Annotated in this window: 37 protein-coding genes, 16 tRNA genes and 2 rRNA genes (1 of these 55 running past the window's edge); 15 read left to right on the forward strand and 40 right to left on the reverse strand. The window is 38.5% G+C overall.

The features are described 5' to 3' along the window. On the reverse strand, nucleotides 1–481 hold the 5' end (the start) of the coding sequence (locus BN1082_RS17520; RefSeq protein WP_090636353.1) for a SpoVR family protein. 932 nt of this gene lie to the left of the window's left edge; the window shows 481 of its 1,413 coding nt (coding positions 1–481); its start codon is at nucleotides 479–481; its stop codon lies off the left edge, out of view. Between the two features lie 439 nt (nucleotides 482–920). On the opposite strand from BN1082_RS17520, the gene BN1082_RS17525 reads away from it, so the two are divergent. Continuing rightward, nucleotides 921–1,175 carry a YhdB family protein gene (locus BN1082_RS17525; RefSeq protein ID WP_090636355.1) on the forward strand — a complete coding sequence of 85 codons (255 nt, stop codon included), beginning with the start codon at nucleotides 921–923 and terminating at the stop codon, nucleotides 1,173–1,175. A gap of 189 nt (nucleotides 1,176–1,364) precedes the next feature. Here BN1082_RS17525 and BN1082_RS17530 read toward each other — a convergent pair whose 3' ends face one another. Together BN1082_RS17530 and BN1082_RS17535 are read right to left on the reverse strand one after the other, a co-directional pair. After that, entirely contained in the window at nucleotides 1,365–3,107 is a 1,743-nt protein-coding gene (locus BN1082_RS17530) for a phospho-sugar mutase (RefSeq protein WP_090636357.1), read from the reverse strand. A gap of 291 nt (nucleotides 3,108–3,398) precedes the next feature. Further along, entirely contained in the window at nucleotides 3,399–3,797 is a 399-nt protein-coding gene (locus BN1082_RS17535; RefSeq protein ID WP_090636360.1) for a YhcU family protein, read from the reverse strand. Nucleotides 3,798–4,049: 252 nt separating this feature from the next. Here BN1082_RS17535 and BN1082_RS17540 point away from each other — a divergent pair, with 252 nt between their 5' ends. After that, nucleotides 4,050–4,976, forward strand: coding sequence for an RluA family pseudouridine synthase (locus tag BN1082_RS17540; protein WP_090636362.1), 927 nt, complete (start codon nucleotides 4,050–4,052; stop codon nucleotides 4,974–4,976). 65 nt (nucleotides 4,977–5,041) lie between these two features. On the opposite strand, the gene BN1082_RS17545 is transcribed toward BN1082_RS17540, so the two are convergent. Next, nucleotides 5,042–5,296, reverse strand: a complete 255-nt coding sequence (locus tag BN1082_RS17545) for a GlsB/YeaQ/YmgE family stress response membrane protein (protein WP_090636363.1) — start codon at nucleotides 5,294–5,296, stop codon at nucleotides 5,042–5,044. Between the two features lie 325 nt (nucleotides 5,297–5,621). On the opposite strand from BN1082_RS17545, the gene BN1082_RS17550 reads away from it, so the two are divergent. From BN1082_RS17550 to BN1082_RS17560, 3 genes are all read left to right on the forward strand, one after another. Next, complete coding sequence (locus BN1082_RS17550) at nucleotides 5,622–6,239, forward strand: DUF47 domain-containing protein (RefSeq protein ID WP_090636365.1); 618 nt, start codon at nucleotides 5,622–5,624, stop codon at nucleotides 6,237–6,239. An 11-nt stretch (nucleotides 6,240–6,250) separates the two neighbouring features. Next, nucleotides 6,251–7,255, forward strand: coding sequence for an inorganic phosphate transporter (locus BN1082_RS17555; protein ID WP_090636367.1), 1,005 nt, complete (start codon nucleotides 6,251–6,253; stop codon nucleotides 7,253–7,255). A 123-nt stretch (nucleotides 7,256–7,378) separates the two neighbouring features. Then, nucleotides 7,379–8,683 carry an NCS2 family permease gene (locus tag BN1082_RS17560; RefSeq protein ID WP_090636369.1) on the forward strand — a complete coding sequence of 435 codons (1,305 nt, stop codon included), beginning with the start codon at nucleotides 7,379–7,381 and terminating at the stop codon, nucleotides 8,681–8,683. A 624-nt stretch (nucleotides 8,684–9,307) separates the two neighbouring features. Here BN1082_RS17560 and BN1082_RS28590 read toward each other — a convergent pair. After that, nucleotides 9,308–9,436, reverse strand: a complete 129-nt coding sequence (locus BN1082_RS28590; protein ID WP_281177025.1) for a hypothetical protein — start codon at nucleotides 9,434–9,436, stop codon at nucleotides 9,308–9,310. Between the two features lie 426 nt (nucleotides 9,437–9,862). Between BN1082_RS28590 and BN1082_RS17565 the strand changes: the two genes are divergently transcribed. After that, entirely contained in the window at nucleotides 9,863–12,892 is a 3,030-nt protein-coding gene (locus BN1082_RS17565; RefSeq protein ID WP_090636372.1) for an efflux RND transporter permease subunit, read from the forward strand. A 115-nt stretch (nucleotides 12,893–13,007) separates the two neighbouring features. On the opposite strand, the gene BN1082_RS17570 is transcribed toward BN1082_RS17565, so the two are convergent. The 8 genes from BN1082_RS17570 to BN1082_RS17605 all read right to left on the reverse strand — a co-directional run bounded on the left by BN1082_RS17570 (nucleotide 13,008) and on the right by BN1082_RS17605 (nucleotide 18,064). Next, a complete protein-coding gene (locus BN1082_RS17570) occupies nucleotides 13,008–13,181 on the reverse strand; it encodes a XapX domain-containing protein (RefSeq protein WP_090636374.1) in 174 nt (57 codons plus the stop codon). 20 nt (nucleotides 13,182–13,201) lie between these two features. Then, nucleotides 13,202–13,876, reverse strand: a complete 675-nt coding sequence (gene deoC, locus BN1082_RS17575) for a deoxyribose-phosphate aldolase (RefSeq protein WP_090636376.1) — start codon at nucleotides 13,874–13,876, stop codon at nucleotides 13,202–13,204. Nucleotides 13,877–14,300: 424 nt separating this feature from the next. Then, nucleotides 14,301–14,849 carry a 2-oxoacid:ferredoxin oxidoreductase subunit gamma family protein gene (locus BN1082_RS17580; protein WP_090636378.1) on the reverse strand — a complete coding sequence of 183 codons (549 nt, stop codon included), beginning with the start codon at nucleotides 14,847–14,849 and terminating at the stop codon, nucleotides 14,301–14,303. Further along, on the reverse strand, nucleotides 14,843–15,604 hold the full coding sequence (locus BN1082_RS17585) for a thiamine pyrophosphate-dependent enzyme (RefSeq protein ID WP_090636381.1): 762 nt from the start codon (nucleotides 15,602–15,604) through the stop codon (nucleotides 14,843–14,845). Before BN1082_RS17585 ends, BN1082_RS17580 begins: the two co-directional genes overlap by 7 nt. Beyond that, on the reverse strand, nucleotides 15,601–16,665 hold the full coding sequence (locus BN1082_RS17590; protein ID WP_090636383.1) for a 3-methyl-2-oxobutanoate dehydrogenase subunit VorB: 1,065 nt from the start codon (nucleotides 16,663–16,665) through the stop codon (nucleotides 15,601–15,603). Before BN1082_RS17590 ends, BN1082_RS17585 begins: the two co-directional genes overlap by 4 nt. A 17-nt stretch (nucleotides 16,666–16,682) precedes the next feature. Then, complete coding sequence (locus tag BN1082_RS17595) at nucleotides 16,683–16,913, reverse strand: 4Fe-4S dicluster domain-containing protein (RefSeq protein WP_090636385.1); 231 nt, start codon at nucleotides 16,911–16,913, stop codon at nucleotides 16,683–16,685. A gap of 2 nt (nucleotides 16,914–16,915) precedes the next feature. Beyond that, nucleotides 16,916–17,515: an ATP-binding protein gene (locus BN1082_RS17600; RefSeq protein WP_176699849.1), complete on the reverse strand. Its 600-nt coding sequence runs from the start codon at nucleotides 17,513–17,515 to the stop codon at nucleotides 16,916–16,918. A 228-nt stretch (nucleotides 17,516–17,743) separates the two neighbouring features. Further along, a complete protein-coding gene (locus BN1082_RS17605) occupies nucleotides 17,744–18,064 on the reverse strand; it encodes a hypothetical protein (RefSeq protein ID WP_090636389.1) in 321 nt (106 codons plus the stop codon). A 233-nt stretch (nucleotides 18,065–18,297) separates the two neighbouring features. On the opposite strand from BN1082_RS17605, the gene BN1082_RS17610 reads away from it, so the two are divergent. The 5 genes from BN1082_RS17610 (at nucleotide 18,298) to BN1082_RS27715 (ending at nucleotide 23,600) form a co-directional block, all read left to right on the forward strand. Beyond that, a complete protein-coding gene (locus tag BN1082_RS17610; RefSeq protein ID WP_090636391.1) occupies nucleotides 18,298–19,596 on the forward strand; it encodes a sensor histidine kinase in 1,299 nt (432 codons plus the stop codon). A 68-nt stretch (nucleotides 19,597–19,664) separates the two neighbouring features. Further along, a complete protein-coding gene (locus tag BN1082_RS17615) occupies nucleotides 19,665–21,815 on the forward strand; it encodes a YhgE/Pip domain-containing protein (protein WP_090636393.1) in 2,151 nt (716 codons plus the stop codon). Next, nucleotides 21,816–21,962 carry a hypothetical protein gene (locus BN1082_RS27710; RefSeq protein WP_176699850.1) on the forward strand — a complete coding sequence of 49 codons (147 nt, stop codon included), beginning with the start codon at nucleotides 21,816–21,818 and terminating at the stop codon, nucleotides 21,960–21,962. A 159-nt stretch (nucleotides 21,963–22,121) separates the two neighbouring features. After that, the gene (locus tag BN1082_RS17620; RefSeq protein ID WP_090636396.1) at nucleotides 22,122–23,402 is read left to right on the forward strand and encodes an ArsB/NhaD family transporter; all 1,281 of its coding nucleotides are present in this window, start codon (nucleotides 22,122–22,124) and stop codon (nucleotides 23,400–23,402) included. Nucleotides 23,403–23,453: 51 nt separating this feature from the next. Then, nucleotides 23,454–23,600, forward strand: coding sequence for a hypothetical protein (locus tag BN1082_RS27715; protein WP_176699851.1), 147 nt, complete (start codon nucleotides 23,454–23,456; stop codon nucleotides 23,598–23,600). 84 nt (nucleotides 23,601–23,684) lie between these two features. Here the strand turns inward: BN1082_RS27715 and galE are convergent, their stop codons facing one another. After that, nucleotides 23,685–24,671: a UDP-glucose 4-epimerase GalE gene (gene galE, locus BN1082_RS17625; protein ID WP_090636398.1), complete on the reverse strand. Its 987-nt coding sequence runs from the start codon at nucleotides 24,669–24,671 to the stop codon at nucleotides 23,685–23,687. A gap of 317 nt (nucleotides 24,672–24,988) precedes the next feature. Here galE and BN1082_RS17630 point away from each other — a divergent pair, with 317 nt between their 5' ends. The 3 genes from BN1082_RS17630 to BN1082_RS17640 all read left to right on the forward strand — a co-directional run bounded on the left by BN1082_RS17630 (nucleotide 24,989) and on the right by BN1082_RS17640 (nucleotide 28,206). Further along, on the forward strand, nucleotides 24,989–26,155 hold the full coding sequence (locus BN1082_RS17630; protein ID WP_090636401.1) for a diguanylate cyclase domain-containing protein: 1,167 nt from the start codon (nucleotides 24,989–24,991) through the stop codon (nucleotides 26,153–26,155). A gap of 529 nt (nucleotides 26,156–26,684) precedes the next feature. Beyond that, the gene (locus BN1082_RS17635) at nucleotides 26,685–27,557 is read left to right on the forward strand and encodes a sensor histidine kinase (RefSeq protein WP_245640481.1); all 873 of its coding nucleotides are present in this window, start codon (nucleotides 26,685–26,687) and stop codon (nucleotides 27,555–27,557) included. A 355-nt stretch (nucleotides 27,558–27,912) separates the two neighbouring features. Beyond that, complete coding sequence (locus BN1082_RS17640) at nucleotides 27,913–28,206, forward strand: hypothetical protein (RefSeq protein WP_090636407.1); 294 nt, start codon at nucleotides 27,913–27,915, stop codon at nucleotides 28,204–28,206. Between the two features lie 318 nt (nucleotides 28,207–28,524). On the opposite strand, the gene yhbH is transcribed toward BN1082_RS17640, so the two are convergent. The 5 genes from yhbH to queG form a co-directional block, all read right to left on the reverse strand. Then, the gene (gene yhbH / locus BN1082_RS17645; protein ID WP_090636409.1) at nucleotides 28,525–29,691 is read right to left on the reverse strand and encodes a sporulation protein YhbH; all 1,167 of its coding nucleotides are present in this window, start codon (nucleotides 29,689–29,691) and stop codon (nucleotides 28,525–28,527) included. A gap of 582 nt (nucleotides 29,692–30,273) precedes the next feature. Further along, nucleotides 30,274–32,169: a PrkA family serine protein kinase gene (locus BN1082_RS17650; protein ID WP_090636412.1), complete on the reverse strand. Its 1,896-nt coding sequence runs from the start codon at nucleotides 32,167–32,169 to the stop codon at nucleotides 30,274–30,276. 476 nt (nucleotides 32,170–32,645) lie between these two features. Then, nucleotides 32,646–33,134: a tRNA (uridine(34)/cytosine(34)/5-carboxymethylaminomethyluridine(34)-2'-O)-methyltransferase TrmL gene (trmL, locus tag BN1082_RS17655; RefSeq protein WP_090636414.1), complete on the reverse strand. Its 489-nt coding sequence runs from the start codon at nucleotides 33,132–33,134 to the stop codon at nucleotides 32,646–32,648. A gap of 57 nt (nucleotides 33,135–33,191) precedes the next feature. Continuing rightward, entirely contained in the window at nucleotides 33,192–34,067 is an 876-nt protein-coding gene (locus BN1082_RS17660; RefSeq protein ID WP_090636417.1) for an amidase domain-containing protein, read from the reverse strand. A 205-nt stretch (nucleotides 34,068–34,272) separates the two neighbouring features. After that, complete coding sequence (gene queG, locus BN1082_RS17665; protein WP_090636419.1) at nucleotides 34,273–35,409, reverse strand: tRNA epoxyqueuosine(34) reductase QueG; 1,137 nt, start codon at nucleotides 35,407–35,409, stop codon at nucleotides 34,273–34,275. A 98-nt stretch (nucleotides 35,410–35,507) separates the two neighbouring features. Between queG and BN1082_RS17670 the strand changes: the two genes are divergently transcribed. Then, nucleotides 35,508–36,179, forward strand: coding sequence for a B3/B4 domain-containing protein (locus BN1082_RS17670; RefSeq protein WP_090636421.1), 672 nt, complete (start codon nucleotides 35,508–35,510; stop codon nucleotides 36,177–36,179). A gap of 508 nt (nucleotides 36,180–36,687) precedes the next feature. Here the strand turns inward: BN1082_RS17670 and BN1082_RS17675 are convergent. The 21 genes from BN1082_RS17675 to BN1082_RS17775 form a co-directional block, all read right to left on the reverse strand. Beyond that, nucleotides 36,688–36,761: transfer RNA gene (locus BN1082_RS17675), tRNA-Gly, on the reverse strand. A 746-nt stretch (nucleotides 36,762–37,507) separates the two neighbouring features. Continuing rightward, nucleotides 37,508–38,491 (reverse strand): S66 family peptidase, encoded by a 984-nt coding sequence (locus BN1082_RS17680; RefSeq protein ID WP_090636423.1) that lies wholly within the window; start codon nucleotides 38,489–38,491, stop codon nucleotides 37,508–37,510. A 616-nt stretch (nucleotides 38,492–39,107) separates the two neighbouring features. Then, the gene (locus BN1082_RS17685; RefSeq protein WP_090636425.1) at nucleotides 39,108–39,695 is read right to left on the reverse strand and encodes an SMI1/KNR4 family protein; all 588 of its coding nucleotides are present in this window, start codon (nucleotides 39,693–39,695) and stop codon (nucleotides 39,108–39,110) included. Nucleotides 39,696–39,852: 157 nt separating this feature from the next. Next, entirely contained in the window at nucleotides 39,853–40,221 is a 369-nt protein-coding gene (locus BN1082_RS17690; RefSeq protein WP_090636428.1) for a DUF2750 domain-containing protein, read from the reverse strand. 360 nt (nucleotides 40,222–40,581) lie between these two features. Then, nucleotides 40,582–40,663, reverse strand: a tRNA-Leu gene (locus BN1082_RS17695). A 7-nt stretch (nucleotides 40,664–40,670) separates the two neighbouring features. Next, nucleotides 40,671–40,744 (reverse strand) — tRNA-Cys (locus BN1082_RS17700). 8 nt (nucleotides 40,745–40,752) lie between these two features. Next, a tRNA-Gly gene (locus BN1082_RS17705) sits at nucleotides 40,753–40,827 on the reverse strand. 4 nt (nucleotides 40,828–40,831) lie between these two features. Then, nucleotides 40,832–40,906 (reverse strand) — tRNA-Gln (locus tag BN1082_RS17710). A gap of 22 nt (nucleotides 40,907–40,928) precedes the next feature. Continuing rightward, nucleotides 40,929–41,004 (reverse strand) — tRNA-His (locus tag BN1082_RS17715). Between the two features lie 15 nt (nucleotides 41,005–41,019). Beyond that, a tRNA-Trp gene (locus BN1082_RS17720) sits at nucleotides 41,020–41,093 on the reverse strand. 5 nt (nucleotides 41,094–41,098) lie between these two features. After that, nucleotides 41,099–41,183, reverse strand: a tRNA-Tyr gene (locus BN1082_RS17725). A 39-nt stretch (nucleotides 41,184–41,222) separates the two neighbouring features. Then, nucleotides 41,223–41,295: transfer RNA gene (locus tag BN1082_RS17730), tRNA-Thr, on the reverse strand. A 10-nt stretch (nucleotides 41,296–41,305) separates the two neighbouring features. Beyond that, nucleotides 41,306–41,381, reverse strand: a tRNA-Phe gene (locus BN1082_RS17735). A gap of 7 nt (nucleotides 41,382–41,388) precedes the next feature. Further along, nucleotides 41,389–41,465, reverse strand: a tRNA-Asp gene (locus BN1082_RS17740). Nucleotides 41,466–41,468: 3 nt separating this feature from the next. After that, nucleotides 41,469–41,542 (reverse strand) — tRNA-Met (locus BN1082_RS17745). 35 nt (nucleotides 41,543–41,577) lie between these two features. Then, a tRNA-Val gene (locus BN1082_RS17750) sits at nucleotides 41,578–41,653 on the reverse strand. A 3-nt stretch (nucleotides 41,654–41,656) separates the two neighbouring features. After that, nucleotides 41,657–41,731: transfer RNA gene (locus BN1082_RS17755), tRNA-Glu, on the reverse strand. Nucleotides 41,732–41,751: 20 nt separating this feature from the next. Beyond that, nucleotides 41,752–41,843, reverse strand: a tRNA-Ser gene (locus BN1082_RS17760). Nucleotides 41,844–41,849: 6 nt separating this feature from the next. After that, nucleotides 41,850–41,924, reverse strand: a tRNA-Asn gene (locus tag BN1082_RS17765). A 9-nt stretch (nucleotides 41,925–41,933) separates the two neighbouring features. Continuing rightward, nucleotides 41,934–42,050 (reverse strand): 5S ribosomal RNA (gene rrf / locus BN1082_RS17770). Nucleotides 42,051–42,189: 139 nt separating this feature from the next. Beyond that, nucleotides 42,190–44,883 (reverse strand): 23S ribosomal RNA (locus BN1082_RS17775); the annotation flags it as partial.

Here is a 44,883-nt window from a genome sequence, read left to right on the forward strand (position 1 = left end):
GTTCATCAATAGAAAGAACTGCATCAAGAAAGGTTTCTACTTCTTTTTTACCGTACTTAATTTCATATTGATGAATTCTCTCGGCCGTTGCCGCCATACTTTCGACCATATCTCGTTTTGTATTCTGAAACCGAACATTATTTTTAAAGAAATCACAATGGGCAAGGACATGTGCCACAATGAGTTTATTTTGAATAAGGGAATTAGAATCCAATAAAAATGCATAACATGGATTGGAATTGATGACAAGTTCATATATTTTACTTAGCCCTAAGTCATAATGAATCTTCATTTTATGAAATTGCTTCCCAAAGCTCCAGTGTGAAAACCGTGTCGGCATTCCGTAAGCTCCAAAAGTATAAATAATTTCGGCAGGACAGATTTCATATCGCATCGGATAAAAGTCTAAACCAAAACCGCTGGCAATTTCGGTAATTTCACTAATGGCATATTCGAGCGCTTGCCGATCTTCCACATTCATTTACTATTCCCCCTTTGCCTTCATACCACAATGTATGAAGGAAAGGCAGGAATGATGAAACCAGAGTGGAAAATTCAAACTCCGTTATTTATAGGCTTTGTTAAAGGTCATTGTTGTTTTTGAAACTATGTTGATTGGAGCGGAAGGCGCGAGACTCCTGCGGGAGTACGGGGCAGGGGAGACCCCACAGGCGCTTAAGCGCCGAGGAGGCTCCCCGGAACGCCCGCGGAAAGCGAAGCGCCTGAAGCGCAAATCAACAGGCAAGTTTAACACAGCCTATTTATAAAGTATTTTGCCCATCCAACTTGCTCTTAACAGATTTATTATTCAGGAGAAAGTTGGAAAAGGCGTTTTCATCAGGTGTCCAACATTTTCTGCGAAAGTTCTAAGTAAATTATCATACAATAATCTTAACTCCTAATAAGGAGGAGATAAACAAGTGAATAAAGTGGACTACGATCGAGCGTTGTACTATACTCATCGATCTGAGTGGGATAATTTACTAATTCTTATGGTAAGAACACAAGACCAGTTTTTATCCAAAAAGATCGAACAATTCCTGCATGCTTATAATTTTGAACATGACTACTCTGTTATAGAAAAAAAACTGTATTCTCTGCTTCGTTACATCGACCATGCCAACGAATTAATGGAACATGAACCATGTGAGATACCGATGTTTAGTCTTTCCTGAAAAAACAAGTGGATACATTTTTGTTGAGAAAATTTATGGCAACCGGGCCAAAGAATTCCACCAAAAAATACGGCTTCCTTTGTCGGGAGCCGTATTAACCGTGATCTACTAAAACCTGAAAAAAACTCCCGAAGATTAGCCTTCGAGAGTTTTTATTATACTAACGGGACAAATATATCACCATGATTATTACTTTTCAGAAACAGTTGCAATCTTTAGGTCAACAAGGGCCATAAAGTCTTTTTCAACCTGTTGTAATTTCCTATCGCTTTCTTCAAGGCTTGAACTATTCACCCCAAAATAGAACTTCACTTTTGGTTCGGTGCCTGATGGTCGTAAACATACCCACGAACCATCCTCAAAGGTATATTTCAAGACGTTGGATTTAGGTAAGTCAATCTTTTCCTCCATGTTTCCTGATACGCGAATACCTGTCAGGTAATCTTCAGATGAAGTAGTTGTTAATGATCCCAAGCTTGTCAATGGTTGTGAGCGGAACGAAGCTAAAATTCGTTGAATCATTTCCGCTCCCTCTTTTCCCTTTAATGTCAAAGAACGAAGACCTTCTTTATAATAACCATACTTTTCAAATACTTGCATTAACCCTTCATAAAGAGACATTCCTTTAGTTTTATAATAGGCGCAAACCTCCGTCGCCAAAAGAGCTGCCTGTACAGCGTCTTTGTCACGGGCGAAGTCACCAATCAAGTAACCGTAGCTTTCTTCATAGCCAAATAGGAAGGTGTGCTTACCACTAGCCTCATATTCGTTTATTTTTTCAGCGATAAACTTAAAGCCCGTTAAGACGTCAACCGTCTCTAATCCATATGAAGCCGCAATTTTTCTACCAATTTCCGATGTCACGATTGTCTTTAAGACAACTCCATTATCTGGGACTGTCCCTTTTTCTTTTTTCTGTGTAAGAAGATAATCAAGCAATAATGCTCCTGTTTGATTACCTGTAAGTACGACATATTCTCCTTCATGATTAGGCACCGCAATTCCTAAACGGTCAGCATCGGGGTCTGTACCAATTAATATGTCAGCTCCCACTTTTTTACCGTCACGAATTGCTAATTCAAAGGCAGCATGTTCTTCAGGATTTGGGCTTTTTACTGTAGAGAATTCCGGATCAGGAAGCTCTTGTTCTTTAACAATCGTCACATTTTTATATCCAAATGCCTCCATTGCTCGGCGTACCGGTTTGTTTGCCGTTCCATGAAGTGGGGTAAAGACAATTTTAATATCCGTTTCATTAGCTAAAGCGGGATTTTCGGAAATGGTCTTTAACTTTTCAAGATAAACTTGATCAACTTCTGAACCAATTATTTTAATTAGTCCTGCTTCCTTTAGCTTCTCCTCACTATCGACTTCAATTAACAACTCGTTTTCAATTTCATTCACTTTTGCAATTACAATATCTGCACTTTCGAGAGCTAATTGTCCCCCATCTTTGCCATAAACCTTATAACCATTATATTCAGGTGGATTATGACTGGCTGTTATGACAATCCCCGAAAATGCATTTAAATAGCGTAAAGCAAACGATAATTCAGGAGTTGGTCTTAGTTCGTCAAAAACATAGGTTTGAATTCCCTTGGTGGCAAGTGTTTTAGCTGCCTCCATTGCAAATTCAGGTGATTTATGACGGGAATCAAACGCAATGACCACCCCACGCTTCTTTGCTTCTACTCCATTTTCTTCTATGTATGCTGCTAGACCAGCTGATGCCTTACGGACAGTATATATATTCATCCTATTCGTACCAACACCAATTTCTCCGCGCATTCCACCTGTTCCAAACTCCAGGTTTTTATAAAATGCTTCTTCAAGCTCTTTTTCATTCGTTTTTAATTCTTCTAATTGAATTTTCAATTCACCCTGTAAATCTTCAAATTCAATCCAACTACTCGCTTTTTTCTTCCATTCCATGAAATCTCCTCCAAAAACTTTTTCCATTCTTATATTATTTCGAAGGTCAAGTTGGATACTCCTTTAAAAATCTCTTCGAATTATCCATAATTTTTGCATCTAAGTTTGACCCCTATATTGTATAGTTTAATCCCACCAATATACAAGGTCAAAAAAATGAAAAAGAAAAAGGCGATGTATCGCGCTCCGACGCTTACTCTTATTGAACTGGACAATTCTCGAAGTCGAATTTTATACTTTATTCCTATAAAAAAGAAAACGCCTGCTAATGCAAGCGTAAACAAGTTAATATTAAATTAACAACTCGTTAGCCACTTTTGTATTGACGCTTAACAAATGATTATTCATTCTTTTTGCGACTACAAACTGTTCATATTCAAACGGAAAGAATAAACCAAATTCTTGCAAATGGGACACATTTTTAGAAAAAAGAGTAGAATATTGATCATCAAGGTCAGTAGATTCTAGGATTGAAATCAGTGTCTGCATACATGCCATCACCTTAAAAGCATCCTTTAATGTGCCAAAAACCTCTACTTGATTTTCCATTGTATCCAGCACTTTTAATTGCTCAAATTCGTAAATTTCATCCTCCGTAAAATAGAGTGGAAAAACATTTGAATAAATATACCTCACAAGCCCGCTTATCTCTTCTTCCTGACTTGGTGTAGAGGCAAATACAATTTTCACTTGTACCACACCTTTTCACATCAAGATTTTCTGTCTATTATATAACATAAGAATAACATAAACCCTCTTGGAAAAATGGTGGTAATTATCACCACAATCAAAAGCGGAAGCGCCTCGATCAGCCCCGACAAGCATAAGACAAGCCGGCAGGAAGGTTGTTTTTTAACCTTCATGTCGGATTGGCTTATGACCTCGAGGGGCTAGGCGCAAGCTGGACAATACTCGAAGTCAAAATTAAAAAGGAAGATGTTAATGTTGCAAACAAAACGAAAGGGCGAATGGTTGGAACTCAAAATACCTAAATTTTGGGAAGGAAAAACAATAGAAGACCTTTTTTATAATGAATGGGAAGCCCCGAGAAAAGTAACCCATCTGTTCAGAACGGAAAAGAAGGTGCTAGTAAATGGAAGCAGAGCAAACTGGAAATTACCGCTTGTTTCCGGTGAAAAGCTTGAGATTAAATTATTTGAAGAAGAAGAATTACAGGTGGTGCCAAATTTCCAAGAGATTCAGGTTCTTTACGAAGATGACCATGTATTGGTGTTAAATAAGCCCCCGTTTCTAAATACCCATCCAAATGATCTACAATTAGAAACGAATACTCTTGTTAACGCTGCAGCCTTTTATTTACTGGCTAATGGTGAACTACGCAATATCCAGCAAATTCATCGCTTAGACCGGGATACCTCTGGAGCCATTTTATTTGCGAAACATAAGCTAGCTGGGGCTATCTTGGACAGAATGCTGGAAAAACGGCAAATTAAAAGAACCTATCTCGCTCTCGTACACGGAGTAGTAAAAGCTAAAAAAGGAACAATAAACACCCCGATTGGCCGGGATCGACATCATCCCACTAAAAGGCGTGTCTCTCCATCAGGTCAGGAGGCTATCACCCACTATCAAGTAATAAAAACAGATAAAAATAATGTTTTTTCTTATGTAAAATGCTGGCTTGATACGGGGAGAACCCATCAAATTAGGGTCCATTTAAGCTACATTGGCCATCCTTTAGTTGGGGATGTACTGTATGGCGGCAAACCAATTGTCAATCGCCAAGCACTACACGCTGTAAAACTGGAATTTACCCATCCCTTCACACTTGAAAACGTTGAGTGTCAGGCACCATTTCTTGATGATCCCCCCATTTTTAAAGACATTGATATATACAGTATAGAATGAAAAAAAGCCTCCGGAGGATGGAGGCTTTTTTGTCTTGCTAGTGCACACGCGCTTTTCTATTCTTTTTAATCAGCTTTTCTAAAGGATCTCATGATAAAGCTTAGGAGGAAGGTTAACACAACCGCACCGATTATTGCAGGGATTATGGCAAAATCGGCTACACGTGGTCCCCAATTTCCTAAGATTAATGACCCAAGCCAGGCTCCAACAAATCCAGCAATAATATTACCTATAATGCCTCCCGGTACATCTCTCCCCACAATCAGGCCGGCTAACCAGCCAATAATACCACCAACGATTAGTGACCAAATAAAGTTCATTAAGAACACTCCTTTTTAGTATTCAAAATATCACTTAATCAAATTCTTCAAGCAGTAATCAACTTTTTTTCTGCCTGTAATTCTAAATTACCCAATTTTGTTTTTCTTAATCAAAAAAAAGAGTGAGATGAGTTTATTTAAATAAAAATACATATATAATGCGGCTTCAGGAAACATTGAACATACTTAGAGGTTATTTTTTCAGAAAATTCTTATGTTAAGTTTTTGTAAATTCACAACTTATTACTTTCCTTTTTCGACAACTTTTAGATAAAATATTACTTTGGTTGGTGTACAACTTTTGATGAAAAATGGGGGTTTTCACATGGCATTGAAAAAAAATGATAAGTTCACAATTTTGCTGAATAATATTTCCACCAATTTAAAGGAAAGTGCAAATTTCTTTACTGATTACAAATTAAAAAATGTAAGTGATTTAAAAATTTTCTCTGAAAAAATGAAAGAATATGAATCAACAGGCGATTCCTTTGTTCATGAAGTAATTAAGGAGTTAAACGATGCCTTTATCACACCGATTGAACGTGAAGATATTCTGCATCTTGCGATGAGCATGGATGATGTCCTTGATGGTTTAGAAGGATGTGCCGCATTATTCGAAATGTACTCTATTACAACTGCGGATGATTTTATGAAGGGCTTTGTGGATGCCATTCAAGCCAGTGCTCATGAGATTGATAAGGCAGTAGAATTGCTATCCAATAAAAAACTGCCTCAAATAAGAGAACATGCCATTAAAATAAAAGATTACGAATCAAAATGTGATAATATCCTTAGACAATCCATTAAGCATTTATTTACAGTCGAAAAAGACCCGATTCGAATTATTCAATATAAGGAAATTTACGAAACACTTGAAGATATTGCTGACAGCAGTCAGGAAGTTGCGAATACGCTTGAAACCATTATCATGAAAAATGCATAAGGAGCAATAAAATGAGCTTTATTTTTATCCTAACAATTTTAATTGTCATTGGTGCTCTTGTATTTGATTTCATAAATGGTTTCCACGATACGGCAAATGCAATTGCAACCTCTGTCTCAACTAAAGCATTAAAACCGCGTCAGGCGATTCTTTTAGCTGCTACCATGAATTTTATTGGTGCCATGACATTTACAGGTGTTGCCAAATCCATTACAAAGGATATCGTCAACCCTTTTGCACTTTCCCATGGTTCCGTTGTCATATTAGCTGCGTTACTCTCCGCTATCGCGTGGAACTTGATTACATGGTATTTTGGAATACCGAGCAGCTCCTCCCATGCCATTATCGGCTCGATTGCTGGGGCAGCTATTGCCGCTGGAGGCTTTTCTGTGCTTAATTACAGCGGATTTATTAAAATCATTGAAGCACTTATATTATCACCTATTTTAGCTTTTGTACTTGGATATATTATTTATAGTATTTTTAAAGTGGTTTTTAGAAATTTTAACTTAACGAAAACGAATCGGAACTTCCGGTTCATTCAAATTGGAACAGCCGCACTTCAATCCTATTCACATGGTACAAATGATGCCCAGAAATCAATGGGAATCATCACCTTGGCTCTTATCGCTAACCAATACCTCCCTGCTAACGCAGAAATTCCATTATGGGTTCAAGCGTCTTGTGCGCTGGCAATGGGACTAGGGACGTCTATTGGCGGTTGGAAAATCATTAAAACAGTTGGCGGGAAAATAATGAAAATCCGCCCAATTAATGGTGTTGCTGCAGACTTAACCGGAGCTGCGATTATCTTTGGTGCAACGTATATTCATTTACCGGTAAGTACTACCCATGTTATTTCCTCTGGTATACTTGGAGTAGGATCTGCTCATCGTATTAAAGGTGTAAAATGGGATACGGCTCAACGTATGATCATAACATGGGTAATTACGCTGCCAATTTCAGCCCTAATTGCAGCCTCTATTTACTATATCCTTCATTTATTTATTAAATAACTGGGATCAAATCTTATCGGAGTACTTCGATAAGATTTTTTTTATTTTATGATTGAAATAATCCATAAAAACGAATATTATATTAAATGTGTTTAAAAACGTTCGTATTTAGGAGTGGAATTCTTGTTTAAGCTTAAAGAACATCAAACAAATGTTAAGACAGAAATATTTGCCGGTCTTACAACATTTTTAACTATGGTCTATATTGTGGTTGTTAATCCGGTCATCCTTTCTGATGCCGGGGTCCCGTTTCAGCAGGTATTTACCGCAACCATTATTGCAGCTGTCGTAGGGACTTTATGGATGGGGCTGGTGGCAAACTATCCAATTGCGATTGCTCCTGGAATGGGCCTAAATGCCTTTTTTGCATATTCAGTAGTAGGAACACATACCGGAATTAATTACCAAACAGCATTTGCCGCTGTCTTCGTTGCTGGTATTATTTTTGTGATTCTCTCTTTAACCGCGTTTCGTGAGAAATTAATTGAAGCCATTCCAGACAATTTAAAGTTTGGCATTTCTTCAGGAATCGGCCTTTTCATTGCTTTTATTGGCTTAAAAATGTCTGGTATTATTACGAAAAATCCCGTCAATCTTGTCGGTCTTGGAAACCTTCATGCACCAGAGGCATTGTTAACAATTGTCGGACTTACGGTAACGCTTATATTAATGACTCTTAGAGTAAATGGAGCGATGTTTTTTGGTATGATCATTACCAGTATCATTGCCATTTTCACTGGCCAGCTCCATTTTACAAAAGGTTTTGTTTCCCTTCCATCTCTACCTGAAGGATTAATCATTACAAACCCATTTGATGCCTTTGGTCAAGTGATTGGTCATAGCTTGTATACGGTAGTATTTTCCTTCTTATTAGTAACAATTTTTGATACGACAGGAACAATGGTTGGTGTCGCCCAACAGGCAGGGTTAATGAAAGGAAAATCCTTGCCAAGAGCAAGGCAAGCACTCCTTTCAGATTCAATAGCTACCACAATTGGTTCTCTGTTTGGAACTAGCCCAACAACAGCGTTTGTCGAATCTACCAGCGGCGTTGCAACTGGGGGAAGGACAGGCCTGACTTCCGTCATTATTGCCGGATTGTTTATCATCTCTGCTTTTTTTGGTCCCCTTGTCGGTGCAGTTTCAGGGATTTCCGCAATTACAGCACCTTCATTGATCATTGTAGGAAGCTTAATGATGGGAAATATCTCTCGGGTTAAATGGGATGATCTCGACGAAGCCTTCCCTGCCTTTTTAGTGATAATCAGTATGCCATTAACCTCTAGTATCTCAACTGGAATTGCTCTTGGATTTATCACGTATCCAATTTTAAAAATTGTGAAGGGGAAATGGCGTGAAGTTCATCCATTAATTTATATTTTTGCTGTTTTATTCTTTTATCAGTTGGCCTTTTTGCAACATCCATAATGAAAAGCGCAAGCGCCTTGGTCAGCCCCGATATAGGGAGACTTGGGCACTGATAAGTGCCTTAGTCTCCCTTAATGCGCAGAGAAGGCGTTAGCCTTCAGTAGCCAAGTGCAAGACGAGCCGTCAGGATGCCACACCACTGCAAAATCATCTTTGCAGGCATGCGACGAGGTGAACAATAACTTCTCCGATTTTGCTTTGCCGCAGGAGCAAGAATCAATTTATTTAATAAAAATAAATTGGCTTGTGACCTCGAGGGGCTAGGCGCTCCGCCTAAAAACTCGCGTTTTTAGGCGTGCGAGGTATCGCTTTCGAAGCTTACTCTTATGGAGCTAGACAATTATCGAAGTCGAATTTTATACATCCTATTAGACAAGAAAAGCCCAAGATGAAAATGAAAGTTCATCTTGGGTTTTTCTTTTACCTAATTTTCCCCTAGAACAGGCACGTAAAACGATTTACGTGACTAAAATCATTCATTTTTCCCGAGATCGGGCACTTAAAACGATTTACGTGACCGAAATCATCCATTTCCCCAAATCCAGGCACGTAAAACGATTTACGTGACCGAATTCATTCATTTTCCCCAAATCCAGGCACGTAAAACGATTTACGTGACCGAATTCATTCATTTTCCCCAAATCCAGGCACGTAAAACGATTTACGTAACCATTGAGAAAGCTTATCAACGCCCTTTTCATGTTTAATAGAGGCTTTCGGGCTTTGACAAGGCTCATCAACGCCCTTTTTCATGTTTTAGGAGGCTTTCGGGCATTGAGAAAGCTCATCAACGCCCTTTTTCCTGTTTTATGGAGGCTTTCGGGCTTTGACAGAGCTTATCAACGCCCTTTTTCATGTATCATGGAGGCTTTCGGGCACTGACAAGGCTCATCAACGCCCTTTTTCATGTTTTATGGAGACTTTCGGGCTTTGACAAGGCTCATCAACGCCCTTTTTCATGTTTTATGGAGGCTTTCGGGCATTGACAAGACTTATCAACACCCTTTTTCCTGTATTATGGGAACAATCGGTCATCGAGAGTGCTCTCTCCCCTTTTCTAGACAATGGAGCTAAGAAATATGAGAATATTATGATTTGAAATAGTTTTATTTTTCAATCCATTCATGGTAAAATTGCATAGTTATAGGAAATTTAACCAAATTGGAGGGGAAATTTATTATGTCTTGGTTAACAAAATGGGCCTTTAGTAACAAATCTGCTGTTACAATTATGGCATTACTGGTCCTAACAATGGGGATTATCAGTTATACAACCTTACCAATGGAATTCTTACCTGCAGCTGATAATCCTCAAGTATCCGTTATCGTCATGGGGCAAGGAACTGACTCTAAAACTATGGAAAGTCAAGTAACAGAACCAATTGAAAATGCTGTCGCTGGTACGAAGGGAAAAACGAATATATTTTCAACAACTGGTGATGGTTTTTCTAAAATAGACATCAATTTCGAATCAAAAACTGATATGAAAGTGGCAAAGCAGGAAGTCCAAGAATCACTCAGTAATGTTCAACTTCCGGCAAATGTCTCAAAGCCAACAGTCGTTCAACTAAACACCTCAATGATTCCTATTTCAGAGATTTCAGTTACCTTTAAAGATGGGCTTACCCCTGATAACTTAAAATTTGCCGAAAAGAAAATAGTCCCTTATATGAAAGATATTAAAGGTGTTTCTTCCATTCAAACCTATGGTATGTCGACCTCTTATGTTTCAATAAAGGTGAATAATGAATTATTGGCACAAAAACATGTATCCCTTCAATCTGTTTTAGAAGTTTTACAAGGACAGAATAGCGCTGTTTCAGTTGGTGAAAAAACGATCGACGGGAAAGCCAGCAATATTAAAGTGATTGGTAATATCGATTCCTTAACAAAAATTGAAAACCTATCAGTAGCAGAAAATATAAATTTAAAGGATATTGCCTCTGTCGAAGTACATAAACCTGAAGGAACTTTAACAAGAATCAATGGTGCAGATGGGTTGGTGTTAGTTGTTACAAAGGACAGTCAATCTAATGCAGTTACTATTAGTAAAAAGCTCAAAGAGGCTACAAAAGAAATAAATAAGAAATATGATCAAGTAGAAACTAAAGTGATTGTCGCGACCGCAGACATGGTCGAACAATCCGTCACTTCGATGATGAAGGAAGTGTTAGTTGGAGCTTTATTTGCAACGATTGTAATCATGCTCTTTTTACGAAATATACGCTCTACCTTCATTACTATTGTTTCCATACCATTATCATTAGCTTTCACTCTTTTCTTACTGTCGCGTTCCGGTGTTACCTTAAACATCTTGACGTTAGGCGGTGTTGCCGTTGCAGTAGGCCGATTAGTAGATGATAGTATTGTTGTCATTGAAAATATTTTCCGAAAAATGCAAAATGAAAAGTTTTCGATAAAATTAATTGTCGAAGCAGCAAAAGAGGTTTCTACTGCCATAACTGCTTCTACATTAACGACAGTAGCCGTCTTCTTACCAATTGGTCTTGTCAACGGCGGTTTACAGGACTTCTTAATGCCATTTGCCTTAACCATTACCTATTCCTTGCTTTCATCACTGATCGTTGCACTTACGGTTGTTCCATTAATGAGTGCAGGTCTACTAAAAAATGCAAAGCTGCATCAACATAAACCATCGGTTAAGTTTATGAGATTGGTAACATGGTCGCTTAATCATAAATGGGTCGTCCTAACATTATCCTTTGTACTATTTGTTGGCTCAATTAGCGCTTATGTTGTCATGCCAAAAGGGGCAGTCGATCGATCTTCAGCAGATTTTGTTCAGGTTGTATTAAATTATCCGAATGATACACCAATTGAAAAAGTAAAAGCAGGAACACTAGAGTTGGAAAAATATCTTTTGGATCTGAAGGAAGTCAAGGGTGAATTCACAACACTTGGAAACAATGCTGATGCGGCAAGATTTGGAGCTGTTGACTCCCCTACAAAAGCTTCCTATACTATTCTTCTTAAAGATAAAAAAGATACCGACAATGTCATAAAAAAAATCAACAATCAAAAGGAAAAATATCCTAACGCTACCTTAACAGCTGCTGCTTCTTCATTAATGGGTGGTGGAGCACCACAAATCACAATTGATGTAGTTGGGGACCAATTAAATAACTTAGAGCAGGCTTCCCAAAAAATAAAAGATAAAATTAAAAACATTAATGGAATTGAAAAAATCGAAACAAATGAGGATGATAAGAAGGCCGTTTATTCAATCGAAGTGGATCCTACAAAGGGGAATCCAGTTCAAGTTGCTCAGCAGCTTTCTGTTATGTTAAACAAAACTCCACTTGGTGCAGTTAATTTAAACGACCAGAAAACTGTTGTTTATCTTGAACCTGTACTAGATCCGAAATCAGCGGATGAGTTAAAAAATATTCCTGTCATGATGCCCACAGGAATGGTACCAGTTGCTTCAATTGCACACTTAAATAAAGAGGAAAAGCCGTCAAACCAATTCCATAAGGACGGAGACCCTTATCTTCGGATAACAGCAACAGTAGATGCGAAAAAACTCTCTGATATTTCAACTGAAATAAATAACATCATTTTTGGAGACAAAAAAAATCAAAAGGGTTTAAAATTTGCAGATGGTGTGAAAATATACGTTGGTGGTGCCAGTTCCCAGCAAGCGGATGATTTCACAGATTTATTTACCACGATGCTTGTTTCGATCGGAATCGTCTTTTTAATCATGGTCATTACCTTTAAATCCATCCGAACACCGATTGCCATTTTATGTTCATTACCCCTTGCGGCGGTTGGCGCTATTGTAGGCTTATTGGTTAGCAGAATTACCGTAGATATTACCGCCCTGCTAGGTGCCTTAATGCTGATAGGAATCGTCGTTACCAATGCGATTGTATTATTAGACAGGGTTAAGCAAAATGAGAAAAAAATGATAATCCGAGACGCGATTGTCGAAGCAACAGCGGTTCGAATGAGGCCGATTCTAATGACGGCTGTTGCGACAATTTCAGCGATGATCCCACTATTGCTAAAAAAGGCCGAAACAGGAAATCTCGTGTCCCAAAGCCTTGCAATTGTCGTCATCGGCGGACTAAGTATTGCAACATTATTAACACTAATCGTCATTCCTGTGGTCTACGAATTGTTCCATTTTAAAAAATCTAAGAAACAGAGAATACAAAAAACAAATTCTAATGAGTTGTCACTATAAATTAGAACGACTGGCAGCCTTTTCCGGTGTTTCCTTTCTAGTTATGAATCATTTACAAATGACACAAAAAAGAACCGACAGAGAATCTGTCGGTTCTTGCAATTTATATTTAAAATTATGAATGATGAATCAATTTCGTTATCCAATCAACAATAACGCCGCCAAAGTAAACGCCAAAAATACCAACAACTGCTGAAAATACTGGAGGTGCAGGTATTGGAAGCTTCAAAAATTTAAACACTATACCTACAAGTATTCCAGCGACCAATGACATAATTACTTCTTTCATCTAATTCACCCGCCACAAAATTAATAATTGCTGTGTGAAAGTTCACCCTTTGCAATCGAAACACCGGAACTTGCACCGATCCGAGTAGCTCCAGCCTCAACCATTGCTAGTGCATCTTCACGGCTCCGAACTCCACCTGATGCTTTCACACCAATTGTAGGACCTACCGTTTTTCTCATTAGACGAATATCTTCAACTGTTGCACCACCTGTTGAAAAACCGGTTGAAGTTTTAACAAAATCTGCGCCGGCCTTAACAGAAAGCTCACAAGCTGTTACTTTTTCTTCATTCGTTAAAAGACATGCTTCGATAATAACCTTTGTTAACGCTTTTCCTTTTGCAGCTTCAACAACAGCACGGATATCTCTTTCCACTAATTCATCCTGCCCATCTTTCAGTGCCGCAATGTTAATAACCATATCTACTTCTGTTGCCCCGTTTTCAATGGCATTTTTCGCTTCGAAAGCTTTTGTTTCAGTTGTAGATGCTCCAAGTGGGAAACCGATTACCGTACACACTTTTACCTCTGGAGTTTCAGCGAGCAGCTCTGCAGCCGTTTTTACCCATACAGGGTTGACACAAACAGATGCAAACTTATATTGTTTTGCCTCTTCCACTAATGTTAAGATTTGTTCCTTTGTTGCGTCAGCTTTCAATAAAGTATGATCAATCATATTAACAATATTTTGAGACATTTTAGATGCTCCTCCTATTTTTAAAAAAAAGATAGTTTATTATTCACTTTCAATTCCTAATGTTACTATATCAAACAATTGAACATTTGTAACTACTGTTTTGAACAAATGTAAAAAATTCTACATAATTGGCCTATAACAGCATATGTTTTTGTAATTTTAGGAAAATTAACAATAACCTTTTACATTTGTAAAATAAATAGTGAACAGATTTCATCCCAGTATCTTCCACCACTAAAAAGAAGAATTACAAAGGAAATCCTGTCAGGAAGAATATAAACTAACCAAAAATGGCTCAAAAAAAAGATGTACAAAAGCAAAGAGTCAGACCCCTCAACCTACAATATATAGCTGAATTTTGCATAATAAGCAGTTATATATTGAGTGTTAAGCGAGAGGTCAGACTCTTTTTGGGCACCCTCTACTATTTCATTTGAAATTGGACAAGTGAAGCGCCTTTTTCCAATGCCAGTTTGTTTATATCAATTAAATGATGTTTATCTGCACCTAGAACTTTTTTTAATGACTCTACAATTGAATCTATGGAAACAATTTTAGTATATTCCAGGAATGAGCCTAACAAAATTATATTGGCTACACGGGAGTTGCCAAGGTCATTTGCCAAATCGGTCGCATTTATTTCAATAATTTTAATATCGGTTCTCTCTGATAGCCTGACAACCATAGATGAATTAATTATTAACAGCCCCCCTGGCCGGATTCGTGGTTCAAATTTATCAAACGAAGGATTATTTAGAACAATGGCTGTTGTTGGAGATGTGACCAGCGGTGAGCCTACCGGTTCATCGCTGATGACAACAGCACAATTGGCCGTTCCGCCTCGCTGTTCCGGTCCATAAGAGGGAAGCCATGAGACACCTTTTCCTTCGATCATCCCAGCATAGGCGATTAATTGTCCCATCGACATAACGCCCTGCCCGCCAAAGCCTGCAATGATAATTTCTTCTAGCATAGTTCATTCCCCTCCCCTTTATTTTTATAAACACCAAGGGGATAAACAGGGACCATATTATTTTTGACCCAGTCAAGCGATTCATTCGGATCAAGCCCCCAGTTGGTCGGACACGTCGATAATACCTCCACCATTGAAAATCCTAATCCTTTTTTCTGTGCTTCGAATGCTTTTCGAATGGCTTTTTTAGCCTTTAAAATATGAGGAATATCATGGGTCGATACCCGTTCAATATAGGCTGTACAATCGAGAGTTGCAAGCATTTCACAAACCTTAATTGGTGAGCCTTGGATGCTTTCATTCCTGCCAAAAGGGGTTGTGGCTGTTTTTTGACCAATTAATGTTGTTGGTGCCATTTGGCCACCAGTCATCCCATAAATAGCGTTATTGACAAAAATAACCGTAATTTTTTCCCCTCGTGCTGCAGCATGAATGACTTCACTAATTCCAATCGAAGCAAGGTCACCATCCCCTTGGTAGGTAAACACAAAGCGGTCGGGAAGCACCCGCTTGATTCCCGTTGCGACTGCAGGGGCCCGGCCGTGGGCCGCCTGGGTCATATCACAATTAAAATACTCATAAGAGAGAACAGAACAACCAACCGAAGCTACACCAATGGTATCTTCTAAAATATCCATTTCTTCTAACACTTCCCCGACGATTCGATGAATAACGCCGTGTGTGCAGCCGGGACAGTAATGGGTTGGATGATCCGTTAACCCGTTTGTTTTCTTAAATACAGTCTTCAATGTCATACCAAAACACCCCCGGAAACTGCAATAAGTTTTTCGTAAATTTCCTCCTGTGTAGGAACAACACCGCCGGTTCGCCCAAAGAAATCGACCGGTGCATGACCATTTACAGCTAGTCTAACATCCTCAATCATTTGCCCGGCACTCATTTCTACTGAAATATAAGCCTTAACATTATCCCTAGTTTCGAGAAAAGGTTTTTCTGGGAATGGCCAAAGAGATATCGGCCGGATTAAGCCAACCTTGATACCTTCTCTTCTCGCTTGTTTAATCGCATTCATCGCAATCCGAGCTACCGTACCAAATGCGACAATTATAATATCAGCATCGTCAATTAGGTACGTTTCATAACGGACCTCATGCTCCTTAATATGGGAGAATTTCTCTTGTAAATTCCAGTTTCGCTTTTCCAAACTTTCGGCATCTAGCTCTAATGATGTGATAATCTTCGGCCCACCATCGCCACGGGTTCCTGTTGTTGCCCAGTCCTTCTTCGGTAATTCTGCGGCAGTGCGTTCATTGAATTCTACCGGCTCCATCATTTGTCCAAGCATGCCATCACCCATTAAAATCACGGGTGTTCGATACTTGTCGGCGATATCAAATGCATCTTGTGTTAATTCAACAATTTCCTGCAGACTTGCCGGTGCTAAAACAGGTAGATTGTAATCCCCATGTCCCCCGCCTTTAGTTACCTGAAAATAATCAGATTGAGCTGGTTGAATATTTCCTAATCCAGGACCGCCACGAACAATATTGCAAATAACAGCGGGGAGTTCTGCTCCCACTAAATAAGAAATTCCTTCTTGCTTTAAGCTAAATCCCGGACTTGAGGAGGAAGTCATGACCCTGACACCCGTTCCAGCAGCACCATACACCATATTAATGGCTGCAATTTCACTTTCCGCTTGAAGAAATAAGCCTCCTACTTCCGGAAGCCTTCTTGCCATATAAGCGACAAGCTCACTTTGCGGTGTTATTGGGTATCCGAAAAAGTATTTACAGCCTGCATGGACAGCTGCTTCTGCAATCACTTCATTCCCTTTCATTAACACTTTCCCCATAGGTAAGTCTCCCTTCATTACACAGTTTGCAATACCTTTACCGGTCTATAAACGGAAATAACAGCATCTGGACAAATCTGTGCACATTTTGCGCAGCTAATGCAATGCTCCTGATCAACCACTGCTGCTGGTCTATATCCTTTTCCATTTAAATAGTCTGCCAGAAAAATAATATTCTTTGGGCAGACTTGAACACAAAGGCTACAGGATTTACACATGTCCTCGTTAAAAATGACCCTCTTTTCCATTGCTACACCTCCCATGGAACTTTCATGTATCTTCGAATAAACATCACTTGTCGGTTTCTCGCAAACTCCGCTACCTCTTTTTCTAAATGATCTGAAATGGTTGTCATTAAGAGAGGTATTTCCAGTTTTTCAGACAGCTTAAAGCATTGCTCATAGCCTTCAGAAATATCCGTAAGAATGGTTTCTGAGCCGACATTGGAATTATTGATAATCCCTGTTACTTTTAAACGGGATGCCTTTTCAATCTGTTCTATCGTATATTGAGCTCCTTCTAACGTACTTATATATGGTCGGTTGCCATTGAAAACAAACAGCAATTCAGGGCTTAAGTCCTTCCATTCATGATAATATTGCCCTAAAACCGTTGCCCCATCTTTGTCTCCTCCTGCATCGATGATTAAACGATATCTATTGTCGTGCAATACACGGTAAATCTCACCAGACACAATGGGCAAATCTGCAGTAGCGAGGCGGTTCACTGGTGCAATCAATTCAATATCATTCTGTTGAAAAAGTCTTGCGACATCACGTGTACGAAAATAGGGATTTATGATATCTAAATCATTGATCGCTACTTTTTCATGGACCCTTCTCTCAGACAATGCAAGATTAATTGCAACTTCGGTTTTACCGCTTCCAAAATGGCCTGATAAAATAGTAATCTTTGTTTTCAGGATAGAATCCTCCTTCCTATATGTAAGCGTTTTCAAATATACCTATTTTTCAAAACTAACCAATTATATTTTAAAAAATGGAAAGGAAAACATCATTGACCAAAGTCACACTAGACAGGATAAATATAAAAAGAAAGAAGTTCCGAGGAACTTCTTTTATGCCATGAAAGAAAGAATGACTTTTTGCGGTAGGTCTTTTTCATCTGCTGCTTTTCTTTTTAGTCGTTCACATGACGGCATTTCATATGAAAAGTCCTCAACATGAGTTGGAATCATTCCTTCTTTCTGTAATTGTTCAAATACTCTTTGCATTGCATCTTCTGTTGTAATCTTTTCTCCTGATTCCTCAATTTGAAAACAATCGACACAGGTTTCAATAATGTTTTCTTCAATGTGCTCTTGGGCAAAAACTAACTTGGCACCAGCGATTGTTTCTACTTCTTGATTTTCCATTTCAATAATTGTCGTAATGTTCATATCGTTCACCCTCCAAATTATCTATGCCTTTATTATAAAAAAACACTATCAAAATGTTAGTTAATAAACGATTATGTCATTATTTATTCATAAGTTTTTGACAATTTTGAGTCTATTAAAATTTAATCACATTTTCTCTTTTATTCTAAAAACATTATTTTTATGCAAGAGAACGCAGGAATTATGTAGAATCTTGTCAAATTATATACAAATACTTTTTTAGGGGTGATTTAATGCAAGTAATGATCAAAGATTTACTTTTAAACCTCTTTTTAATCACCTATATGCCACTATTATTAGTAAGTATCTGGGGAGAAAAATTCGCCCTATTAAAGAACAGAATGCAAAAAATAGTGATTAACATAATTGGAAGCATTGCTGCAATTCTTTGCATGACATTTCCAGTACACCTCGCAAATGGATTTATTTTTGACCTTAGGAATATACCAATCATAATAATCTTACTCTTTTTAGGCTATAAGGATAGCATTCCATTAATAGTTACTACTCTTGTATATCGTTTCCTCATTGGAGGAGAAGGCTCTTATATTTATGCCATTGTCCATTTAACAACCTTTCTGATTGTTCCACAATTTCATACGGTTTATCGAACAATCAATTTACCAAAAAAAGTTCTATTAGCTGGATTAATTACTGGATTTTTTTCCATATTAGCACTATCAATCCCTCTGCTCTTTGCATCGTCTCCGCTTGAGTATGGGAATTTCGTTTATTATTTCTTTACCATTGAAGTCGTTGGAATCATGATTACTGCTATATTAATTGAGTATATACTTAAAAACATTAAACAAAAGGATCACTATGTGAAAACGGAAAAACTACGGGTTGTTGGTGAATTAGCAGCAGGAGTATCTCATGAAATTAATAATCCATTAACCGTTACGTACGGCTTTCTTCAGTTACTTGGGGAAGAATCACTTACACCTGCTGAAAGAAAAAAGTATATAACGCTTGCCTTGGAAGAACTCAATCGGACACATGAAATCATGGAAAACTATTTAATTTTAGCTAATCCGTATCAAGACCAAATTGAAAAAGTTAACCTAAAGGAAGAAATTCAACTGATTGGTGAAAAACTGCAAGGTTACGCAATCCTTCAAGGTGTTTCCATTACGATTAACTGCCCTCAAAATCTGTACTTGGAGTGCGAACGAAAAAAGTTACAGCAAGTAATCCTAAACATTGCAAAAAATGCCATTGAAGCAATGGATTCTGGTGGAATTCTTTTTATTGAATTCATTCAAAAAAAACATCACATCATCATGAATTTTCAGGATAATGGGATTGGAATGAGTCCAGAACAAATATCTAAGCTTGGAGAACCGTATTTTTCCTCAAACACTAAGGGAACTGGGATTGGATTAATGGTGGCCTATCGGATCATTCAATCATTGGGCGGTACCATTAGTTGCCAGCCAAATAAACGAAGGAACAGACATAAAAGTGATCTTACCAGTAAGCAGCAAATAGCTTTTTTATATGTTGCATTTTATTTATTTCGTCTCTTTTAAAGATGTATTAGCAATCCAATATGACAGATAATAACATTATTAAACAATATAATAGGTGGTCACCATGAATGAATAAGGTTCTTACCATTTACCGAGATGATTTAAAAAGCATTGTAACCAACTGGGCAACAGCAGCCATTATGATTGCTTTGATGGTCCTCCCGTCGCTATATGCTTGGTTTAATATTAAAGCTTCTTGGGACCCATACAGCAACACGAGAGGAATACCTATCGCTATTTCTAGTGATGATATTGGTACAGTTTTAAAAAATCAACATATCAATATCGGTAAGGAAATCATTCATTCATTGAAGCAAAACAAATCACTAGGATGGAAATTTGTCAATACACAAGAGGCGAATAATGGCGTTAAAGAAGGCAGGTATTTTGCTAGCGTAACGATTCCTAAAGACTTCTCAGCAAAAATAGCAACGGTTATTAGTGACAATCCTGAAAAGGCCACGCTAATTTATACGGTAAATGAAAAAATTAATGCGGTTGCTCCAAAGATAACAGCTAAAGGGGCGACGGCAATAAAAGATGAGATTAGCAAAAATTTTGTTAAAACTGCAAACGGAGTCATTTTTAGTATCTTTAATGAATTAGGGATTGATCTACAAAAAAATTTACCTGATATCGAAAAGCTAAAAACGATGATTTTCTGGCTAAATGACCATCTTTCCGAAGCAGAGAAAATAATTAATACTGCTTCCAATGATGCAGATAGTTCTGAGAGAATTGTTGCTGAACTGCAAACAAATGTAACTGCTGTTAAAGGAATCATTAACAGCAGCCGTGAGCTTTCAAACCAAATTAATTCTTATCTCGATAGTAATAAAGAATCATTTTCAAACCTAATACCTATCATTAAGCAAAATTTACTTTATTTGCAACAGACTGCTGCAGCCATTGAGCAAATTACCGGGGTCCTCAAATCTACAAATGCAAGTATAGAGGACAAAAAGAATGCGGTTGCAGATGGCATCAATCTTATTAGCTCATTTATGAAAATGAATTCACTATTGATCAACTTGTTTGAAAAATTAAATGCTCTTGGAAATAATAGTACCTTTAATCATGAAATAGCTCTGTTAAATCAATTGCAAAACATATTACAAGGAGAACTAACCAACTTAAAAGCCATTCAATCACAACTCGCACAAGGAATACAACCTGCACAGCAGCTAATTGACAATATGAATCAATTATCAAAAGAAACTTCCACCATCCTTGGGGACATTTTAAATTCATATGACTCACAAATTGCTCCTAAAATTGCGCAATTAAGCGATATAGCCAAAAATGTCCCAACTAAAGCAAATGAATTTTTTACAAAAGCAGATGGTACTCTATCCGAAATCAATAAAATCCTAAATGATGCATCCACAGGTATAGCAATAGGGAAAAGGGATATCACTTTAATTAAAGCAGCCTTCCCAGAAGTCAGTCGCAATATTACAAGCCTTGCTAATCAAATTCGTGAATTCGATCAAAACAATGATATCCGTTCCATCATTGCCTTATTAAAAAATGATGCGAAAAAAGAAAGTGATTTTTTTGCTGAACCGGTTTTGCTAAAAGAAAAGAGATTATTCCCTATTCCTAATTACGGATCTGCGATGTCACCATTTTTTACGACTTTAGCACTTTGGGTTGGAGCAACGCTTTTGATTTCACTCATTCCGGTAGAATTGCACAATCTGCCTGAAACGTATCATCCCAATCATGTCTATTTTGGCAGGTACTTAACCTTTTTAACGATTGCTCTATGTCAATCCATCATCGTCACAGCCGGAGATTTATTCCTTTTACACACTTTTGTGGCTGATAAACTATGGTTTGTCCTATTTGGATTGATCATTAGCGTTGTATTTATGTTAATTATTTACACTTTAGTTTCCATTTTTGGGAATGTCGGAAAAGGATTAGCGATTGTGTTGCTTGTACTGCAAATCTCCGGTTCTGGTGGAACGTTTCCAATTGAAGTCATGCCGACCTTTTTTCAACGGCTTCATCCATTTCTTCCGTTTTCGTATGCCATTAGCTTAATGCGGGAGGCGGTAGGTGGAATGCAATGGTCAGTCGCCAAAAATGACCTTTCCGTTCTCCTATTTATAACGATTATTACTCTATTGTTCGGGGCGGTTCTAAAAGAGCCAATTGGGAAATGGAGCAGCGGTTTTAGAAGAAAAGCAAAGGAAAGTAGACTCATTCACTAGTTGCAAAACATAATATGGAAGGTTTTAAAGGGCAGACCTATTTCAGATGAAATAGGAAATCCTCTTGTGGAAACAGATAAAGCATTATATAAAATCATTAAGCGAGATCATCAAGAAACTGTTGAACTTATTAATAAATTAGGCTAATAACTGCTTGTTTAGACATGAATTCCTTTACAACAGTAGTATTGTTTTATAAAATAAAAAGGAATATAATTTTATATTTTTTTGCTAATTGGAGGAGTCTGTCACAGCAGACTCCTTTTTACGTTTTTCTATTGTAAAATAATGGGAGGATTATAATTTATGTCAACGCAAGCATTCATCGCACTTGGTGTTTTCCTTGTCAGCTATGCATTTATTGTTACTGAAAAGGTGCATCGAACTATCATTGCAATGTCTGGTGGAATACTAATGGTTCTTTTAGGAATCGTTAGTCAAGAAAAGGCATTACATTATATCGATTTCAATACAATTGGATTGTTAACTGGAATGATGATGATCGTGGGGATTACCTCCGAAACAGGCCTTTTCAACTACATTGCTGTATGGTCAGCGAAGAAGGTGAAAGGTGATCCCATTAAAATTTTGGTTGTTCTCGGAATCATTACCGCCCTAGGTTCAGCCTTTTTGGACAATGTAACGACGGTTTTACTAATGGTCCCTGTAACCTTTAGCATTACAAAACAATTACAGGTAAACCCCATTCCCTATTTACTAATAGAAGTAATTGCCTCAAATATTGGCGGTACATCTACACTTATAGGTGACCCACCGAATATTATGATTGGCAGTGCAGTAAAAGAACTAACCTTTATGTCATTTATTGATAATCTGACAGCCATCTCCTTTTTTATTTTAATTGTGAACATCGCAATTCTTGCTTTTATCTATCGAAAGCAGCTTAAAACCACTGAAGAATTAAAAGCAAAATTAATAGATTTGGATGAAAAGAAAGAAATAACCGATAAAAAATTATTAATAAAATCGTTAGTTGCCATCATTTTTACTGTAATTGGTTTCTTCTTCCATCAATTGTTGCATTTAGAATCTGCTTCTGTGGCATTAGCTGGGGCATTCCTTTTACTATTATTAACAGGTGAAAAATACTTAGATAAGGCTTTTTCAAAGGTAGAATGGACCACCATTTTCTTCTTTATTGGCTTGTTTGTTCTCGTTTCCGGATTAATAGAAACAGGTGTCATCTCACTTCTAGCAAACTATTCAATTCATCTAACAGGGGGAAATGTCAAATCTACATCGATTTTCATTTTATGGATAAGTGCGCTCGCTTCAGCATTTATTGACAATATTCCATTTGTCGCAACCATGATTCCAATGATCAAGGATATGGGCGACCTTGGCATTACAAATTTAGAACCGCTATGGTGGAGCCTTTCACTTGGAGCATGCTTGGGGGGAAACGGCACATTAATCGGTGCAAGTGCAAATGTCATCGTAGCAGGGCTTGCTGCCAAAGAAGGTTACAAGATTTCATTTGTTAAATTCTTTGCCATCGCTTTTCCATTAATGATTCTCTCCATTATCATTTGTACCATTTACATCTATTTGCGCTATTTTATTTGAGATGACTTCTGGAATTATCAGTATGGAAGTTCATCTTAGGGAATCCTATAGATGAAAGGGGCAATGGATTTGAAAAAAGAGAAAGAATCACAACAATTTAGTTATGAATCAGATGGAAAAATGGGAAATCGTTCAAAAGATAATAAGCATAAAAAGGAACAAAGAGATTTTTTTAATACAACTCAAGATTCGGAATAAGAAAAAGGGATAAAATCGTCAATCTTGCTCACGATTTTATCCCTTTTTTAGGGTTTAGTTATTTATCAATAAAATGTTTATCATTTATTTTTGATACCCATTTGGATGATGTTTGTGCCAATTCCATGCATGGGATACGATTTCTTCTAATGTAGGGTACTTTGGAATCCAGCCTAACTCTGTTTGAGCTTTTTCAGATGAAGCAATGAGGACTGCAGGATCACCAGCTCGTCTTGTAGCCATAATGGCCGCAATGTCTTTTCCGGTCACTTTACGACAAGTGTCGATTACTTGTTTGACAGAGAACCCTGTTCCATTTCCAAGATTATAGACTCCGCTTTCCTCTGTTTCATGGAGCTTCTTTAAAGCAAGATAATGGGCTGCTGCTAAATCAAGGACATGGATATAATCACGGATGCATGTTCCATCCTCGGTTGGATAGTCATCTCCAAAAATTGCAACATTCTCACGTTGGCCAAGTGCAGCCTGCAAAACGATTGGAATTAAGTGTGATTCAGGTGTATGGTCTTCACCTATTTTCCCTTCAGGGTCGGCACCAGCCGCATTAAAATACCGTAAACAAACTGATTTTAAACCATAAGCCCCATCAGCCCACTTTAGCATTTTTTCAATAGCTAACTTCGTATCACCATAAGGGTTAGTTGGAACTGTCGGATCATTCTCCTGGATTGGAACCTTCACAGGGTTACCATAAGTGGCTGCCGTTGAGGAAAACACGATGTTCTTCACATTGTGCTCGACCATTTTTTTGATAAGATGATAGGATCCAATGACATTATTTTCGTAGTATTCAAGTGGTTTTTCCACGCTTTCACCAACGAGTGAGTTTGCAGCAAAATGAATAACGGAATTAATTTGATTGGAAGTGAAAATTTCATCAAGTAATGATTCATTCTTTAATTCCCCTTGATAAAATTTTGCATTTTGAACTGCATCAATATGCCCCTTCTGAAGATTATCAAGGACAATCACTTCTTCTCCCTGCTGGTTTAAATACAAGACCGTATGGCTGCCAATATATCCGGCGCCTCCAGTTACTAAAATTGCCAATAGAAACACTCCTTAACTTTTTTTAGTATTCACACTTTATGTTCGTCAGAAAATGTCGAAAAGACGCTTTATTTCCCGGAAAATGTTGAATAAGGCTTTCTATCGATGTTCCTTCACTTATTCTAGACGAGTTTTCAAAAAAAAGAAACATATAGTATCTTAAAGGATACTTTCATGATTATTTTTCGACAATATATCAGATTAATCTACAAAACTCCTTTTTGTCACACTCCATTCATAGTATACTTGAGAAAGATATAAGCATCCAGAAAATACAAAAAAGAAAGGACTATATTCTTACTTGGAGTACACAATTTATGCTTAAAGATTTTGTATTAAATGCAACACTATTATTTTCCTCATTTACGATCATGGGGCAATTATTTAAAAATAGACCATTAAAAATTTCTTCCCCTTTATCAACAAAACTATACTGGAGTATTGGATATGGGATACTCGGGAATATTTTAAAGTTATTTAGTATTAAAATTAATGCAACAATCATTGCGGATTTACGACATTTGGTCATTGTCATTGTTGCTGTCTTTGGTGGTATGATTCCCGCTTTATTTTCCGCTGTTATTATTGCCCTCGGAAGGATCCTGCTTTTTGGATTTAGCGAAAATTCGATAATTGCAGCCTTTGGAGTTCTCTTAACTGGTATAATATGCGGTTGTATTTCAAAATTAACCTTTCGCCCTGCCCTAAAAGCTTTCGTGATGAATCTTTGTGGATTAATGATTATATCTATCATAATTGCAACTAAAATAGATGATTTGGCTATTCTAAAAAAAGTATTGATTATACATTATCTTATCTCTTTGATTGGAGGTTTTGTTGCATACCTTCTTGCTTTGTACGTTGCAAATTTAAACGAGGCTCAGAGAAAATTAAAGCACAGTGTAATTAAATTGGAAGAAAGTGAGCAAAAATTACAGGCTGCTAATGATCTTCTGAATCGACTCTCTTACATGGATGGCCTAACTGGGATATCAAATAGAAGGTATTTTGACGAGTTACTTCAAAAAGAGTGGTCATCAGCTAAGAATGTTCCTCTTACGCTGCTCATGTTTGATATAGATTTTTTTAAAAAATACAATGATACATATGGTCACCTCGCAGGTGATCAATGTTTAAAAATCATTTCCCAAGAGGTATTAAACAAACTGACCACCAACCTTACTTTATGTCGTTATGGTGGAGAGGAATTTGTTCTTATTTTACCAGCTACTGATTTGAGCGAAGCTATGAAAGTAGCCCGGTCCATCCAGGAGACAATCCAGTCGCTGAAGATTCCGCATGAAAGTTCCGAAGTTTCCAATATCGTTACCCTCAGTATTGGCATAGCGACTTGCTTACCGGATTCATCTTCAAAACCGGACGAATTAATTCAGTCCGCCGACTCTGCACTTTATTTTTCAAAAACAAGTGGAAGAAATACTATCTCTATTGAGCAAATGAATGGATGTCTTAAAAGTATTTAAGTCTTCCTTTTTTAATACTATATCCAATTAATATATATAATTATTCGAATTTTGTTGTAACTTGTTGAAAATACATGTAAAATTTTTCTTATTAGCCCATTAAAGTTGGATGGTGATGTGATTGGAAATTACTAAACACCTATTCTTAAACCTAGCAATTTTAATCATATTACTTTTTTTTTGCTGGGTATTTTTTGATAAATGTAAAAAATTTTCATTTTCTAATTTTTCTAAAATTATTATTTTTTTCATCCTGATATGGATCTGCATTCAATTCTCATACAGCCCAGATTCCTATGAACGTCATGATTTAAGAATTATTCCACTCGTAATTGGTAGTTTATACGTTGGAATTGGTTCTATTCTTGTGGGGTCAATTATTATCTTACGGGGCTTTTTTGGCTTAGATTCAGGATTTTATTTAACTATATTACTTTATGCTCCCCTTTCTATTATACTTAAGCGGTTACACCTATTTTTTTGGAAGCAAAATTCTCTTCAGCGTATTCTAATTTCCGTTTTATTGGGTATGATTCTAGGAATCCTTACTGTTTGTGGAAGGGTGTTTATCACTCCCCATACTAATTTGCTTGATGAATGGTTTGCCTACTTAGTTATACCCCCGCTCGGTATTGGAATTATTTCCTATACGATTGAATTTATTAATAGAAGCATGGAAATGAGACTTCAGTTGATTAAAGCAGAAAAATTAAAGGCAGTTGAACAATTGGGAGCTGCTATTTCTCACGAGATTCGAAATCCGCTTACTGCAGCCAGTGGATTTGTTCAATTGCTTCAAGATGATTATTTGCCACGACACAAAAGAAAGGAATACCTTTCATTAGTTAAGGATGAATTAAATTCTGCGGAGAAAGTAATTCAAGATTATTTAACCTTTGCAAAGCCATCATTAGAAACGTTAGAAGAACTCCAAGTAAAAAATGAGCTAAAGCAAATTATAAATATTCTTCTCCCGCTAGCCAATCAAAATTCAGTCCAAATATTAACCGACTATTCCGCGATAGGATTTATTAAAGGGGACCGGCAGAAATTTCGTCAATGTTTTGTCAATGTCCTAAAAAATGCAATTGAATCGATGCCAAATGGCGGAACCCTTTCTATAAGTACTGAATTAAACTACAATAAAGTGACCGTTATTGTACAGGATACTGGGATCGGGATGACAAATGAACAAATTGAACGCTTAGGAGAACCATTTTATTCAACTAAAGGCAAAAATGGAACAGGACTTGGAATGATGGTCGTATATAGCATTGCTCGTGCTATGGATGGAAAAATTCGTGTTGAAAGTGAGGTTGGGGTTGGGACAACCTTCCATTTTGAATTCCCTGCCAGTTTGACATTTATGAAAACCAGCGAACCCATGAATTACCACTTGTGAGTAAAAGATTAAAGCCGACAGAGCATAGTTCTGTCGGCTTTTACTGTAATACAACTAGGTCTTATTCTATTTTTTGTTCTTGGCGCTGTCCCTTTAATTACTGGAATCAAAACAGTTTTTGCCAAAGTAGAATAATCACAGATGATTAAGTTTCTTTAATTCCTATTATGTTTATCTATTATACTTTTGAGTTTTTCAAATCTTCTTAAAATATGACCCTCTTAATAAAAGATTTTTGTGATCTAGCGAAGTAGTGTATCCCAACCTTTATTTTTCGAGTTATGTTTGAAATAATCATTATTCACACATTTTATGGTAAAATAATCTAAATATAAAACTAAAGGATGGTATACTTATGACTAGTAGGAACCAAGTCTCATTAAATGAATTAATTAGACATTACCCTTTTCTTGGAACGGATAACTCAACAATTTGGATAACAAATGACAATACTCATTTAGAAATCAGTAAATTTGAACATATGAATCAAATTAAAGGTTGTCTTGGTAATCTTAAAAAAGTCAAAATTGTTATGACTAATCGTTTTTTTGGCGATCAGCTAAAAGAAATTAGTGAGTACTTTGAGGATACAATTAATGATTTGGAAGATAACTTACAAAAACAATTAGAATATCTAACTCGTAAATAGACCGCATTATTGACTTGGACGCGAAGGAAATAAACATATTGCAATTGCGTGTTGAAGGTGAAGCTGAAGTATGGAAAATCTTTTAATTACATTTCCTAATTAGTTTCGATTTAAGAAAACAATCGAACCTCATTAAAACCTTAATACTTGAGAGTAAAGGAAAAAGGCCGAAAGAGTTTAGGCTCTGTCGGCCTTTACCATTTTTCAATTAAGCCTGATTCTCAACTAATCAAATCAATCTTCATCCCTTACATTGTAAGCAAAAGTTTTTACTTTATTTTTGGAGTTTTCCAATTACCAAAAGAGCTGAATTTCATATTACGCATACAATTTTGTTTCTTCTTTTTGGAAAAAGCTTTTCATGGCATGAAAAACATCTGACTTTTGCTTTAGAATATAATAACGGAAATGTTCATCTTTAATATTTTTATAAGCAGACATTAAAGTCGAATGGCGATTGTATTGATTGACTTCTCCATAACCAAACATGTTAGAAACCTTCATTAATTCTTCCACAAGCTTTACGCAGCGTGCGTTATCCGATGTAAGATTATCCCCATCAGAGAAATGGAATGGATAAATGTTGAATTTCCGCGGATTGTACTTGTCTTCAATGATTTCTATTGCTTTGCGGTAGGCAGAAGAACAGATGGTTCCCCCGCTCTCTCCTTTTGAGAAAAAGTCCTCTTCTGAAACTACCTTTGCCTCCGTATGATGGGCGATGAACTCAATCTCAACCGTTTCATATTTTGTTCGTAAAAAGCGTGTCATCCAGAAAAAGAAGCTCCGTGCCATGTATTTTTCCCAGATTCCCATAGAGCCGCTTGTATCCATCATCGCAATGACAACTGCCTTTGAGTCCGGCTTGACAATTTCATTCCATGTTTTAAATTTTAAGTCATCCTTGTAAATGGGATGAAATGAAGGCTTTCCGCTCATGGCATTCCGTTTAAAAGCAGCTAACATGGTTCGTTTCTTATCAATATTACCCATTAACCCTGTTTTTCGAATATCATTGAATTCGATATTTTCAACTAGATGTTCTTCCTGCTCTTTCCGTTTTAAGTTAGGAAGCTCCAATTGCTTGAATAATTGTTCCTCAAGCTCCATTAAGGAAACCTCAGCCTCAAAATAATCCTCTCCGGCCTGATCGCCGGCCCCTTGGCCTTTTCCTGGTCCCTTTTGACCACTTGTACCATCACGTGCTACTATATCACCAACTTGGCTGTCACCGTCACCTTGGCCCACGTGTTTATTTTTGTCATAATTATAACGAATTTTATATTCGTCCAAAGATCGAATCGGAATTTTTACCACATCTCGACCATTTGACATAATAATGCTTTCTTCAGTTATAAGATCTGGAAGATTATTTCGAATCGCCTCCTGGACTTTTTCCTGGTGCCTCTGCTGGTCATCGTGGCCTTTACGGTGGAGGGACCAATCTTCTCTTGAAATCACATACTGATGGTTGTTAACTGTCAATGTAAACCCCTCCTTATGAAATTTTAAAAATAAAATGCACACTTTCTATCAAATGCCATAGTATATCCCGAGTGTAAAAAAACAAATGATTTGGTGATTACTCTATCCTATGCAGAAACGATAAATAATTTACAAATAATTTAGACAATTGGTTATTCGCCTAGAAACAATGGACAAGCAATAACAAAAAGCGGCAGCACCTTGCTCAGCCCCGATATAGGGAGACTTGGCACTGATAAGTGCCTTAGTCTCCCTTAATGCGCACAGAAGGCGTTAGCCTTCTGTAGCCAAGCATAAGACGAGCCGGTAGGATGCCAACACCACTGCATAAGCATCTTTGTAGGCATGCGACGAGGTGAACATTAACTTCTCCGATTTTGCTTTGCCGCAGGAGCAAGAATCAAGATATAAAATTAATATTATTTGGCTTATTACCTCGCGGGGCTAGGCGATCCGCGAGGTATCGCTTCCGGAGCATACTCTTATGGAGCTGGATTCAAAACGGAACGCGCCTTCGAAGTCGAATTTATATAAAAGTAGAAAAAAACAGACTGACAGATACTTGCTGCCAGTCCTGATATATTATCGATTTAATAAACTTCCCACATAACGAAGTAATTCATTTGCAGATGTCGAATTATAGCCATGTTCATCTATCAACCGCGCGACAACCTCGTTAATTTTCTTTAACTGCTGCTCATCAGGCGTTTTCGATGAAGTCGTAATCTTGACAACATCCTTCAGATCGGCAAACAGTTTTTTCTGAATCGCCTCACGGAGTCGATCGTGAGAGTTATAATCGAATCGCTTGCCTTTTCTTGCAAAGGCAGAAATTCTGATCAAGATTTCCTCTCTAAAGGCTTTTTTCGCATTTTCTGAGATGCCGATTTGTTCCTCAATTGAACGCATTAATTTTTCATCAGGATTAATTTCTTCGCCAGTTAATGGGTCACGTAACTTTGATTTATTGCAATACGCTTCGACATTATCAAGATAATTGTTCATTAATGTTTTCGCAGATTCTTCATATGAGTACACAAATGCTTTTTGAACTTCATTTTTCGCAATATTATCATACTCTTTTCGTGCTGAAGAAATATAATTCATATAGCGCTCACGCAGATCATTGGTTATCGATGGATGCTGATCAAGTCCGTCTTTTAATGATCTCAAGACATCTAACGCATTAATAGATGGGACTTCTTTCCGAATAATGGTTGATGAAATTCGATTGATTACATAACGGGGATCAATGCCACTCATTCCTTCATCCGGATACTCCTTCTTAAGCTCATCAACATCTGCGGAATTAAATCCTTCCACATTCTCTCCATCATAAAGGCGCATCTTTTTGACTAAGTCAATATCACCCTTTTTTGGCTCCTTAAGACGGGTAAGAATAGTAAACATGGCAGCAACTCTTAGTGTGTGTGGAGCAATGTGAACATCAGACACATCACTTTCATTAATCATCTTTTCATAAATTCTTTCTTCCTGCGACACCTTTAAATTATAGGGAATTGGCATCACAATAATCCGTGAATGTAGAGCTTCATTTTTCTTATTGGAAATGAAGGAGCGATATTCGGTTTCATTTGTGTGGGCAACGATTAGCTCATCTGCGCTTATAAGCGCAAATCTGCCCGCTTTGAAATTTCCCTCCTGGGTTAACGAAAGCAAATGCCAAAGGAACTTTTCATCACATTTCAGCATTTCCTGGAACTCCATCATTCCCCGATTTGCTTTGTTAAGCTCGCCATCAAATCGATAAGCACGAGGATCCGATTCCGAGCCAAATTCTGCAATAGTGGAAAAATCAATACTTCCGGTTAAATCAGCAATATCCTGTGACTTCGGATCGGACGGACTAAATGTTCCAATACCGGTTCGCTTATCCTCAGAGAAAAAAATCCTTTCCACTAATACATCTTCAATCCTGCCGGCATATTCTTGCTCAAGACGCATCATATTCAGCGGGGAAAGATTGCCTTCAATGCGAATTCCATAATCTTCTTGGAAATCTGTTCGCAAATGATGCGGGATTAAGTGGAGCGGATCCTCGTGCATAGGACATCCTTTAATTGCAAAAATAGAACCCCTATCTGAATGCGAATAACTCTCTAAACCCCTTTTTAACATTGTAACAAGTGTGGACTTTCCACCGCTGACAGGTCCCATTAATAATAATATTCGCTTTCTAACGTCCAACCTTTTGGCTGCTGGGTGGAAGTATTCTTCCACAAGCCGCTCTAAAGCTTCTTCAAGGCCAAACAACTGATTGCAAAAGAATTTATACCTCTTCGTCCCATTCTCTTCTTCGATCCCTGCATCTTTGATCATATTATAAACTCGTGAATGCGCAGACTGTGCTACCCATGGCTTTTCTTTCAACAACTGTAAATAATCAGCGAATGATCCTTCCCAACGGAGTTTTTCTTCTTCTTCACGATACATCTCGATCTTTTTTAAAATATCCATAAGGCCCTCCCCCTGTAGCTTAATCAGAGACGATTAATATACTCTATGCACTTGGTCATTTGAACATGCGTGACCAAGAAGTATTACCATTTTTCTTTTTATTTGAAAATATTGCGCTTTTCATATTTTAAAGTATGCTATAATTAGGATATATGTAAGTATTTATGAAAAATTGGATAATTAGGGGGATATACATACGATGTCACTTTTCCTTATCTTAATGGTTATGATTGCATTTTTAGCAGCGATCTTCACAGCAGGTTATAACGATAAACCAGGTAAAAATTAATTCATTTTAGAAAAGCGGAAGACACCAGACTTTCGGCTTGTGACCTAGAATCAATTGCGCCTCCACCTAAGAATTCACGTTTTTCAGCGCGTGAAGTATCGAAGGATAATTATATGGGACGGACAATAAAAAGCTGCCAAATACGGCAGCTTTTTTTCTTAAACTTGATTTATTTTTTTTAATAAACTTAATAAGTTGGGCCTTTTTCAATTAAATTTGGAAAGTTTTGCTGACGTAATGCTTCGTAAATAAGAATGGCAGCTGTGTTGGATAAATTTAAAGAACGGACATTTTGATTCATAGGAATTCTTAAGCTAACATCCTTATTTTTTTCAATGACATCTTTAGGAAGACCTGTTGTTTCACGCCCAAAAATAAAATAATGATCTTTTGTAATGTCACTATAATCAAAAGTACTATGGGGCTTTTCACCAAATTTTGTTAAATAATAAAATTCTCCATCATTCTTTTCATAAAATTCATCTAAGGAATCATAATAGAAGATATTGACGTATTCCCAATAATCCAAACCAGCTCTTTTTAACATTTTATCATCGGTTGAAAAACCTAAAGGCCTGATTAGATGTAATGCAGTATCGGTTGCGGCGCAAGTTCTTGCAATGTTACCTGTATTGGAAGGGATTTCTGGTTGATATAAGACTACATGAATAGACACAATTTTCACCTCACCTGCAATTATACCACTTGAATCCTGCCTTTCAAGAATTGGTTCTTATTCATCGACAATAGTATAAAATTTATATTTGATATTAGGTGTATATGCAGATGAATCCTCATAAGCCCAATATCGTTGGCGACTGTTGTACGTATGGGCGTTGACTAATGGAAAACCGTTAGCATCTTTTCCGGTAACAATCGTATTATGATTGAAACGACCGTCCCCTTCAAAATCATAACAAATTACATCCCCTAAATGTAATTGGTCGGGACTGCTGACCTCTCTAGCCCTTAAACCAAGCTTAGAATTAGGTAAATAAGTGCGGAGTGAATTTGCAATAGCCCAGCTATAGCTCCAGTTATTACTTTGAAGCCACCAGCCAGTTCCGCGTTTTGGATATCCCCTCATCGGTGCCCCACCGATATGAAGACATTGAGAAATAAAATTAGTACAATCATTTTCAAACCTTTTATAAGCGGGATTATAGCTGTTCCACCAGCGCTCGGCATATTGTACTGCTTTTAAACGATTATATTGATAGCTTATACGCTCTGGTTTTTCTTCTACTGATGAAATTGGTTTTTCAGTTTGAACATCCTGAATGGCCATTGGATTAACTTCCTCATCCATAACCAACATTCCTTTATTAAACTTTGCTATCCTTTCTTCTACCTCCTCTTCCATATAAAATAGACCCTTTTGTTTTATCAAATATTGAAAATGCACTTGATACTTCATTGTTTGAAATTCATTTTCAACCGATTCTTCTACTATGTTCCCCGCTGCTTTTACCTTAATAATTTCTGCTGACCTTTTTGCCATTGACTCTAGTTTCATTTCCGCTTTCGGATAATATTCTTTTTGTTTTCTGGCAGTAGTGACAAATTGCTGAACTCTTTCTTCAAAAAGTTTCTGTAGACAATTCCGCAACCTTACCACACCCCTTTCATTTCATACATATGAAACAAAAAGGGATTTAAAACAGAAAAGCGAAAGGTGCCTATTTATCGGCGACAAGCACAAGACGAGCCGGCCGAAAGGTTGCTTTTTAACCTTTTGGACGGGTTGGCTTATGACCTCGAGCCAATGGCACCTTGAACTGGACAACAAAAATGAGCAAACCACGTAAGTTTGCTCATTTTTCCTTATTTAAGGTTAATCCTTTTATAATTTCATTTTGGACTTCTACATCCGTTTCATACTCTTTTGCCTGTTCGAGTGCATTTAGTGCCGCTTCTTTGCCAATTTTCCCAAGCGCCCATGCGGCAGTTCCTTTCAAGACTGGACTAACTTCCTTTTGTAAGACTTCTACTAATTCAGGAATCGCGGTTTCATCCTTGAAATGGGCAAGGGCAATGATGGCATTCCTCTGGATGGGCTTCTTCCCTCTCCACGAACCTGCAACCGTTCCAAACTTATTTTTAAATTCGCGGTTACTCATTTTTAAGATGGGTTTTAATAGCGGTTTTGCAATTTCAGGATCTGGTTCTAATTCTTTGTGAAAATGAAAATCCTTTCCCTTATTAACAGGGCAAGCAGTCTGACAGGAATCGCAGCCATATATTCGATTACCGATCTTTTCTCTTAATTCGTCTGGAATCATTTCTTTAGTCTGTGTCAAAAACGAGATACAACGTTGGGCATTGATTTGTCCTCCTTGAATCAAAGCACCTGTTGGGCATGCTTCAATACATTTGTTGCATGTTCCACATTGGTCTTCAATAGGGGTATCATGCTCAAACGGAATACTCGTAATCAATTCCCCCAAGTAAATATAGGATCCGAATTCAGGGGTAATAATAGAACAGTTCTTTCCGCTCCAGCCAATTCCCGCCCTCTCAGCAACAGCTCGGTCGGAGAGCTCACCAGTATCGACCATTGGTTTAATTCGGGCATCCGGAACCTGAGATAAAATAAATTCCTCAAGCTTTTTCAATCGATCCCGGAGAACATGATGATAGTCCATTCCCCATGAAGCTCTGGAAAAAATTCCTCTTCGCTCCCCTTTTTTACTTTCAACACGAATTTTCATTTTGGCCGGATACGCAACCGCTATCGATATAATTGAGCGCGGGTCATCTAGTAACAAAGAAGGTGTTACCCTCTTGGCAATATCCGGTTCTTCAAATCCAGATTGATATCCTAGCTCTTGCTGTCTAATCAATCTATTTTTCAATTCCGTAAACGGATCAGCAGTTGTAAAGCCTATTTTATCGATACCAATTACCTTACTATAGGCAATTAGTTCTTCTTTTAGTTTTCTAAAGTCCATTTATATTACCTCCCCACAATCGAGAGTATTGAATGAAATTATAAAGTTCATATCCTTTTATGATAAACTATTTTCAGTGAAATTTGGAGGTGAAACCGTTGGAAATTCAGCTTTCTCACGAACTGCTTGAGAGGATACCTAATCTTAAGCTTGGAATAATTGAATACAAAGATATTACTGTTGGAGTTTCTCCGCAAATGGTAAGAGGTAGACTACAGCTATTTCAAGAATCTATATATTTTGAATTAGATAATAAAAATATGGCGGACTTACCGGGAATTCAAGAATGGCGGCAGATTTTTAAAATGTTCGGAAAGGACCCAAACCGTTATCGTCATTCTGCAGAAGCACTCATGAGGAGAATACAAAAACAAAATTATCTTTCATCTGTTCAAAGTGCTATTGATTTAAATAATTTCTTTTCCCTACAGTATCAAGTGCCAATCGGCATCTATGATCAGGATTTATTAACAGGACCACTAACTGTTCGAATTGGTCTGGAGGGGGAGGAATACCTCGGTTTAAATGGTCGAGAGAATTCTCTACAAAACCTAATTATTTCAGTTGACAAAAACGGACCGTTTGGAAGCCCTTTTGTTGATTCAGACAGAACCCAAGTAACATTTTCAACGAAAAATGCTCTGCAAATTATTTACCTAAGACCTTCAACTGATTTAGCAAACGCTAAAAAGCTAACCGAGTCATTGATGAACATGTTTAATCAAATACACGGCGGGGAGTCCTCCTTCCGAATACTTGGATGCCAGTAAGGCATCTTTTTTATCGGCTGTTTTTGTAAACATTGTTGTTATTAGTAAACTTTATGATATTTATGTGGATACCGTGGCCTATTGGCCGTCTTTAGCCATCAAGAACTCTCTATGAGCGCTTTTTTCCTCTTTTTCCTCAAAAAAGAAAACGGGCGTTGTTCAGCTTTCTCAACGACCTTTTTAATGCTTTTTCCTTGAGAAAGGGCGTTGATCACCTCTCTCAACGACCGTTTTTACGTTTTTCCCTTGAGAAAGAGCGTTGATGGCCTCTCTCAACGACCGTTTTTATGATTTTTCCTCGAGAAAGGGCGTTGATGGCCTTTCTCAATGATCTTTTTTACGATTTTTCCTTGAGAAAGGGCGTTGACCACCTCTCTCAATGACCATTTATATGCTTTTTCCTTAAATATGGTCGTTGATCACCTGATTTTTCCTAATAGAATAAAAAATAAAAAAACGCAGTACAACGTTCTTTATCGAAACGGCACACTGCGTTAGTTACTATGTATGGAGCGGGTGATGGGAATCGAACCCACAACAACAGCTTGGAAGGCTGTGGTTTTACCACTAAACTACACCCGCAAATAATAAAGGTAAATCAATTAGCTGACCTTATCTATATTACATATTTCCCACAAAAACGTCAAGGTTTTTTCGCAAAATTTGTCGATTTTTTTATCCTAGGTTATTCGGCACTAAAAAAAACCCAACCTCGAACTTGATAGATCTAGCAATAAACTACTACCTCCCCATATTGCGTTAAATAAATTGCAACGATTAGAGCATAGCACTTTCTGGTCTTTGGTAATTTTTCAGCTCGTTTGACTGAACAGCTCAAGAAAGGGAATAGGAAGATGGAAAGTTATTTTACAGAAAAAGATTTGCCTAATATGCGAAGATCATTTCTTTCTTTTTACAAAGATGAAAAACTGGTGGCTTTAGAGCATTTAACGGATTAAATGAAGAACTAACTCTAACGGTGATTCAAGAAATTTTTGAAGGCTTAACAACTTCGTTTTTAAATATTAGTGAAAAAGAATATGCTGCTAGAACCTTGAACCAAATAAAATATGATGTAGATTATTCATTTTCTAAATGTAATCAAGGTCCACCAATAAAAAAATTCTTTAGGAAGGTATCCGAATTCTGTTTTAGTTCACATTTGAATTCTATCTGCTAATTCAAAAACGTAAACCAAATGCAGAAACTTCTTGAGGAATTTTACACATAAATTAAAGTAATACCAAATAAGTTATATTTCTTTTTTAATATACAAGCATAACTAATTTGAGATCAGTATTAACTTTAACCAGGAATGCTCTTCACAATTAAAAGGTCAAAATTCGAACTTTTTTTTGCGTTGCATTTATTTCGATGGTTGCTCCAATTGGCATTGTTACAATAGGGTGTGTATGACAGCAATCAAAATCCGCTAAGATTGGGATATTCGTATCTTTGATTACTTCGAGTAAAATGTCATATGGTGTTAGCCCTGTTCCTTGATCGTCAAATTGTTCATGTTTTCCTAAGATTATACCGCCAACTTTTTCAAATACACCGTTTATTTTTAGGAAACTAAAATTCTTTTCAACTATCGCTGCTGTTTTTTTACAGTCTTCAATCATTAAAATATCTCCCTTATGAATAGCGGGCATATAAAGACTTCCCCATATACTTAACATTGTCGTTAAATTCCCGGCTATTAACCGCCCTGTTGCTACACCTTCTTTTACACAAATCCATTCATTTGTATAACTTTTTTTAGGACGATTTTGTGTCTGCCAATTTAATTGCTCATCTGTCCAAAAAGGATATAGCGGATACTCATATGGAAGTTCTTCTTTTTTTATTATCACATCTTCAAATGATGAAAATGTGTCATTCACATACGGAGGAAATTCTCCCAATGATGAAATCAAGGAAGGGCCATAAAATGTTTTAATGCCTGTTTTAGCATAAATACCTAACAAAATTGCTGTGACATCTGAATATCCAACAAAAATTTTAGGGTGTTTTTTTATTTCTTCATAATCTAAGTAGGGAAGCAAAGAATTTGAATTGCTTCCTCCAACAGATGACATAATACATTTAATTTCTATATTTCGAATAAGTTCATTCAACTCTTGAGCACGACTTTCTATACTCCCAGATCGATACCCATCATGCTTTCCAGTAAGGCTTCCATCAACTATACTAAATCCTTTACTTTCCATAAACTGTTTGGAACGTTTGAATCTATTAGGTGATGTAAATGTACCAGGCAATGATGGTGAAAAAATACCAATTCGGTCTCCTTTTTTTAACTGAAACAAACCTTTTCACTCCTATTTATGTATTACCTGTAATATACACCTATTTCATTTATTCCACTACCAGTTTAGACAGTTCTGATAATCTCAACTTCGATTAAAAGGTGTCATTCCAACAAATATATCCATGCAGCTAGCTTTCCATCTCTAATAACTATAATAATTCTTGAATGTCGAATTTTAAGTTGTCCTCGTCTTGACATCAAATCTCCCCATGCATAAGATTCGAAGCACTCGATTTTAGTAAATTTCAGTCGTATTTAAGAAAATAAAAAAGACCTTCAACATGAACTGTTGAAAGTCTTTAGCATCAAGGATTCTCACCTTGAAATCAATACCGGTGGTCGGGGTCGAACCGACACTCCTCACGGAACACGATTTTGAGTCGTGCTAAAAATTCAATTACGAAATTATGTACGAGATATGCCGTCCATTCAACGTTTTCTTACGTTCGACTGCTAAAAACGAAAAAGTTCATTCGCACGATTACCTGTTGGCATACATTATATCAACTATGGACGGTATTGCATAGACCCTCGAGGGTTACGTTTTACCGTAAAATTTTTAAAATAGATTGGGCTATGTAAACCGACTGATTTCGTTTAGATAATTTCGAGTTTTATATTGTAGGAATTGAACTGTCTATTTCATAGCCATTTTCATCAAAAAGCGTTTGAACACGGGAAGTTTCGCTGTTTAACCAATTAGAAAAATTGTTCCATTCTTGTAGAATATTCGTAGTCCATCGTTCAATTCGGAATACTTTGGGATTTTCTGATTCAGATGTATCCATCACAACATGAGAACCATCCCAAGAATAGCTGCCGAATATTAACCAACTGTTTGGACATTCTTTGTGTCTCCCACTATCTAGGGTGACTAAGTCATACGGTTGGATAGATTCATTACCAGTTCGTACATAGGAAGTTCTCAATCCGTTTACACAAAAAACATCAGAAAAAAGATTAATACCGTTCATTTTTCGGTAAAATTCCTTTAAAACTTCTGGGATTTTTTTTGAAACTACATTGCGTTCTAAGGCATTAATCGCTTCATCAGTTAACGGGGCATATATCTCGTGCAACCACGCTTCGGGGAAAATTTTAGGTACATGGCAAATAATTTCTGTGCCGTTGTTAAGTTTACGAAAACCCTTTTCTTTCCACTTTTCTAAAATATTTAACGTATCATCGATTTGCAAATACATGAGTAAAACTCCTTAAATGATAATATTATGTCTAGAGTACGAGATTTCTCATCCATGTTCGTCCATCACTAGGCACATCCGATATAACAGATGGGCTCGATTTTGTGATAGGGTAGCCCTCGTATTAAGACGATCCTTTTTTGTGAAGGAAGCACTTTTATTTTCCTAATGTCTCTTCCAATTCTTTTAACAGGTCGTACGGTTCAACTTCTAACCCAATTAACTTCGCATTCCAGTTAACACCGACTAACAATTCATCTTCATTCATTCCGTATATCCAATTATTCATAAATTCCTCTAATGGTATGGATGTTGGTTTATAGTGTGACCATTCTTCCACAGCACATTGTCGTGCATATGCTTCATCCGACCAAAAAAGTATAACTACGGTATCTTCATATTCGTTCGATTCACATACACACCATCCATCTTCACCCTTTAATCCCCAAACAGTCTTACTTTCAGAAACCCTCTTAATAAAATTTTCATAGCGTCTTTTGGAATTTATAATTAAATCAAGTTCCATTGCTAATCACCTCTTTTCTATGTTAATCTGATTCAATATTCTTCGAAATTATTAATATCTCTTCCTTCACATAACAGTTGCATTTACAATTTTTCGATTTTTAGTGTACACCCTTAGAGATTCCTCGTCCATGTTGATCCTACTTTTTTAGTCTCCATAATCCGTATTTCCCGTTGATCCAACACGTTTTTTCTTCTACTCATCGACTTGTCTGACCTCCAATGCGTATTAACAGGTGCGTCAGATTTGAACTTATTCGTAGACGGTTTTTATAGTAACGAAAAAAGCGTCCCCACCGTAGCAGGAACGCCTAAAACGTTGATATGACGAGCATTCTCGTTTTTCTTTCGTAAAAAATGATACCGGTGGTCGGGGTCGAACCGACACTCCTCACGGAACACGATTTTGAGTCGTGCGCGTCTGCCAATTCCGCCACACCGGCATATTTATGGAGGCGGCAACCGGATTTGAACCGGTGGTAAAGGTGTTGCAGACCTGTGCCTTACCACTTGGCTATGCCGCCATACTTTTTGGAGCGGAAGACGGGATTCGAACCCGCGACCCCCACCTTGGCAAGGTGGTGTTCTACCACTGAACTACTTCCGCAAATTGGCTGGGCTAGCTGGATTTGAACCAACGAATGACGGAGTCAAAGTCCGTTGCCTTACCGCTTGGCTATAGCCCAATAATTTACCTTAAAGATTTTATGGGGCGGCTGATGGGAATCGAACCCACGAATGTCGGAACCACAATCCGATGCGTTAACCACTTCGCCACAACCGCCATTATAAAATTGTTTGGCAGGGGTAGTAGGAATTGAACCCACACCAAAGGTTTTGGAGACCTTCGTTCTACCTTTAAACTATACCCCTATAAATGGTGGAGGGGGACGGATTCGAACCGCCGAACCCTGAGGGAGCGGATTTACAGTCCGCCGCGTTTAGCCACTTCGCTACCCCTCCACTAATATTAAGATTACATTCCAAATTGCCAGCTATAAGTGCCGACGAGAGGAATCGAACCCCCAACCTACTGATTACGATTCAGTTGCTCTACCAATTGAGCTACATCGGCTCAGTAAAAATGGTGGCTCAGGACGGAATCGAACCGCCGACACAAGGATTTTCAGTCCTTTGCTCTACCGACTGAGCTACTGAGCCATAAAGATGGCGGTCTGGACGGGACTCGAACCCGCGACCTCCTGCGTGACAGGCAGGCATTCTAACCAACTGAACTACCAGACCAAATTGCGGGGACAGGATTTGAACCTGCGACCTTCGGGTTATGAGCCCGACGAGCTACCGGACTGCTCCACCCCGCGACGGTAATAAATTTTATTTAAATAAGTAAATCTAATGGTGGAGGATGACGGGATCGAACCGCCGACCCTCTGCTTGTAAGGCAGATGCTCTCCCAGCTGAGCTAATCCTCCATATGGTGACCCGTACGGGATTCGAACCCGTGTTACCGCCGTGAAAGGGCGGTGTCTTAACCGCTTGACCAACGGGCCATACAAGATTAATATTATTATGGCGGAGAGCAAGGGATTTGAACCCTTGAGACAGGGTTACCCGCCTACACGATTTCCAATCGTGCTCCTTCGGCCACTCGGACAGCTCTCCATAATATGGCTCCGCAGGTAGGACTCGAACCTACGACCGATCGGTTAACAGCCGATAGCTCTACCACTGAGCTACTGCGGAACAATACTAGCCTGGCAACGTCTTACTCTCACAGGGGGATAGCCCCCAACTACCATCAGCGCTGAGAAGCTTAACTTCCGTGTTCGGTATGGGAACGGGTGTGACCTTCTCGCTATCGCCACCAGACTATTTTTTTAGACACTATTTTATTGTAATGTCTTTTTGATATTTTTCAAGAGGTAATTTAAAATTTATCATTCCCTCAAAACTAGATAATACAGAAGAAATAAGTTTGAACCAGTAAGCCTTGTTCATATAATATGACTTGGTTAAGTCCTCGATCGATTAGTATCAGTCAGCTCCACATGTTACCACGCTTCCACCTCTGACCTATCAACCTGATCATCTTTCAGGGATCTTACTAGCTTGCGCTATGGGAAATCTCATCTTGAGGGGGGCTTCATGCTTAGATGCTTTCAGCACTTATCCCGTCCGCACATAGCTACCCAGCGATGCCTTTGGCAAGACAACTGGTACACCAGCGGTGCGTCCATCCCGGTCCTCTCGTACTAAGGACAGCTCCTCTCAAATTTCCTGCGCCCACGACGGATAGGGACCGAACTGTCTCACGACGTTCTGAACCCAGCTCGCGTACCGCTTTAATGGGCGAACAGCCCAACCCTTGGGACCGACTACAGCCCCAGGATGCGATGAGCCGACATCGAGGTGCCAAACCTCCCCGTCGATGTGGACTCTTGGGGGAGATAAGCCTGTTATCCCCAGGGTAGCTTTTATCCGTTGAGCGATGGCCCTTCCATGCGGAACCACCGGATCACTAAGCCCGACTTTCGTCCCTGCTCGACTTGTAGGTCTCGCAGTCAAGCTCCCTTGTGCCTTTACACTCTGCGAATGATTTCCAACCATTCTGAGGGAACCTTTGGGCGCCTCCGTTACTCTTTAGGAGGCGACCGCCCCAGTCAAACTGCCCACCTGACACTGTCTCCCACCCCGATCAGGGGTGCGGGTTAGAATTTCAATACAGCCAGGGTAGTATCCCACCGACGCCTCCACCGAAGCTGGCGCTCCGGCTTCTCAGGCTCCTACCTATCCTGTACAAGCTGTACCAAAATTCAATATCAGGCTACAGTAAAGCTCCATGGGGTCTTTCCGTCCTGTCGCGGGTAACCTGCATCTTCACAGGTACTATAATTTCACCGAGTCTCTCGTTGAGACAGTGCCCAGATCGTTACGCCTTTCGTGCGGGTCGGAACTTACCCGACAAGGAATTTCGCTACCTTAGGACCGTTATAGTTACGGCCGCCGTTTACTGGGGCTTCGATTCAGAGCTTCGCTTGCGCTAACCCCTCCTCTTAACCTTCCAGCACCGGGCAGGCGTCAGCCCCTATACTTCGCCTTGCGGCTTCGCAGAGACCTGTGTTTTTGCTAAACAGTCGCCTGGGCCTATTCACTGCGGCTCTTCCGGGCTTTAACACCCAAAAAAGCACCCCTTCTCCCGAAGTTACGGGGTCATTTTGCCGAGTTCCTTAACGAGAGTTCTCTCGCTCACCTTAGGATTCTCTCCTCGCCTACCTGTGTCGGTTTGCGGTACGGGCACCTTTTATCTCGCTAGAGGCTTTTCTTGGCAGTGTGGAATCAGGAACTTCGGTACTAAATTTCCCTCGCTATCACAGCTCAGCCTTAATGGTAATGGGATTTGCCTCATTACCAGCCTAACTGCTTAGACGCACATATCCGACAGTGCGCTTACCCTATCCTCCTGCGTCCCCCCATTGCTCAAACGATAAAGAGGTGGTACAGGAATATCAACCTGTTGTCCATCGCCTACGCCTTTCGGCCTCGGCTTAGGTCCCGACTAACCCTGAGCGGACGAGCCTTCCTCAGGAAACCTTAGGCATTCGGTGGATGAGATTCTCACTCATCTTTCGCTACTCATACCGGCATTCTCACTTCTAAGCGCTCCACAGGTCCTTCCGATCCTGCTTCAACGCCCTTAGAACGCTCTCCTACCGCGGACACCATACGGTGTCCACCCACAGCTTCGGTGATACGTTTAGCCCCGGTACATTTTCGGCGCAGAGTCACTCGACCAGTGAGCTATTACGCACTCTTTAAATGGTGGCTGCTTCTAAGCCAACATCCTGGTTGTCTAAGCAACTCCACATCCTTTTCCACTTAACGTATACTTTGGGACCTTAGCTGGTGGTCTGGGCTGTTTCCCTTTTGACTACGGATCTTATCACTCGCAGTCTGACTCCCACGGATAAGTCTTTGGCATTCGGAGTTTGTCTGAATTCGGTAACCCGATGAGGGCCCCTAGTCCAAACAGTGCTCTACCTCCAAGACTCTTACTACGTGAGGCTAGCCCTAAAGCTATTTCGGAGAGAACCAGCTATCTCCAAGTTCGATTGGAATTTCTCCGCTACCCACACCTCATCCCCGCACTTTTCAACGTGCGTGGGTTCGGGCCTCCATCCAGTGTTACCTGGACTTCACCCTGGACATGGGTAGATCACCTGGTTTCGGGTCTACGACCACATACTCATTCGCCCTATTCAGACTCGCTTTCGCTGCGGCTCCGTCTCTTCAACTTAACCTTGCATGTAATCGTAACTCGCCGGTTCATTCTACAAAAGGCACGCCATCACCCATAAACGGGCTCTGACTACTTGTAGGCACACGGTTTCAGGAACTGTTTCACTCCCCTTCCGGGGTGCTTTTCACCTTTCCCTCACGGTACTGGTTCACTATCGGTCACTAGGGAGTATTTAGCCTTGGGAGATGGTCCTCCCTGCTTCCGACCGGATTTCACGTGTCCGGCCGTACTCAGGATCCACTCAGGAGGGAACGAAGTTTCAACTACAGGGTTTTTACCTTCTATGACGGACCTTTCCAGATCGCTTCATTTACCCCGTTCCTTTGTAACTCCATGTTGAGTGTCCTACAACCCCGAAAGGCAAGCCTTTCGGTTTGGGCTGTTCCCGTTTCGCTCGCCGCTACA

The sequence above is a fragment of the Neobacillus massiliamazoniensis genome, from assembly GCF_001048695.1.
GTDB lineage: Bacteria > Bacillota > Bacilli > Bacillales > Cytobacillaceae > Neobacillus > Neobacillus massiliamazoniensis.

Bases quoted from the DNA above. Each gene is read 5' to 3' on its own strand.
- BN1082_RS17615 (WP_090636393.1), top strand. From the start codon at position 19,665: ATGAATAAGGTTCTTACCATTTACCGAGATGATTTAAAAAGCATTGTA.
- BN1082_RS17685 (WP_090636425.1), bottom strand. From the start codon at position 39,695: ATGTATTTGCAAATCGATGATACGTTAAATATTTTAGAAAAGTGGAAA.
- queG (WP_090636419.1), bottom strand. From the start codon at position 35,409: ATGGACTTTAGAAAACTAAAAGAAGAACTAATTGCCTATAGTAAGGTA.
- BN1082_RS17530 (WP_090636357.1), bottom strand. From the start codon at position 3,107: ATGGAATGGAAGAAAAAAGCGAGTAGTTGGATTGAATTTGAAGATTTA.
- BN1082_RS17570 (WP_090636374.1), bottom strand. From the start codon at position 13,181: ATGAAAGAAGTAATTATGTCATTGGTCGCTGGAATACTTGTAGGTATA.
- deoC (WP_090636376.1), bottom strand. From the start codon at position 13,876: ATGTCTCAAAATATTGTTAATATGATTGATCATACTTTATTGAAAGCT.
- BN1082_RS17605 (WP_090636389.1), bottom strand. From the start codon at position 18,064: ATGAACATTACGACAATTATTGAAATGGAAAATCAAGAAGTAGAAACA.
- BN1082_RS17550 (WP_090636365.1), top strand. From the start codon at position 5,622: ATGGCATTGAAAAAAAATGATAAGTTCACAATTTTGCTGAATAATATT.
- BN1082_RS17565 (WP_090636372.1), top strand. From the start codon at position 9,863: ATGTCTTGGTTAACAAAATGGGCCTTTAGTAACAAATCTGCTGTTACA.
- BN1082_RS28590 (WP_281177025.1), bottom strand. From the start codon at position 9,436: ATGAAAAAGGGCGTTGATGAGCCTTGTCAAAGCCCGAAAGCCTCTATT.
- BN1082_RS17595 (WP_090636385.1), bottom strand. From the start codon at position 16,913: ATGGAAAAGAGGGTCATTTTTAACGAGGACATGTGTAAATCCTGTAGC.
- BN1082_RS17650 (WP_090636412.1), bottom strand. From the start codon at position 32,169: ATGGATATTTTAAAAAAGATCGAGATGTATCGTGAAGAAGAAGAAAAA.
- BN1082_RS17635 (WP_245640481.1), top strand. From the start codon at position 26,685: ATGATTCTAGGAATCCTTACTGTTTGTGGAAGGGTGTTTATCACTCCC.
- BN1082_RS17540 (WP_090636362.1), top strand. From the start codon at position 4,050: ATGTTGCAAACAAAACGAAAGGGCGAATGGTTGGAACTCAAAATACCT.
- BN1082_RS17620 (WP_090636396.1), top strand. From the start codon at position 22,122: ATGTCAACGCAAGCATTCATCGCACTTGGTGTTTTCCTTGTCAGCTAT.
- BN1082_RS17610 (WP_090636391.1), top strand. From the start codon at position 18,298: ATGCAAGTAATGATCAAAGATTTACTTTTAAACCTCTTTTTAATCACC.
- BN1082_RS27715 (WP_176699851.1), top strand. From the start codon at position 23,454: ATGAAAGGGGCAATGGATTTGAAAAAAGAGAAAGAATCACAACAATTT.
- BN1082_RS17580 (WP_090636378.1), bottom strand. From the start codon at position 14,849: ATGCTAGAAGAAATTATCATTGCAGGCTTTGGCGGGCAGGGCGTTATG.
- BN1082_RS17630 (WP_090636401.1), top strand. From the start codon at position 24,989: ATGCTTAAAGATTTTGTATTAAATGCAACACTATTATTTTCCTCATTT.
- BN1082_RS17640 (WP_090636407.1), top strand. From the start codon at position 27,913: ATGACTAGTAGGAACCAAGTCTCATTAAATGAATTAATTAGACATTAC.
- BN1082_RS17585 (WP_090636381.1), bottom strand. From the start codon at position 15,604: ATGACATTGAAGACTGTATTTAAGAAAACAAACGGGTTAACGGATCAT.
- BN1082_RS17555 (WP_090636367.1), top strand. From the start codon at position 6,251: ATGAGCTTTATTTTTATCCTAACAATTTTAATTGTCATTGGTGCTCTT.
- BN1082_RS17545 (WP_090636363.1), bottom strand. From the start codon at position 5,296: ATGAACTTTATTTGGTCACTAATCGTTGGTGGTATTATTGGCTGGTTA.
- BN1082_RS17690 (WP_090636428.1), bottom strand. From the start codon at position 40,221: ATGGAACTTGATTTAATTATAAATTCCAAAAGACGCTATGAAAATTTT.
- BN1082_RS17590 (WP_090636383.1), bottom strand. From the start codon at position 16,665: ATGGGGAAAGTGTTAATGAAAGGGAATGAAGTGATTGCAGAAGCAGCT.